Source organism: Aliiroseovarius sp. F47248L (assembly GCF_023016085.1).
Lineage (GTDB): Bacteria > Pseudomonadota > Alphaproteobacteria > Rhodobacterales > Rhodobacteraceae > Aliiroseovarius.
The window spans coordinates 1,759,501-1,817,171 of record NZ_JALKBF010000001.1; the positions used below are offsets into that span (position 1 = coordinate 1,759,501).

Annotated in this window: 51 protein-coding genes (2 of these 51 only partly in view); 18 read left to right on the top strand and 33 right to left on the bottom strand. The window is 56.7% G+C overall.

What is annotated here, in order from left to right; translation table 11 throughout:
• From ppk2 to MWU51_RS08785, 3 genes are all read right to left on the bottom strand, one after another.
• On the bottom strand, positions 1 to 842 hold the 5' portion of the coding sequence (gene ppk2, locus MWU51_RS08775) for a polyphosphate kinase 2 (protein WP_247036459.1). 268 nt of this gene lie to the left of the window's left edge; the window shows 842 of its 1,110 coding nt (coding positions 1-842); it begins with the start codon at positions 840 to 842; its stop codon lies beyond the left edge, outside the window.
• A gap of 20 nt (positions 843 to 862) precedes the next feature.
• The gene (locus MWU51_RS08780) at positions 863 to 3,154 is read right to left on the bottom strand and encodes a glycoside hydrolase family 55 protein (protein WP_247036461.1); all 2,292 of its coding nucleotides are present in this window, start codon (positions 3,152 to 3,154) and stop codon (positions 863 to 865) included.
• 216 nt (positions 3,155 to 3,370) lie between these two features.
• Positions 3,371 to 5,017 (bottom strand): lysine--tRNA ligase, encoded by a 1,647-nt coding sequence (locus MWU51_RS08785; RefSeq protein WP_247036463.1) that lies wholly within the window; start codon positions 5,015 to 5,017, stop codon positions 3,371 to 3,373.
• A gap of 122 nt (positions 5,018 to 5,139) precedes the next feature.
• Here MWU51_RS08785 and MWU51_RS08790 point away from each other — a divergent pair, with 122 nt between their 5' ends.
• Positions 5,140 to 5,562 carry a tellurite resistance TerB family protein gene (locus tag MWU51_RS08790; protein ID WP_247036465.1) on the top strand — a complete coding sequence of 141 codons (423 nt, stop codon included), beginning with the start codon at positions 5,140 to 5,142 and terminating at the stop codon, positions 5,560 to 5,562.
• Positions 5,563 to 5,643: 81 nt separating this feature from the next.
• Positions 5,644 to 6,342, top strand: coding sequence for a glutathione binding-like protein (locus MWU51_RS08795; RefSeq protein WP_247036467.1), 699 nt, complete (start codon positions 5,644 to 5,646; stop codon positions 6,340 to 6,342).
• A gap of 33 nt (positions 6,343 to 6,375) precedes the next feature.
• On the opposite strand, the gene dacB is transcribed toward MWU51_RS08795, so the two are convergent.
• The 3 genes from dacB to mgrA form a co-directional block, all read right to left on the bottom strand.
• Positions 6,376 to 7,836 (bottom strand): D-alanyl-D-alanine carboxypeptidase/D-alanyl-D-alanine-endopeptidase, encoded by a 1,461-nt coding sequence (gene dacB, locus MWU51_RS08800; protein WP_348646727.1) that lies wholly within the window; start codon positions 7,834 to 7,836, stop codon positions 6,376 to 6,378.
• Positions 7,837 to 7,961: 125 nt separating this feature from the next.
• Positions 7,962 to 8,558 carry a nicotinate-nucleotide adenylyltransferase gene (locus tag MWU51_RS08805; protein ID WP_247036471.1) on the bottom strand — a complete coding sequence of 199 codons (597 nt, stop codon included), beginning with the start codon at positions 8,556 to 8,558 and terminating at the stop codon, positions 7,962 to 7,964.
• A gap of 39 nt (positions 8,559 to 8,597) precedes the next feature.
• Positions 8,598 to 9,629: an L-glyceraldehyde 3-phosphate reductase gene (mgrA, locus tag MWU51_RS08810; RefSeq protein ID WP_247036473.1), complete on the bottom strand. Its 1,032-nt coding sequence runs from the start codon at positions 9,627 to 9,629 to the stop codon at positions 8,598 to 8,600.
• A 75-nt stretch (positions 9,630 to 9,704) separates the two neighbouring features.
• On the opposite strand from mgrA, the gene ettA reads away from it, so the two are divergent.
• Positions 9,705 to 11,360 (top strand): energy-dependent translational throttle protein EttA, encoded by a 1,656-nt coding sequence (gene ettA, locus MWU51_RS08815; RefSeq protein ID WP_247036475.1) that lies wholly within the window; start codon positions 9,705 to 9,707, stop codon positions 11,358 to 11,360.
• 724 nt (positions 11,361 to 12,084) lie between these two features.
• Positions 12,085 to 12,576 (top strand): histidine phosphatase family protein, encoded by a 492-nt coding sequence (locus MWU51_RS08820; RefSeq protein ID WP_247036477.1) that lies wholly within the window; start codon positions 12,085 to 12,087, stop codon positions 12,574 to 12,576.
• Position 12,577: 1 nt separating this feature from the next.
• Here MWU51_RS08820 and MWU51_RS08825 read toward each other — a convergent pair whose 3' ends face one another.
• From MWU51_RS08825 to MWU51_RS08860, 8 genes are all read right to left on the bottom strand, one after another.
• Complete coding sequence (locus MWU51_RS08825; RefSeq protein ID WP_247036479.1) at positions 12,578 to 12,967, bottom strand: acyl-CoA thioesterase; 390 nt, start codon at positions 12,965 to 12,967, stop codon at positions 12,578 to 12,580.
• A gap of 72 nt (positions 12,968 to 13,039) precedes the next feature.
• Positions 13,040 to 13,465, bottom strand: coding sequence for a homoprotocatechuate degradation operon regulator HpaR (gene hpaR / locus MWU51_RS08830; RefSeq protein WP_247036481.1), 426 nt, complete (start codon positions 13,463 to 13,465; stop codon positions 13,040 to 13,042).
• A complete protein-coding gene (locus tag MWU51_RS08835) occupies positions 13,462 to 13,860 on the bottom strand; it encodes a 5-carboxymethyl-2-hydroxymuconate Delta-isomerase (RefSeq protein ID WP_247036483.1) in 399 nt (132 codons plus the stop codon). The genes hpaR and MWU51_RS08835 overlap by 4 nt, the downstream gene beginning before the upstream one ends.
• A 74-nt stretch (positions 13,861 to 13,934) precedes the next feature.
• Positions 13,935 to 15,167, bottom strand: coding sequence for a Tm-1-like ATP-binding domain-containing protein (locus tag MWU51_RS08840; protein ID WP_247036485.1), 1,233 nt, complete (start codon positions 15,165 to 15,167; stop codon positions 13,935 to 13,937).
• Positions 15,164 to 16,630, bottom strand: a complete 1,467-nt coding sequence (locus MWU51_RS08845; RefSeq protein WP_247038781.1) for an aldehyde dehydrogenase — start codon at positions 16,628 to 16,630, stop codon at positions 15,164 to 15,166. Before MWU51_RS08845 ends, MWU51_RS08840 begins: the two co-directional genes overlap by 4 nt.
• A complete protein-coding gene (locus tag MWU51_RS08850; protein WP_247036487.1) occupies positions 16,513 to 18,153 on the bottom strand; it encodes a tripartite tricarboxylate transporter permease in 1,641 nt (546 codons plus the stop codon). Before MWU51_RS08850 ends, MWU51_RS08845 begins: the two co-directional genes overlap by 118 nt.
• Before the next feature lie 7 nt (positions 18,154 to 18,160).
• Positions 18,161 to 18,850, bottom strand: a complete 690-nt coding sequence (locus tag MWU51_RS08855; RefSeq protein WP_247036488.1) for a tripartite tricarboxylate transporter TctB family protein — start codon at positions 18,848 to 18,850, stop codon at positions 18,161 to 18,163.
• Positions 18,851 to 18,905: 55 nt separating this feature from the next.
• The gene (locus MWU51_RS08860; protein WP_247036492.1) at positions 18,906 to 19,847 is read right to left on the bottom strand and encodes a tripartite tricarboxylate transporter substrate-binding protein; all 942 of its coding nucleotides are present in this window, start codon (positions 19,845 to 19,847) and stop codon (positions 18,906 to 18,908) included.
• A 170-nt stretch (positions 19,848 to 20,017) separates the two neighbouring features.
• Here MWU51_RS08860 and MWU51_RS08865 point away from each other — a divergent pair, with 170 nt between their 5' ends.
• Both MWU51_RS08865 and MWU51_RS08870 read left to right on the top strand, forming a co-directional pair.
• Positions 20,018 to 20,818 (top strand): IclR family transcriptional regulator, encoded by an 801-nt coding sequence (locus tag MWU51_RS08865; RefSeq protein ID WP_247036494.1) that lies wholly within the window; start codon positions 20,018 to 20,020, stop codon positions 20,816 to 20,818.
• Between the two features lies 1 nt (position 20,819).
• On the top strand, positions 20,820 to 22,172 hold the full coding sequence (locus MWU51_RS08870) for an aspartate aminotransferase family protein (RefSeq protein ID WP_247036495.1): 1,353 nt from the start codon (positions 20,820 to 20,822) through the stop codon (positions 22,170 to 22,172).
• A 51-nt stretch (positions 22,173 to 22,223) separates the two neighbouring features.
• On the opposite strand, the gene MWU51_RS08875 is transcribed toward MWU51_RS08870, so the two are convergent.
• From MWU51_RS08875 to MWU51_RS08885, 3 genes are all read right to left on the bottom strand, one after another.
• Positions 22,224 to 22,592, bottom strand: coding sequence for a VOC family protein (locus MWU51_RS08875; protein WP_247036497.1), 369 nt, complete (start codon positions 22,590 to 22,592; stop codon positions 22,224 to 22,226).
• Between the two features lie 94 nt (positions 22,593 to 22,686).
• Complete coding sequence (locus MWU51_RS08880) at positions 22,687 to 23,976, bottom strand: glutamine synthetase family protein (RefSeq protein ID WP_247036499.1); 1,290 nt, start codon at positions 23,974 to 23,976, stop codon at positions 22,687 to 22,689.
• 46 nt (positions 23,977 to 24,022) lie between these two features.
• Complete coding sequence (locus MWU51_RS08885) at positions 24,023 to 25,282, bottom strand: cytochrome P450 (RefSeq protein ID WP_247036501.1); 1,260 nt, start codon at positions 25,280 to 25,282, stop codon at positions 24,023 to 24,025.
• 87 nt (positions 25,283 to 25,369) lie between these two features.
• Between MWU51_RS08885 and MWU51_RS08890 the strand changes: the two genes are divergently transcribed.
• Positions 25,370 to 26,077, top strand: a complete 708-nt coding sequence (locus tag MWU51_RS08890; protein ID WP_247036502.1) for a type 1 glutamine amidotransferase — start codon at positions 25,370 to 25,372, stop codon at positions 26,075 to 26,077.
• Positions 26,078 to 26,083: 6 nt separating this feature from the next.
• Here the strand turns inward: MWU51_RS08890 and MWU51_RS08895 are convergent, their stop codons facing one another.
• Positions 26,084 to 26,734, bottom strand: coding sequence for a GntR family transcriptional regulator (locus MWU51_RS08895; RefSeq protein ID WP_247036503.1), 651 nt, complete (start codon positions 26,732 to 26,734; stop codon positions 26,084 to 26,086).
• A 232-nt stretch (positions 26,735 to 26,966) separates the two neighbouring features.
• Here MWU51_RS08895 and MWU51_RS08900 point away from each other — a divergent pair, with 232 nt between their 5' ends.
• The 6 genes from MWU51_RS08900 (at position 26,967) to pta (ending at position 34,007) form a co-directional block, all read left to right on the top strand.
• A complete protein-coding gene (locus MWU51_RS08900; RefSeq protein ID WP_247036504.1) occupies positions 26,967 to 28,364 on the top strand; it encodes an aminotransferase class III-fold pyridoxal phosphate-dependent enzyme in 1,398 nt (465 codons plus the stop codon).
• Positions 28,365 to 28,464: 100 nt separating this feature from the next.
• Positions 28,465 to 29,055, top strand: coding sequence for a GNAT family protein (locus MWU51_RS08905; protein ID WP_247036505.1), 591 nt, complete (start codon positions 28,465 to 28,467; stop codon positions 29,053 to 29,055).
• Between the two features lie 121 nt (positions 29,056 to 29,176).
• Complete coding sequence (locus tag MWU51_RS08910; protein WP_247036506.1) at positions 29,177 to 29,479, top strand: hypothetical protein; 303 nt, start codon at positions 29,177 to 29,179, stop codon at positions 29,477 to 29,479.
• 55 nt (positions 29,480 to 29,534) lie between these two features.
• Positions 29,535 to 31,013, top strand: a complete 1,479-nt coding sequence (locus MWU51_RS08915) for a PLP-dependent aminotransferase family protein (RefSeq protein ID WP_247036507.1) — start codon at positions 29,535 to 29,537, stop codon at positions 31,011 to 31,013.
• Positions 31,014 to 31,119: 106 nt separating this feature from the next.
• Complete coding sequence (xsc, locus tag MWU51_RS08920; RefSeq protein ID WP_247036508.1) at positions 31,120 to 32,892, top strand: sulfoacetaldehyde acetyltransferase; 1,773 nt, start codon at positions 31,120 to 31,122, stop codon at positions 32,890 to 32,892.
• Positions 32,893 to 33,002: 110 nt separating this feature from the next.
• A complete protein-coding gene (gene pta / locus MWU51_RS08925) occupies positions 33,003 to 34,007 on the top strand; it encodes a phosphate acetyltransferase (protein ID WP_247036509.1) in 1,005 nt (334 codons plus the stop codon).
• Here pta and MWU51_RS08930 read toward each other — a convergent pair.
• Genes MWU51_RS08930 through MWU51_RS08945 form a run of 4 tightly spaced genes read right to left on the bottom strand, consistent with a single transcriptional unit; the run spans position 34,004 to position 36,923 of the window.
• The gene (locus MWU51_RS08930) at positions 34,004 to 34,876 is read right to left on the bottom strand and encodes a phosphate acyltransferase (protein WP_247036511.1); all 873 of its coding nucleotides are present in this window, start codon (positions 34,874 to 34,876) and stop codon (positions 34,004 to 34,006) included. The two genes, pta and MWU51_RS08930, sit on opposite strands and share 4 nt — an antisense overlap.
• Before the next feature lie 19 nt (positions 34,877 to 34,895).
• Positions 34,896 to 35,687, bottom strand: a complete 792-nt coding sequence (locus tag MWU51_RS08935; protein WP_247036513.1) for a metal ABC transporter permease — start codon at positions 35,685 to 35,687, stop codon at positions 34,896 to 34,898.
• A complete protein-coding gene (locus tag MWU51_RS08940) occupies positions 35,677 to 36,432 on the bottom strand; it encodes a metal ABC transporter ATP-binding protein (protein WP_247036515.1) in 756 nt (251 codons plus the stop codon). Before MWU51_RS08940 ends, MWU51_RS08935 begins: the two co-directional genes overlap by 11 nt.
• Positions 36,429 to 36,923, bottom strand: coding sequence for a Fur family transcriptional regulator (locus MWU51_RS08945; RefSeq protein WP_247036517.1), 495 nt, complete (start codon positions 36,921 to 36,923; stop codon positions 36,429 to 36,431). Before MWU51_RS08945 ends, MWU51_RS08940 begins: the two co-directional genes overlap by 4 nt.
• Before the next feature lie 80 nt (positions 36,924 to 37,003).
• Here MWU51_RS08945 and MWU51_RS08950 point away from each other — a divergent pair, with 80 nt between their 5' ends.
• Positions 37,004 to 37,945, top strand: a complete 942-nt coding sequence (locus tag MWU51_RS08950; protein WP_247036518.1) for a zinc ABC transporter substrate-binding protein — start codon at positions 37,004 to 37,006, stop codon at positions 37,943 to 37,945.
• A 58-nt stretch (positions 37,946 to 38,003) separates the two neighbouring features.
• Here MWU51_RS08950 and MWU51_RS08955 read toward each other — a convergent pair whose 3' ends face one another.
• Positions 38,004 to 39,215, bottom strand: a complete 1,212-nt coding sequence (locus MWU51_RS08955) for an acyl-CoA dehydrogenase (RefSeq protein WP_247036519.1) — start codon at positions 39,213 to 39,215, stop codon at positions 38,004 to 38,006.
• A 3-nt stretch (positions 39,216 to 39,218) separates the two neighbouring features.
• Complete coding sequence (gene gabT / locus MWU51_RS08960) at positions 39,219 to 40,514, bottom strand: 4-aminobutyrate--2-oxoglutarate transaminase (RefSeq protein ID WP_247036520.1); 1,296 nt, start codon at positions 40,512 to 40,514, stop codon at positions 39,219 to 39,221.
• Positions 40,515 to 40,651: 137 nt separating this feature from the next.
• Between gabT and MWU51_RS08965 the strand changes: the two genes are divergently transcribed.
• Together MWU51_RS08965 and MWU51_RS08970 are read left to right on the top strand one after the other, a co-directional pair.
• Positions 40,652 to 41,233 carry a cupin domain-containing protein gene (locus MWU51_RS08965; protein WP_247036521.1) on the top strand — a complete coding sequence of 194 codons (582 nt, stop codon included), beginning with the start codon at positions 40,652 to 40,654 and terminating at the stop codon, positions 41,231 to 41,233.
• Between the two features lie 8 nt (positions 41,234 to 41,241).
• Complete coding sequence (locus tag MWU51_RS08970) at positions 41,242 to 42,345, top strand: CaiB/BaiF CoA-transferase family protein (protein WP_247036522.1); 1,104 nt, start codon at positions 41,242 to 41,244, stop codon at positions 42,343 to 42,345.
• Between the two features lie 53 nt (positions 42,346 to 42,398).
• On the opposite strand, the gene MWU51_RS08975 is transcribed toward MWU51_RS08970, so the two are convergent.
• Both MWU51_RS08975 and MWU51_RS08980 read right to left on the bottom strand, forming a co-directional pair.
• Positions 42,399 to 43,649, bottom strand: coding sequence for an imelysin family protein (locus MWU51_RS08975; protein WP_247036523.1), 1,251 nt, complete (start codon positions 43,647 to 43,649; stop codon positions 42,399 to 42,401).
• 144 nt (positions 43,650 to 43,793) lie between these two features.
• Positions 43,794 to 44,246, bottom strand: a complete 453-nt coding sequence (locus MWU51_RS08980) for a MarR family transcriptional regulator (protein WP_247036524.1) — start codon at positions 44,244 to 44,246, stop codon at positions 43,794 to 43,796.
• A gap of 413 nt (positions 44,247 to 44,659) precedes the next feature.
• On the opposite strand from MWU51_RS08980, the gene MWU51_RS08985 reads away from it, so the two are divergent.
• Both MWU51_RS08985 and MWU51_RS08990 read left to right on the top strand, forming a co-directional pair.
• Positions 44,660 to 47,572, top strand: coding sequence for an acetoacetate decarboxylase family protein (locus MWU51_RS08985; RefSeq protein WP_247036526.1), 2,913 nt, complete (start codon positions 44,660 to 44,662; stop codon positions 47,570 to 47,572).
• Positions 47,573 to 47,601: 29 nt separating this feature from the next.
• Entirely contained in the window at positions 47,602 to 50,481 is a 2,880-nt protein-coding gene (locus MWU51_RS08990) for an AAA family ATPase (RefSeq protein ID WP_247036528.1), read from the top strand.
• A 316-nt stretch (positions 50,482 to 50,797) separates the two neighbouring features.
• On the opposite strand, the gene MWU51_RS08995 is transcribed toward MWU51_RS08990, so the two are convergent.
• The 7 genes from MWU51_RS08995 to MWU51_RS09025 all read right to left on the bottom strand — a co-directional run.
• On the bottom strand, positions 50,798 to 51,451 hold the full coding sequence (locus MWU51_RS08995) for a Crp/Fnr family transcriptional regulator (RefSeq protein ID WP_247036530.1): 654 nt from the start codon (positions 51,449 to 51,451) through the stop codon (positions 50,798 to 50,800).
• A gap of 133 nt (positions 51,452 to 51,584) precedes the next feature.
• On the bottom strand, positions 51,585 to 52,325 hold the full coding sequence (locus tag MWU51_RS09000; RefSeq protein ID WP_247036532.1) for an ABC transporter ATP-binding protein: 741 nt from the start codon (positions 52,323 to 52,325) through the stop codon (positions 51,585 to 51,587).
• On the bottom strand, positions 52,322 to 53,179 hold the full coding sequence (locus MWU51_RS09005; protein WP_247036534.1) for an ABC transporter ATP-binding protein: 858 nt from the start codon (positions 53,177 to 53,179) through the stop codon (positions 52,322 to 52,324). The genes MWU51_RS09000 and MWU51_RS09005 overlap by 4 nt, the downstream gene beginning before the upstream one ends.
• The gene (locus tag MWU51_RS09010) at positions 53,179 to 54,087 is read right to left on the bottom strand and encodes an ABC transporter permease (protein WP_247036536.1); all 909 of its coding nucleotides are present in this window, start codon (positions 54,085 to 54,087) and stop codon (positions 53,179 to 53,181) included. Before MWU51_RS09010 ends, MWU51_RS09005 begins: the two co-directional genes overlap by 1 nt.
• Positions 54,088 to 54,102: 15 nt before the next feature.
• Positions 54,103 to 55,176: an ABC transporter permease gene (locus MWU51_RS09015; protein WP_247036538.1), complete on the bottom strand. Its 1,074-nt coding sequence runs from the start codon at positions 55,174 to 55,176 to the stop codon at positions 54,103 to 54,105.
• Entirely contained in the window at positions 55,177 to 56,772 is a 1,596-nt protein-coding gene (locus tag MWU51_RS09020) for an ABC transporter substrate-binding protein (RefSeq protein ID WP_247036540.1), read from the bottom strand.
• Between the two features lie 50 nt (positions 56,773 to 56,822).
• Positions 56,823 to 57,671, bottom strand: partial view of a dipeptidase gene (locus tag MWU51_RS09025; RefSeq protein ID WP_247036542.1) — the 3' portion only. It continues 213 nt past the right edge of the window; the window shows 849 of its 1,062 coding nt (coding positions 214-1,062); its start codon lies off the right edge, out of view — the gene reads right to left on this strand; its stop codon occupies positions 56,823 to 56,825.

Genomic DNA, 57,671 nt, shown 5'->3' on the forward strand with positions numbered 1-57,671 from the left:
CATTTCGACAGCGAAGCCACATCAACCGGGCTGAGCTTCCAACGCTTCAGCGGATCGTCTTTGCGACTGTCAAAGCGGCGTTTCTGTTCAGGTTGTGTGACCGAGAACCAGTATTTGTAAAGCTGGATGCCCGAGCGTGTCAGCATGCGTTCAAATTCTGGCGTCTGGCGCATGAACTCTAGGTATTCATTGGCGTTGCAAAAGCCCATGACCCGCTCAACACCGGCGCGATTGTACCACGAACGGTCATAGAACACCATTTCGCCTGAAGTCGGCAGGTGCGACACATAACGCTGATAAAACCATTCTCCGCGCTCTTTATCTGTTGGCTTGTTCAAGGCAACCACCCGCGCTTCGCGAGGGTTCAAATGCTCCATGAACCGCTTGATCGTTCCACCTTTGCCCGCCGCGTCGCGGCCTTCGAACAGCAGTACGAATTTTTGACCGGTTTCACCAACCCAGCGCTGCACCTTCAACAACTCAGCCTGTAATTTGGCCTTTGTCGCCTCGTATTCTCGGCGTCCCAGTTTGACGCTGTAAGGATATTTTCCGTTCTCAAACGTCTGGCGGATCTTATCTTCGCTTACGGTCGGAAATCCGCTCTTTCCATTGCGGACTTCTGTCGCAGGTTCCACAGGTGACCCTGACGACGACTGAGCACTACTGCTCGTGGGTTTCTGCGGGTTTTTCGATACACGGGTTTGCCTTGCTGTCATGCGCCAATCTCCTTTTCGGGGTCCGGGAAATTGGTAGCACATTACCGCGCCAAACGCTTTGATCCCAATCAATGAAAATTGCAGATTCCCATAGAAAAAGGCCCGCAACGGTGCGAGCCTTTCCAATTCACGTTTCGCTCAATTCTTTAGACTGGCCGATCCACACGCATGGTCACATGGGCTGTGCCCCGCACAGCGCGCGACCATTTCAGTTGCACTTGTTTGAAAGTCGCCCCCTGGTTCACCAGGACATGCGGATTATCCCAAACTAGATTGTTGGACACATCGCGCAGATCGCCTTCGATCGTAACACTGGGCACGGTGCGCGCATTGCCCCCAAACGGGAAATATGCCGACCCGTCCATCGTCCAGGTCGCCGCGGGCGTGTTCTGGTTAAACTCCAACGTCACCGGGGATACGGTCGATTGCGTCACACCGGTGAACGCATTGTTCTCGAACGTTACGTCCTTCATGCTCCAGAAGTCCAACCCTGCATGAGTGGTCGACACACCTTCGATCCGATCAATCGCACCCGACAGGGTTCGGAACGTGTTGTTGGTGACATGCAGGCCGGACACAAAATGACCGTTACCGAAGGGTTTGATCAGGATCCACTTGAACCATGACGCCACATCATTGGCGGTGAAGATGTTGCCGGTGATCGTCATGCCACCAAACGAATACTCAGATCCATGGTCAGGATAGGCATCGTGTTCGTTGTTCCATTCGATAAAACAGTTATCGACATAATTGCCATTCAGAACGGTCTTGTTGTTCTCATATGTAAACACCATGCCAGCTACCCTGGGACCGTCGGCGACTTCATCGCCTTGAAACAGGTGGTTCCCTTGAATGATATGCCCGGACCCGTGCAACACCATCGAGGTGCCCATCCGTTGAAACCGGTTATCGCGGATCTTGGCGTCATTGGCATTAACGTTGAACGCGACCGACTGGCGTGAGGTGGCGGGTTGGTTCTGTTCATTTGACACAAACTGACAACGATCCAGATGCAAGTCCTGACACCCACGCCCGACGGAACTGATGCCGCGGTTCTTCGGTTTGATGAAGAAACAGTCCTGAAACACGAAATTCTCGCCATCCCGTGGCAGCAGCACCGCTGATGCATGACCGTTGCATTGAATCTCGACCTCGGTCAGGTTCATGCGATTCACCTGCGCAAAACCGCCGAAATCCAACACGTATTTGTGCCGGGTGAACGTATAGTTCTGGTTGGCGGCTGGCCCCCAGAGCGGTTGGCTTAATTCGACCTCGGATGCGCCGATATTCACTGCCTTGACATAAACTTCGCGCCCCACGCCAGCGCCGGTCACCACTGACCCGGCCTGAACCGCCGCAACATTTATAACATTGGTCAGTTTATAGGGGTTGGCAGGGTTGTATTTGGCGCTGGAGCTGCTGCTTTCGCTGTCCCATGCTGACCCGCCGATCACATAGAACTGCCCGTTCTTGATCACGCGCCGGATCAGGAATGTGTCACCCGCGTCATATGCTGCCCGCATGTCGATTGGCGCAGTGACATCCACACGTCGTCCGCACATATCCAGAATTTCATGGTCCGCATAATGCAAAAGCGCCTGAAAGGCCTTACGGAACCCCAGCTCTTCCTGTCCGAACGCGTCGATATATGTGGGCAGGTCAAAATTGCGGGTCAACGACAGATAGACATCATCGGCCATCGTCACCGTGCCTTCAAACCGGATGTCGGCGTGAAGCGTCAGGTTTGAACCAATTCGGTAGGTGCCTTCTGGCACCAGAACGGTGCGCCCGTTGGCAGCTGAATCGGCGGCTTCAAATGCGGGTTTGTCATCAGTAACACCATCGCCCGTTGCGCCAAAATCGCGCACATCGACCCAATCCATCATGTCGCGAAGGTAAGCGCCAGTTACGTCCTCGACCACCAGGTCGTCGATCCGCACCACGCCGCCATTTGATCCGATTAAATCCAGCCCCACATGGGCGAAGGCCACGTCTGCCCCCCAGATGATATCGACTCCATTGCGGCTGCCGGACCCGATAATGGCGGACACTTCGACCACTTCCCCATAAGCGGTCAGCGCCGTGACGGGGCCGGTTTCCAGGTTGCCGACGGCATGTGCACCGCTACTTTGCGCTGGCCACGCGGACACTCGCACTGATGGTAGCGGGCCGGAAATCGCTTTCACCTTCGCCGACACCCGCAGATAACACCCCTGCTCATAAGGGGTCTGCCCCATGTAACGCAGCTTCTGCGTCGCGTCGGTTTTCAGAAGCTCAAGACACCCGTCAAAATCCTGATCGGCTGGGACCAGGGCTGCATTGCCCGCTCCGTCATAGGTCTGCGAGCCGGGGGTGCCGTCCTCACTTGACCAGACCGTCAACCCATCTTCGAATGCGGGGGGCATGAAGACCACCCCGTCGGTAAGCGCCTTGTTCATTGATTTCCCTTTCAGGTCCAGACATGCAGCCCCCAGTGGCGATGCATCATCGACGCACCGCCCATCGCGCATGGGCGACGGGGCAGAAAACAGCGAAAGTGCTATCAATCAGGCGTTAACGGGACGAAACAGGAGCGAACGCTGGCCTGTTTTCGCAACGCAAAACGGCGCACCCATACGGCGCGCCGTTGTCTGGTTTCCGGGTTCGGGGCGACCCTATTTCATCAACTCGCCCGCCAGCCCCTGATCAATCAGGGTGGCGGTTTCCTCGACCCCGTAAAGGGCGGCGAAACTGCCAAAACGTGGACCTTGGCTGGCGCCCAGAAGCACCTCGTACAGCGCCTTGAACCAATCGCGCAGGTTATCAAACCCGTGCAGCTTGCCCACAGCAAAGACGATGGATTGCAAAAACTCGTCCGAGGTGAAATCAACTGCGGGTGCCGGGTCGTCATTGCCCATCTGCGCGTTTTTACGGGCGATCACGTCCAAGGCTGTATCGCCATCGCGGAAGGCGGCAGACAACTCCTGCATCGCGACACGTTCCTGATCGGTTGGCGCGCGGAAGGTTCGGGCGGGGGCCACGAAGTCTTGGAAGTATTTCACAGCATAACCGGCAGCGGCATCTAGGTCGGGATGCGTTTCCGCGGATGCGTCCGGCGCATATCGTTTGATAAAGCCCCACAGCTGATCCTTGTCATCCGCCGATGCGACCGACGCAAGATTTAACAACATCGAGAACGACACCACCATGTTGGATTGCGGCACGTTACCTCCATGGATGTGCCAAACGGGGTTGTTCAACTGCCCTTTGAGGTCTTGCTTGTGAAAGGCGTTCAACTGTTGATGATATTCATCCATCGCCTTGGGGATCACATCAAAATGCATCCGCTTCGCCGTTTTCGGCTTGAGATACATGAAATACGCAAGGCTCTCGGTCGAGGCATAGGTCAGCCATTCATCAATCGACACGCCATTGCCGCTTGTCTTTGAAATCTTTTGCCCGCCTTCATCAAGAAACAGCTCATAGGTGAAATGCTCCGGAGCAGGCCAGCCAAGGATGCGGCAGATCTTGTCATAGATCGGCGTATTGGTGGAGTGGTCCTTGCCATACATCTCGAAATCGACCTCCAGCGCAGCCCAGCGCGCGCCGAAATCGGGTTTCCATTGTAGCTTCACATTGCCACCCGTCACCGGCAACGTCCATTCGCGCCCATCCTCGTCGTCGAAAGTGATCGTGTGATCCTTTGCGTTCACTTCCTTCATCGGCACGTAAAGAACTCGCCCCGTTTCCGGGTGAATAGGTAGGAATATAGAATAGGTCTGACGGCGCTCTTCACGCAGGGATTTCAACATCACTTCCATGATGTCGTCGTATTTTTCAACGGCGCGCTTCAAAACCTCGTCAAACTGGCCAGAGCCATAGAAATCGGTTGCCGAATAAAATTCGTATTCAAAGCCAAATGTGTCTAGGAACCGGCGCAGCATGGCGTTGTTGTGATGGCCGAAACTTTCAAACTCGCCAAACGGATCAGGGACCGAGGTCAGTGGCTTTTGCAGATGTTCCTGTAATCCGTCTGCATTGGGTACATTGCCGGGAATTTTTCGCATCCCGTCCAGATCGTCGGAAAAACAGATCAACTTGGTCGGGATGTCTGAAATCACCTCGAACGCACGCTGGATCATTGTTGTGCGCGCCACCTCGCCAAATGTGCCGATATGGGGCAGTCCCGACGGGCCATAACCCGTTTCAAACAGCACATACCCCTTCTTGGGCGGTGCCTTCTGATAACGCTTGAGCACCCGGCGCGCCTCTTCAAAAGGCCAGGCTTTCGAACTCATCGCGGCGTCTCGCATCTCGGACATGTGCTTTTTCCTTTTGTGTCGCGGACATGTGATCCGCGCTGCTTTGTCGCTAGGTGTTCTCCCTATTGCGATGGGCGCGCCGGGTCAATATTCTGCACTGCAACAGACAGGAGCAAAATCCATTGCAACAGACCCCCCATTCCATGACCGCCGAAGACAGCTTGATCGCTTTGATGGTCGCCGTATCAGCCTCGGACGAAAAGATTACATCAGCAGAACTGGTCACGATCGAAAGCATCGTGAACCATTTGCCGGTATTCGCGAAGTACGACCCGGATCGCATTAAAACGGTGTCGCAGACAGTGTTCGACCTTTTCGGGGTGGAAGATGGTTTGGACGCCCTGTTTGGGCTTGTTCGAGAAAACCTGCCCGAACCGCTTTGGGAAACCGCCTATGCACTGGCCTGCGACGTGGCAGCCGCAGATGGTGAACTTCAAGGACCCGAGCTGCGCATTTTGGAAGAGATCCGCTATGAGTTGAATATCGAACGTTTGCATGCCGCCGCCATTGAACGCGGCGCACGTGCACGGCATATGACTCTCTGAACCACCGATCTGGGCAATATATCGTATCAGACCCTCTACGGCCCACTTACCCAATGAACGCGTCTTCCTGAAAGGATCGAAATGCTCGACCAGTTCGACATCACCAAACGCTGGCCTGCGAAAAATCCCAGCGTCATTCAGCTTTATTCGTTGCCAACACCGAACGGCGTCAAAGCTTCTGCGATGCTGGAAGAAACCGGCCTGCCCTATGAAGCGCATCTGGTCAGTTTCGACACCAATGACCAGTTTACGCCCGAGTTTCTGTCGCTGAACCCGAACAATAAAATCCCAGCGATCATTGACCCCAACGGCCCGGATGGACAACCCCTGCCATTGTGGGAAAGCGGAGCAATCCTGATCTATCTAGCTGAAAAATCAGGAAAGCTTCTTCCAACAGATGCCACCAAGCGCGCAGAGGTGATCCAGTGGTTGATGTGGCAGATGGGTGGCTTTGGGCCAATGCTGGGGCAGTTCGGCTTCTTCTATGCCTATGGCGGCAAAGAGATCGAAGACCCCCGCCCGCTGGACCGTTACAAAACCGAAGCGAAACGTCTGTTATCCGTTCTGGACAATCGCCTTGCAGATCGTTCGGTCGTTGCAGGTGACGATTACTCGATCGCTGATATTGCGATCTGGCCGTGGGTCCGCGCTTTGTTTACTGGCTACAAAGCCGCCGAGGTTTTGGGGCTTGAACAATATGCAAATGTTCTGCGCTGGCATACGGAATGTGCGGACCGTCCGGCTTCGCAGGCTGCCGTCAATATTCCGCCACGCCCTTAAAAATCGGGTCGACCTCTGGGGGCATTCCGCCCTTCAGGTGCCATATTCCAAAGCCCAACGCGACAAAAGCTGGTGTTGCAAGACCCGTGACCGGCGGCTCCACCCTTTTGCCCCTTTGGGGCGTTCGCGGTCAGCCCGCGGGATCGCCGCGCGCCGTTCCATATCGGCCGTGAAGATCGCGAAGGTCAGCGGACGTCCGTCTGGCGCGGTCAAATATCCCGCCAGCGAACTAACGAAGTTCAGGGTGCCGGTTTTCGCTTTGATGGAATAGGCGGCATCTTTGACAGGTCGCCCCATCTTGTCCAGCGGCGTCACGTCTTTCATTAATCCTTGCAGATAGCCGTTTGGCCCAACACTTGTCAGTGCTTTCACCATATCATTGGCCGACACACGTGATTGATCGCTCAGCCCGCTATGGTCATGGAAATACGCCCGTCTGGCGCCCAGATCGGAGTTCATCCATTGCGCCATGGCCGCGCCGGAAGCGGCCAGACTGTCTGGCACGGGGCCACGCGCTGCGGTGGCGGTCAGCCCGATCATCTCGGCCGTCAGGTTGGTCGAGTATTTCAGCATCCCCTGTGCCACGTCCCTGAGCGGTCGCGAACGATGGGACGCAAGCACCGTGCCTCCAGGCGATGCAGGTCGCGCCGTCGGTCCGGGCAGACGGATGCCTTCGCTGCGGGCCAGAACCTGGAACACCTCGCCGGCATAGAGGTCGGGCCTGCGCACGGGAAGCCAGCGCGATCCGCCCTTCCCCAGCGCCCCACGAGCTACTGTCCAATTGTCGATGCCCTTGGCATTCTCATAGGTATAGACCGGCACTGTGCGGTCGATGATCTGCATCCGCGCCATTTTGACGGCCGGGCGGAACCGGTCTGATCGCGCCTCCATCGACACATCGAAATCCTGACCCGCGCGCTTCCATTCGAAATGCACACGGTTGTAATTCAGGTTCAGTCCCGACACGGCGGGGTTATATCCCAGATGGTCCGGCTGCCCCGGATCAATCATCCGCTGATAGGGTAGCTCTTGACCATCAACGATGAAGTCGCCCTTGATCGTCATAACGTTTTTTTGCTTCAGCGCCTTCACCAGCGCCGCCAGCGCATTGGTATCCAGCGTCGGATCACCGCCGCCGACCAACACAAGATCGCCTTGGACCACTCCCGCCTCAATCGGACCGGTCGCAATCACCTGTGTTTCAAAGCTGTGTGCCAGCCCAAGTGCCGAAATGCCATAGACGGCCGTGATCGCCTTTGCGACGCTTGCAGGTGGCAACGGCAACACGGGGCTGTGCGCTTCAAGGATGTGGCCCGTCTTGGCTTCCGCCACAACAAAACCGATCTTTCCCCCCAGATTTGCATCTTTAATCAACGCATCCGCCGATGGGATAAGTCGTATCGAAAAATCAAGCAGCTTGGGGGCAGGTCGGATCGAAAGCTCGGGCGCGTTTGCAAAGGCTGGACCGGCCAGACTTGCGCCCAGCCCCCCCAATAATGCTCGCCTCGAAATCACTTTAACCATAGGCGAATTAAACCGTGTGGGCGATCACGGGGCAACCCGCTTTATCGTGATCTGCATCGCCAAGTCACGTCCTCACGGGCATCCGGGCGACGGCGTTACCAATCGCCCCGTGCGCGAATTTGTGACGACGAGATGTTTACCATCGGCACATTGATCAATGACCATGCCGGGGCGTCTGCAGTTGCCAATAGACGTGCCATGCGCCCTGGAATCTTAGCATGTTCGAACCGTTTGGCCGCAGGCGATGTTCGCGCGGCCACCCGTTCACCCGGACGGGCTATCACGCCGATCGGTACATTTGCCATGATCCACTCCCAGCGATCCCAACGATGGAACGAGGCAAGATTATCGGCCCCCATCAACCAGACGAACCGAACACCCGGATACAGATGTTGCAGCGCTTGCAATGTCTCGGCGGTGTATCGCGTTTGGGTGTGGCTTTCGATGTCTGTTACCTCGACACGCGGATGTTGCATGACAACACGTGCGCGTTCCAACCGCGTCGTGATGGGCGCAGGCCCGTTCTTCTTAAGCGGATTTCCGGGCGTCACCAACCACCAGACCCTGTCCAGCCCAAAGCGTTTCAATGCCTCGCGCGTGATATGGGCATGCCCTTGATGGGCCGGATCGAAGGATCCGCCCAACAGTCCGACAACCTGACCTGGTCGCGCTTTGGGTAAATCGTAACGCATATGAATGCCTGTTTTCGTCGCGACCAAACCGGTCTGATCTTAGTCGAGTTCGGCGGATCGCGCCCAAAGGTTCACGGTCTCTTCACTGATGTTCGCGTCAATCTCGTCCAGCTCTGCCTGACTGAAATCCAACCGATCAACTGCACCCACGCAATCCAGAACCTGTTCCGGTCGCGACGCCCCGATCAACGCGGTGGTAATTCCTCCATCCCGCAGCACCCAAGCCAGCGCCATCTGCGCCAAAGTTTGACCTCGGCGTTCGGCAATGTCCGCCAATGCTCGCAAACTTTTGACGACACTATCCGACACCAACTCAGGCGCCAGTGACTTACCTTGGCTGGCGCGGCTGTCCGATGGAATTCCCTTCAAATACTTGCCGGTCAGCAATCCCTGCGCCAACGGTGTAAACGCGATGGACCCGACGCCCAGCTCGTTCAATGTATCTTTCAGCCCATCACGCTCAACCCAGCGGTTCAACATGTTGTAGCTGGGCTGATGGATCAGACACGGCGTGCCCAGATCGTTCAGGATCGCCACCGCCTCTCGCGTGCGTTGGCTGTTATAGCTAGAGATACCTGCATAGAGCGCTCGACCCGAGCGCACGATGTGATCCAGCGCACCCATGGTTTCTTCCAGAGGCGTATCGGGGTCGAACCGGTGGCTATAGAAGATATCGACATAATCTACGCCCATACGCTTAAGGCTTTGATCACAAGACGCGATCAGGTATTTTCGGCTGCCCCATTCGCCATACGGCCCCGGCCACATATCATAGCCCGCCTTGGAACTAATAATCAGCTCATCGCGCAGTCCTGCGAAATCCGTTTTAAGAAGCTCGCCGAACGCTTCCTCCGCGCTGCCAAAGGGCGGGCCATAGTTGTTTGCCAGATCAAAATGCGTGATCCCGTTGTCGAATGCCACCCGACAAATGGCCTGCTTGGTTGCATGGGGAAAGTCATGACCGAAATTGTGCCACAGACCCAGGCTGATCGCCGGCAGCTTCAACCCCGACCGGCCGCAACGGCGATAGGTCATCTTTTCATAGCGATCTTCTGCCGGATGATAGGTCATGAAAGCTCCTTCGGGATTGTGCTGCTCCCTTTGTCTGGCTAAGACAACCGGAAGTCAAACGCGAGGACACATCCCATGGCCGCATATCAATACGTTTACCACATGGACGGAGTTTCCAAGACCTATCCCGGTGGCAAGAAGTGCTTCGAGAACATCCGTCTTAGCTTCCTGCCGGGCGTGAAAATCGGTGTGGTCGGCGTGAACGGCACCGGTAAATCGACGCTAATGCGCATCATGGCAGGCATCGACAAGGATTTTCAGGGCGAGGCCTGGGCCGCTGAGGGCGCCAAAGTTGGCTATCTGCCTCAGGAGCCAGAACTCGATGCTTCCTTGGATGTGCGCGGCAATGTCATGCAGGGCGTGGCCGAGAAGAAAGCAATACTTGAGCGTTACAACGAACTCGCCATGAATTACTCGGACGAAACCGCCGAGGAAATGGCCAAGCTGCAAGACGAGATCGACGCCCAGAACCTCTGGGATCTGGACGCTCAGATCGACGTCTCGATGGAGGCGCTGCGCTGCCCCCCCGATGATGCCGACGTCACGACTCTGTCAGGCGGTGAAAAACGCCGCGTTGCGCTGTGCAAGCTGCTGCTCGAAGCGCCAGACATGTTGTTGCTCGACGAACCAACCAACCACCTTGACGCTGAAACCATCGCTTGGCTGCAGCAGCACCTGATCGACTACAAGGGCACCATCCTGATCGTGACCCACGACCGTTATTTCCTTGATGATATCACTGGCTGGATCCTCGAACTCGACCGTGGATCGGGCATTCCCTACGAGGGCAACTACTCCGCGTGGCTGGAGCAGAAGGCCAAACGACTGACGCAGGAAGCCCGCGAGGACAAATCCAAGCAGAAAACGCTGGAGCGCGAGCTGGAATGGATGCGTCAGGGTCAAAAAGCCCGTCAGGCGAAGTCGAAGGCACGGATCAACGCCTATAACGAACTGGCCAGCCAGTCCGAGCGTGACAAAGTGGGTCGCGCCCAGATCGTCATCCCAAACGGCCCACGTCTCGGGTCGAAAGTGATTGAGGTCGAGGGCCTGAAGAAACACATGGGCGACAAGCTTCTGATCGAAGACCTGTCCTTCAGCCTGCCCCCCGGTGGCATTGTTGGCGTGATCGGCCCGAACGGCGCGGGTAAATCGACGCTGTTCAAAATGTTGACCGGACAGGAACAGCCCGACGAAGGCACGATTGAATTGGGCGATACGGTCAAGCTGTCATACGTGGACCAGTCGCGCGACGACCTGAACGCAAATGACACAGTGTGGGAAGCCATTTCCGGCGGAGCCGAGTTGATCGAGCTGGGCGACGCACAAGTCAATTCAAGGGCTTATTGCTCGTCCTTCAACTTCAAAGGCGGCGATCAGCAAAAGAAACTGTCGCTGCTGTCGGGGGGCGAGCGCAACCGCGTCCACATGGCGCGCTTGTTGAAAGAGGGTGGCAACGTGCTCCTCCTCGATGAACCGACCAACGACTTGGACGTCGAAACCTTGCGCGCGCTTGAAGACGCACTGGTGGATTTCGCCGGCTGCGCCGTCGTCATCTCGCACGACCGCTTCTTCCTTGACCGCATCTGTACTCACATCCTTGCCTTTGAAGGCGAAGCGCATGTGGAGTGGTTCGAAGGCAACTTCGAGGATTACGAAGAGGACAAGAAACGCAGGCTAGGACCGGATGCTTTGGAGCCCAAACGCTTGAAGCATAAGAAATTTACGAGATAAGAGAGCGGCCCCTTCGGGGGCCGTTTTTTTGTTGACGCAAGGCAGCGGATTTGACTTCATTTCCAGCTTCACGCTCTCTTCAAATGGAAAGCAAAGCTAACCATCTACAGGTTGTCTAAATCGAGGCGACCCTGTGGGCTGCCCTATCGGAAAGTGCTTAGCGGCGCTGTGTCGAAACCTTCGCGGGTAGTAGGCTAAGGCGGTCCGGCAGGACTCGGAGCGGTGCTCCGAATAATCTGAGCGGGTGGCCGTCGAATGGCGACTCCGAGTGATCATAGAAGCAGCCGAACCGCTGCAATTGGGGTGGTATATTAACACTAAGCGAAGTTTAACGCTCAACCGGTTGGGCACGCTTAGGATTATTCCAATGCGAGTATCAATCAAAGTAGAGGGGCGAGTGTCTTATTCCGGCGTTGTCGGAATCATTTCACTCTTGCTAACAATCCTCGGGTTCTTCCTGTAACGTTGGGCGTTCTTCGGGCTGCCCCTCTACATCTGGGAACAAGAACAGCACCTCACACTGGGTGGGCGGAACGCCCTGTCTCGCCGAAGGCGTGCCTCCGGCACGACGGGGAGGGTCGGGTGCTGTCCGGCCTATCGACCGGACGGAATCTCACAGATAAGAACAACCAGTCTCTCACCGCCAACACCTGACCTTTCCGTCAAGTAGACCACCCTCCCCCGACCTCCTAAAATTTTCCCATTAAGAAGAGGGGAAAACATTATGAAAAGACGGATTTTTCTGGCACTGACCGGCGCTGGCATTGTCGCCGCGTGCGCACGTGGGGGGCGTCAGAGATTAGCACCAAACACGACACTGATCATCCTTCGGCACGGGGATCGCACCGGGTCTGACCTGAATGACACAGGCCGCGCGCGGGCAAAGGCTTTGGTCGGCGCGTTGGATGGGTTCAAGATCGACGCGATCTATGCGCCAAGTGTTCAGCGCAATCTGGACACGGCCCAGCCGCTTGCGGCAAGCCGTCACCTGCCAATCAACCGCCTGCCCGCAGATGGGATGGCCACTCGGTTGATCACCCAGTCAGCAAGAAAATCCGTGGTCTGGGTCGGCAACAAGGGCAATCTGCGCGAAATCTGGGAAGCGTTGGACGCGGGAGGTGAACCACCGCTCAATTACGGCGACTTGTTCATCGTGAAGCCTGACAAACTGGGAGGTTTGCACATTGACCGGCGACAATATGGCCCGGCTGTTTAGATCAGCCTTTTTCGACGGCCACCGGCTGCCCATCATCATCCAACGCCACGAACACAAATATGCCTTCGGTCACCTTGTGACGTTCGCCAAGGCGGTCGCGTTTGACCCAGGCCTCCAGCTCGATGGACATTGACGTAGTGCCGACCCGTCCCACCCGGCCATAGATGCACAAGACATCGCCCACTTTCACCGGTTGGATGAACTTCATTGCGTTCACCGCCACTGTCGCCACGCGGCCTTGGGCACGTTCACCCGCAATAATCCCACCGGCGATGTCCATCTGGCTCATCACCCAGCCCCCGAAGATATCGCCTGAAGTGTTGGTGTCTTTCGGCATCGCCAGCGTGCGCAGGATGATTTCGCCTTCCAGCGCGGTGTTTTGGTCGCTCATGGGAACCTCGTTGTATTTATGCTTTTCCCATGGGTAAGCCGCCCACCGTCACGGCGCAAGCGGCTTGAGGCGTCAGGGCGCATCGGCCACCGCGTAAAGCTCGTTCAGCAGGTCCAGCAGCGTTTCCATTTTCTCGTGCCCGAACCGGTTTTCAAGATCCTCGTAAATTTTCGCCGCTTTGCCCGACATCTGGGTGTATTTTGCACAGCCCGCAGGCGCGATTTGCACCTTGCGGCGGCGTCCGTCGCTGTCGTCCACGCGCTCGATTAACTCGCGCTCGGTCAGGTTCTTCAATATGCGGCTCAGGCTGGGTGGCATCAGCACGCAGCGTTCGGCCAGTTCGGTGGCACAGCAGGGTTTTCCTTCGGCCAGCACCCGGATCACACGCCATTGCTGAACAGTCAGGTCGATCTGGTCCAACTCGTGGCGGAAAGGTTTCAGGGTGGCTTCACGCGCGTGAAGCAGCGCGATGGGAAGGGCGCGTTCTAGTTTTCTCATTCCGGTTCCTTTTCGCGGAGGGCCGCGTGGATCGTGCTCCAGCTTTTGCGGCTGAAGCGGGTTTCAATGTCCTGAACCTCAAGGCTAAGAATGAAGGGCGTATCGCCCATCTGTGGCCGCAGAGCAGCCTCAACGGCCGCGTATAGCTGGTCGGCGATGGCGTCGCGCGTCGCCTCGTCCCGACCCTGTCCAAGCCTTAGGATCATATCAAGGAAGTGGTACCCGCCTGCCCCGTCACCGATCGCATCAACCGTGGCTTCAAACCCACGCACACGGATGCCGCCGATGGGGCACTGCCCCGTGGCTGCCAGTGCGGCGCGCATGGTCTCGGCCAGCGCCGGCAAATCTGCCTGCTGGCCCAGCCCGTGGCTGCATTCGAAAGACAGGTGTGGCATGTTCACTCCTTAACACTGGCAGTAAATACCTGTGGCGATTGAAAATCAATTCATTGTAGGTGCAACAAGTTGCCTCAGGGATTGACGACGCCCTTCGCCACCCAATCATCGAAATTCGCCAGAACGCGATCCGCGAATTCCGGGTCATTAATATGGGCGTCCAGTTCTATAAGTGTGACATTATCCGGGCACTGAGCGCGAATTTCATCACAGAAAGCGGCCAGCCCGTCGGCGTCATGTAGGGGTCCTCCGGGACGATCCCATTCGTTCCCGCCTTCAAGCGGCAATATCAAGCTAACAGGCCCCTTGGCACCAGACAGTTGCTTGCACATCGCCCTCGCCATCTCGCGCCGCTGATCCGGCGACATCACCACCGACGAGAGCAGCCGGTTGTGAGCGTGCACCTCTTGCCCCACCAACTTCGGCGGCACGTCCTGCCAGCCGATAAAATCCACCAAATCATAGCACCCGATGGACACCATCTGCGGTGTTGCCGACGCGCCGGCATTTGTCATCCGATCAGGACCCGCCGAGATCGTGGAGCCCATGATGTGGTTGCCCAACTCTTGCGGAGCAAAGTCCAAGACTGCGACAAAGGCACCCTCACCCGCCAGACTTTCAAACGCGCGCCCTCCCATGCCGGTGGCGTGGAACACTGCAACCTCGAAACCGCGTGCCTCTAAAGCGGGTTTCAGGCTGACCATGTAACGAAGGACCGTTTTTCCAAAACTGGTCATCCCTATCAGCGGCTTGGTGAAATCCGGCTTCTCAACCGCACGCGCCGCCCCCAGCACCGCCCCTGCCGCCTGAGACAGCGAGGCTTTGCAGATCGAATTCAGGCCATACAGCCCCCCGGCCCACAGGATCATCTGCACATCAGCAGGCAGGCGTTCTGGCGGGATCAAAGGCGAAAAACTGACCGTCGAGACCACGTATTTCGGCACCCCAATCGGCAGCACTTGACACAAGTCCAGCGCCGCATCGGTGCCCATCGTGCCGCCCAGAACGATCAGCCCGTCAAAGACGCCTGTGCGATAGAGCTGCAACGCCAACGCCGCCGATCCTTGCGCCATGATCTGCATCGCGGTGTTCTCATCCCCGCTGTCGATGGCGGCTTGGATCGACGACCCGCCAGCCTCGGCCACGTCATGCTTGGAATAATCGCAAGGCGTGCTTGGGTCGCCCAGGACCGAGATGTCCATTGTCTTGACGGCACCGCCCTGCCCACGGATCACGTCCGCGATGTAATTCAGCTCGTCATCCTTGGTGTCATAGGTGCCAACGACCAAAATCGTCTTGTCGATCATAGCTGCATCCATGCTGTCTTGAGGTCGAAATACTTGTCGAAAGCGTGCATCGACTTGTCATGCCCGTTGCCCGATTGCTTGACCCCGCCCAGGGGGACCGTTCCATCCGGGCCGCCATAGGTATTCACGTGCACGACGCCTGCCTGAATGTCGCGCACCATGTGGTGGGCACGGCTTAGGTTTGACGTCCAAACCCCTGCGGCCAAACCAAACTTCGTGGAGTTTGCGATCTGAACGGCCTCGGCGTCTGACGTGAAGGGCGTAACGGCCAGCACGGGACCGAACACCTCGTTCTGGGCCACATGATGTTGGGGCTGAACGCCAGTCAGAACTGTCGGTTCCATGTAATATCCACCGGTCTCTTCAAGGATGCGCGACCCACCCAGCGCGAGTGTGGCGCCGTCCTCAACCGCTCGGCTGACGAAACCCAAATTGCCTTCCAACTGAGGGATGTTGTTCACCGCGCCGATATTGGTGGTCAGGTCCAGCGGGTCGCCAACCTTCATCGCCGCCGCGTGGCGTGACAACGCTTCAACGAATTCATCATGCACGCTCGCCTCGACCAACAGGCGCGAGCCCGCGACGCAGACCTGCCCTGCATTGCGGAAGATCCCCGCCGCCGAGATCTTCGCGGCCTGCTCCAAATCCGGCGCATCGGCAAACACCACATTTGGCGATTTGCCGCCAAGCTCCAGATAGCAGCGCTTCAGGTTGGACCGTGCCGAATATTCCAATAGCCTGCGCCCGACCCCACCCGAACCAGTAAACACCAACACGTCCACATCCATCGACATGGCCAGCGCCTCGCCGGTGACCGACCCTTTGCCGGTTACGACGTTCAAAACGCCATCCGGCAAGCCCGCTTCGGCAGCCAGTTCCGCCAGCTTAAGCAAACTCAGCGATGCGGTTTCAGCAGGCTTCAGAACCACCGAGTTTCCCGCTGCCAAGGCTGGCGCCAGCTTCCATGCCCCAATCATCAACGGGAAGTTCCATGGCACGATGGCGCCCACGACACCCACAGGTTCCTTATGCACAAGCCCCAACACGTTGCCCGGCGTTGGAGCAATCTCGCCGTAAACCTTATCCAGAGCCTCGGCATAATAGCGAAACGTGCCCGCGGCTGATCCGGGTTCGGCCTTCAGCGCCATACCAATCTCAGTGCCATTATCGCGCACGCCCAGCACCGCCAGTTCCAACGCATTCGCCTCGATCAGATTGGCCAGCTTGTTCAGCACCTTCTTGCGATGTGCGGGCGCGGTCCGGCTCCATCGTCCATCGTCAAAAGCCCGCCGCGCGGCTGCCACGGCGCGATCCACATCCGTTGCCGACGCGCAAATAATCGTCGTCAGCGTCGATCCGTCAATCGGCGAGAGAACGTCTTGCGCCTCCCCCGAACCTTCTTCCCACGCTCCGTCAATATATAATTTCTGCGGCGCGACAGGATGGCGGCGAAGCTCGTTGATGCGTGACTGGTCTGCCATTCGTCCGTCTTTCTTTCCTTGTGGTCCAGCCAGACCCGGCGCAAATGCTGGATCAGAACCAGAACGATCATTCCAAACAGGATCGCCGCGATCGGACGATCAATGAAGTCGAGCGGGGATTTCACCCGCGCCATGGCGCTGCGTAGCTTCACCTCCATGATGCCGCCAAGCACCATGCCAAGCACGATGGGCACGACGGGCAGTTGCATCCGTTTCATAACGAACCCGAAGATGCCGAAACCCGCCGCAAGAATGCAGTCGGTGAATGAATTGCGTAGGCTATAGACCCCCACAAAGCTGAGGATCAGGATGCAGACGCCAAGAAACCGGTTGGGGATCTTCACAACCTTGATCAACTGATTGGTGGCGACAAGCAGAAAGATGACCACCAACACGTTCAGGATCAGAAGCGCGAGGTAGAGCGCCACCACGAAATCCATATCGTTCTGGAACAATTGCGGGCCGGGGATCACGTTGTGGACGTAAAAGACCGACAGCATCATCGCCGTCAGCGCCTCGCCCGGGATGCCCAACGCGAGCAGCGGCACCATGGCGGCCGCAGGCACGGCGTTGTTGGCGGTTTCCGCCGCAATCAGCCCCTCGCTTGATCCATGCCCGAAATCTTCGGGACGTTTGGAATTTTTTTGCGCATAGGTGTAGGACATGAACTGCGCAGTAAATTCGCCCACGCCGGGGATCATCCCCATGATCACGCCAAAGCTCCCGGACACACCGGCGATGCGCGGGTGGCGGGCAAGCTCTCGGAACCCTTGAAAGAAGCTGCCCTTTAGCTTGGTCAGACGCACTTTTTCGTCGTCACCATGCAGCAGCGTGAAGGCTTGGCTCAAGGCAAACAACCCCAATACGACGACGATTAGGTTCACGCCGCCCGACAGCCAGCTTTGGTCAAACGTATAGCGCTTGGAATAGCTGGCTGAATGCAGCCCGATCGTGTTCAGCCAAATGCCAAAACACGCCATGGCGGCGGCTATCAACGTGTGTTTGCGGTGCGCTGTCACCACAAGAATGATGCCCAACAGCGCGGCCAGAAAGATTTCCCGGCTGCCAAACATCGGGGCGACTTTCGCCAATACCGGCGCGAAAAAGATCAGGCACATTACCGAGAAAACGCCACCGAAAAACGACGAACTGTAGGCCAGCGACAACGCGCGGCGCGCCTCGCCCCGTGTGGTCATCGGAAAGCCGTCATAGGTGGTCAGCGCATTGACCGCCGTGCCCGGGGTGTTGATCAAGATCGCCGGGATCGACCCGCCATACATCGAGCTTCCATAGATGCCCAGCAGCACCGTCAGCCCGACAATCGGGTCCATCGAAAAGGTCGCGGGCAGCAAGATCGCAATGGCAACCGCTGGTCCCACGCCGGGGATCGCGCCGATGATCACGCCGCCAACCGACCCGACTAAAAGCGCCAGCACCACGTCCCAGCGCGCCAAATAACTCGAGCTGGCCTGAACCTGTGCAAGGAAGTCGAAAATCAGATCCATCGGCCCCTCAGAAATTCAGGATGAAGAAAGAGCGCAGCGCGTCGGGCAAATACTCATACAGCGAGCTGCCGGGGATCTTCACCTGCAGGAAGCTTTTGAAAACCAGCACGACAGCGATGGCGAACAGAACCGCACTTATCATCATGATGCGATCGCGGTAGCCCACCCGCCATGTCAGGAGCATCGTGAAGGCGACAGTGACCGGCAGATACCCGATGATCGGGACCAAAAGGACATAGACCAGAAACCAACCCGCCCATTCAGCCACGGACGCCCAAACCTTCGCCTCGCGCCGGTCGGTCCAGTGCTGGTACAGCCAGGTCACTCGGATCGTCGCCACAAGAAACACATAAGGGGCCGCCTTGATCGGGCCCAGCCACAGCGATAAGGCAAGCGCCAACACGCCCCAGAACAGGCTTTCCGCCCATTGTAGCCAGTCCGCTTCGCGCATCCAGCGCGGCAGACGTCGCGGTTTGCGAGGTAGATGCCAGAAATGCAGGGCAGTGAATAACACCATGCCACCCACGCCAATGGCGGGCCAGAACCGGGGCTGGGCAAAGAAATCTTTGCCATCCAGCCACTTGGTCTGGCTGCCCAAGGCCGCGATCAACATCGTCGCGCAGATCAGGAACAAGGCTGCGAACAGCACTTGGCCGCGCTGCGGTCGGTCCGGATGTTCGGAAATGTCGTCGCTCATGCCTGCCCCTCATCGGAAAACAGGGCCAGACGATGCCGGCCCTGCTCAGGGAGTATTATTCGAGGATCTTGCCAATCCGCGCACCGGTTTCCTGATCGGTGGCGATCCGCGCCGCCGATGCCTCGGCATCCATCCAGTAAACCAGCGCGCCGGTTTCCTTGGCGACAGCCTGCGCCCGTTCGCTCATCACGGTCTTGGAGGCGACAGCGGCGATCTTTTCACGCACGTCTGCTGGGGTGTCTTTGGTGACAAACAGACCGTTCCATAGTGCGATGTTCAGGCTTTCATCCAATTCGCCGATGGTCGGCACGTCGGGGATAAGGCTGATACGCTCGTCGGTCACAGCCATCAGCACCTTCACACTGTCAAGGCAGGGCAGGATCAACTGCAACGTGGTGTTGATGACGTCCGCATCGCCGGACGCCAGCGTATTGCAATCCAGCGCGTCGAAGGCCGCATCCGATCCCCAGCTGAATTCAGCATTGATCGCGTAGGCTTTCGTCACCTGCGTGGGCGTCAGAACGTCGCCGAAATGGCCAAGCGCCACGTCGTTTTCCTTGGCATAGGCCGCAAGCTCTTCCATCGAGCTATAGGGCGCGTCCATGCTGGTCGCGATCACAAACGGGTAAGTCAGGAAAATGCCAATCGGGTCGAACTTGGCCGGGGTCAGTTCGTCGATGCCGATCTCGTGGCCGATCACTGGCACGGCGGGGACGAAGCTGCCGATGGTGTAACCATCTGCCGGGGCGGTTGCCACGTCGATCGCGCCGGGGAACGGACCACCGCCGCCGCCGGGTTTGTTCACCACAGCCGCCGACACGTCGTATTCGGCCTGAAAGTCCTCGGCGATCATCCGGGTCAGCACGTCCTCAAGATCGCCCGGAGGCCACGGCACGATGAAACTGACAGGCTTTTCCGGGTATTCGGCCAGCGCCGGGCCAGCAAGTGCAGCAGCGGTTAGCGCGACGGCCCCTGCCAGAATGGATTTGGTGTTCATGACGATCTCCCTATTGCGTCGTGGTCTCATATGTCGGTTCATTATTTGAACCATTGGTTTTAATTTAGATTGACAGAGCCGGGTCAATCCTGTCAACAAAACAATGAACATGCGAAGTAATTTTGCGGGTCGCGCCTGTTCTTGTGCCCCGTAAGAACATGGGATCACCGATGGGAACGACCTCCAAAGCCCTGTTTCTGCTGAATTTTTTCGGCCGCGCCACCCCGCAGATCGGGTTGAGCGAGTTGGCGCGCCTGTCGGGGTTGAACAAGGCCACGGTGTATCGGTTGCTGGGTGAGCTCGCCGCGCACGGATTCGTCGAACAGGTCGGAACCGGGCGTGAATACCGCCTTGGCCCCGCCTTTCTGCGTCTTGCAGCACTGCGCGAAAAGCATGTGCCCATGCGCGATGTTGCGCTGAAGCAATTGACAGACCTCAGCGACGCAACGGGCGAAACCGCGCATATGTCGCTGCTGAATGGCGAGGTGCTGTCAAACCTCGCCTATGCCTATTCCAACCGCCACGGCACGATGGTGATGATGGACGACGCCGAAGTGTTGGAGCTTCATTCCACGGGTTCGGGACTGGCTGTGCTGGCCTATTCACCGCAATCCTTTGTCGACGAAACGCTATCGCGCCCACTGAAAGCCCGCACATCCCAAACGATCACCGATCCCGACGACATCCGCGCATTGCTTCCGTCGATCCGAGCCGAGGGCATCGCAGCCTCGGTCGGTGGATTTGAGGAAGATGTATTCTCGCATGCCGCGCCGATCTTTGATGCCCGGTCAAACTGTATTGGCGCGATGGCCGTGGCCGCGCCGGTGTCGCGGATGACGGACCCGCTGCGCACCATGATCCGAGACAATCTGATGGCCCATGCCCGCCAGACAACCCGCATTCTGGGTGGCTTTCCACCTGATACTTTTCCGACACGCGAACCGCAGATGATGCTGCAGAAAGAGGCTTGAAATGAAAGATTCCAACTTTCTGAAAGAAAAAAACGCCCGATCACTTTGGCATCCCATGACGCACCCGGCGGACAGCTTGGCCAATCCGCCCACCATCGTCACCGGGGCGCAAGGTGTTCGGATTACAGATGTCGACGGGCATGAAGTGGTCGATGGTGTCGGCGGCCTGTGGAATGTGAACCTTGGTTTTTCCTGCCAACCCATCAAGGACGCGATCGCGGCACAGCTTGACCAATTGCCCTATTATTCAACCTTCCGGGGCACCACGAATGATAAGGTGATCGAGCTGTCCGAGATGCTGCGCGACTTCTTCGCGCCCGACGGGCTGACGCGCGCGTTCTATACTTCGGGCGGGTCGGACAGTATCGAAACCGCGCTGCGGCTTTCGCGCCAGTTTCACAAGATCCGGGGCGAACAGGGGCGCACCAAGTTTCTAAGCCTGAAGAAAGGTTATCACGGCACCCATATGGGCGGGGCATCGGTGAACGGAAACGCCAATTTCCGCACCCAGTATGAACCGCTTCTGCCCGGCTGTTTTCACATCCCCGCGCCCTATACCTATCGCAACCCGTTCAACGAGACCGACCCGGAAAAACTGGCGCAGCTGTGCCTGCAAGCGCTGGAAGACGAGATCGCCTTTCAAGGCGCAGGCACTATCGCCGCCTTCATCATGGAGCCGATCCTTGGCGCAGGCGGTGTCATCCCGCCGCATGAAAGCTTCATGCCGGGCGTGCGCGACATTTGCACCAAACACGGCATCCTGCTGATCGCGGACGAGGTGATCACCGCCTTTGGCCGCACCGGCGGGTGGAGCGGTTGCCGCTATTGGGGCGTTCAGCCCGATTTTGCGTGCACTGCCAAGGCGATCACCAATGGCTATTTCCCCTTCGGCGCGGTGATGATTGCCGACCATGTGGTGGAAACGTTTGAGAATGACACGACAGGCAAGGCCGCCATCGGGCATGGCTATACCTATTCCGGCCATCCGGTCGGGGCCGCCGCTGCCATCGTCTGTCTGCAAGAAACCCTGCGGCTGAAGGTCAACGAAAACGCCGCCGCACGTGGGGTCGAGCTCTTTGCCGGGCTGCAAAAGATCGGCGCAACCAATGATTTCGTGGGAGACGTGCGCGGCGGGCACGGGTTGATGTGCGCGTTAGAGCTTGTGTCGGATGCCACCACAAAGGCGCCCATCGACAAGAAAACGGTAAACACCATTCAAGAGGTCACCTATCAAAACGGGGCCATGATCCGCGTGTCCGGTCCGAATATCATCTTGTCGCCGCCTTTGGTGCTGACGGCTGATGATGTACAAACGATCCTAACCGCGTTGGAGGCGGGGTTCGCTGCGATCTGACCCACGCCACGCCAAATGCAAAAGCCGCCCTTTTCCGGGTGGCTTTTCACCTTATCGGTGCTGATCAATCAAAACCGGCACACCATCGGGGTCGACCACAACAAAACTGGCCGGGCCATCGTCGCCACCTTGTTCCTGTGTCACCTCCAGCCCCGCGTCTTTTAAGCGCGCTTTGATGTCCCGCACATCTTCGAAGGGATCCACGTTGCCCGCCGATTGATCCCATCCAGGGTTGAACGTCAGCATCGCACCTTCAAACATGCCGTGAAACAGCCCGATCAGAGTGTCTCCGTTCTTCATTATTAGATAATTGTGCTCTTCCGTCCCCGCATAGGTGGTGAAACCTAGTGCCTCGTAAAAGGCGCGGGATTTCACGAGATCCTTGACGGCGAGGCTGACTGAAAATGCCCCAAGTTTCATAATGTGATCCTCCGTTTTATGCGCCCAGTGTAGCACAGTTAATTCTGGGGCACTGGATAACCAAGATCGTAGCTGTGCTGTCTACTTTCATACCTCAAACAAAATGCACGTAAAAATCCCGAAGCCCGTCGCCTTCCAAATCACGGGTCTTGATGACCTCTTTGCGCTTCATGAAAATGTGGTTGTCGACCAGAAGCCGCCCCACCGCGTCACCCAAGACCCGGTCGGCATCCAGATCATTCATCGCGCGTTTCAGGTCAACCGCTGTGCCGTCACGCGCATCTGTGCGGTCAAACCCATCGCCCGTTTCCATCGGACCAAGGTCATAGCCCTGCTCTACCCCCAGCAGCGATGCCTGCAACACAGCCGCCACTGCCGTGAAAGGGTTGGCCGTCGCGTCGGCCATCCGGTGTTCCAGTCGCGTCTTGGCACCGCCCTCGCCCGAAATGCGAGTCGTCACGTTGCGATGATCCCCGCCCCAGTTGCGCCAATAGCCAGACAGAGAGCCGGGTTGCAGGCGCTGATAGGAATTCGAGGTCGGCGCGACCAAGCCCGACAGCCCTTTGTGGTGATGCATCAGCCCGGCAATGCAGCCCCGCGCCAAATCGTTCATATTGCCCGGTCCGCCAACCGGGCCATTGTCCAGTGCATTGCGCCCGTCCTGATCCTGAAAGCTGAAGTTGATATGCATGCCCGACCCACCAGCCTCAGCAATCGGTTTCGGCATAAAAGTCAGAACCAACCCGTGTTCAAGCGCGACCTCGCGCGCCATCTGGCGAAACAGGACAATATCGTCCATCTGCTTCAACGCCTCATCGAAAGTCAGCGTAAACTCAAACTGTGGGCTGTCATATTCTGCGGTGATCATGTCGACATTAAAGCCCAAATTGTCGGCGCGCTCCCAAATGTCATCAGTGAAGCGGAGAGGGTCCGAAAACGGCCCCGTCCCATAGACCACACCGCCCGGTGCGTCATAGGGCACAAGACGCCCGATTTCGTTGGCCATCAGCGCGTAGCATTCCAGCTCGATCCCGATCATGGGTTTCAGTCCGCGCGCTTCCCACGCGGCAATCGCGCGCTTCAACGCTTGTCGCCCGCACAGCTCAAGCGGTGCACCGTCTTGATCGTAAAGATCACCAATCACGATCTGGGTTGAACTTTCCCAACTGTCGCGGATATCCGCCTCGCGCCAGCGAAGCTCCATATCCGGAAGGCCTTGCTTCATCATTGCGCCGGGCGCGTCCAGCAGATCCTTGTCATAGTGCACCCCGAAGGTGGACCGACAGAAGCGCGTATTCCCATCCTCAATCTTGTGGTTGGGCAGGTATTTGCCGCGCAGAATGCTCAAATGATCGCACCACAGGGCGCGCAAACGGTCTTTCATCTAACCTCCCTGCCTGACTCGTGCCAGGCCGACCCGTTTGACCGGGCTATTTGGCCTGCATTGTGACAGGCAGTTCCTTGATCCCACCGACAAAGTTGGACCGCAGGAACTTGTGATCCCCTGCCGGTTCCACCAGTTTGACGCGTTTTACGAGTTCTTCAAACAAAACCCGCACCTCCAGCCGCGCCAAATGCATTCCAAGACACACATGCGGCCCGCCCTGTCCGAACGACATGTGCCGGTTTGGGCTGCGATGCAGGTTCACGCGATTGGGGTCGTCGAACACCTCTTCATCGCGATTGGCCGAGATCCACCAATAAAGAACTTTATCGCCTTCACGGATGGTCTTGCCGTGAATTTCATGATTGCAGGTCGCCGTGCGCCGGAAATAGAGCGCGGGTGTCGCCCAGCGGATGATCTCATCCGGCGCGGTGGCCCAGACATCGCCGCCCTCTTGCATGTGGCCCAGTAGTTCCGGCTGGTGACACATGGCTTGAATGCCCGCGGCAATCGTATAACGGGTTGTGTCGTTCCCAGCCGCGACCAACAGGCAGAAGAAATTGCGAAACTCCTGTTCCGGCATAACGTTGCCGTCCTTGTCCGGTTGCAGGATCATATGCAGTACGCCTTCGTTATCTCCCTTGCGGTTCTTCTCCTCGATCAGACGTTTTGCGTAGTCGAACAGCTCAGCCCCTGCTGGGCTGTTGAATGGCATCAACCGGTATTCATCGGTTTTCATCTTATCCAGGACATGATCGGTGAAATCCGGGTCCGTATTGGCAATCAGTGCGTCGCCCTTTTCAACCAGCCAAGGCAGGTCTTCGTCCGGTGTGCCAAGGATCCGGCCCAGCATCATCATGGGTAGTTGCCGCGCAATGTCCTTGGTGGCGTCAAAAGTGCCCTTGTCCAAAGCCGCATCCAGAATGGGGTGGCACAAGTCGCGGATCTGTTGCTCGAACTCTGCCACGACAGGACGCGAGAAGGCTTTGCCCACTTTGACCCGCGTCCTCATGTGCTCAGGGGGGTCGGTTTCCTGAAAGGTCCGCCGTGCCAGGTATTCTTCGTAGGTTTGATCTTCCATTCGAATACCACGGGCCGACGACATGACCTGATAGTTTCTGTTCAGCTCGGTAATGTCGGCGTGGCGTACGATGCTCCAGAAGCCTTCACCACCATCCCATTCAGTCCAACTGATCGGGTCGTCCCGACGCAACCGTGCGAATGTGTTGTGCGGAGCACCCTTCACAAAAGTATCGTGGCTGGACAGATCAGCAAATCCGTCGTCATTAGGGGTCCAGACCGTCATGCGCGCCTCCCTGGCTGTTACACGGTTGTATCTTGCGCGTTCAAAAATATATTATATAACATGTTAAATATGTAAAGCGGAGAAATAATGCGTATCGCGATCTTGATGACCAACACTGACGAAAGCGACTTTTCTCAGCAATATCCCAAGGATGGCGAAAAGTGGCAGGCGCTTCTTTCCCAAAAACGCCCGGATTGGACCTTCAAAGTCTATTCGGTGAAAGACGGCGAGTTTCCAAAAAACGAGTCAAAATATGATGGGTGGATCGTCACCGGTAGCCCGGCATCCGTGCATGACAAAGCACCGTGGATCCCGCGCCTGCTTGAGTTGATCGCCCGTATCGAAAAAACAAAGAAACCGCTGTTCGGGGCGTGTTTTGGCCATCAAGCCATCGCGTTGGCACTGGGCGGCAAAGTCGGACACAACCCCGATGGCTGGGTGCTGGGGTCAGTCGAAGTCGAAGCAACCGCTCGCCCCGCTTGGATGGAAGCACGCCGTTTCTGGCAATATGGCGCCCATATCGAACAGGTGACCAAACTGCCCAAGGACGCCGAGATCATTTTGCGTCACGACGGCTGCCCTGTTGGCGGTTTCCGGATCGGTAGTCACGTATTCACGACGCAGAACCATCCGGAAATGACCCACGAATTTATTGCAGCCCTGATCGAAGAACTGGCCCACAGCAAACCTGCCGACGTGATCGAAAAAGCCCGTGCTTCCCTGCCAATGTCCGCCGATAACGGCCTGTTCTCTGATTGCATCATCCAGTTTTTCGAACATGATCGCGCCGCCTGATCCGATTCACCCCAGCTTTGCCAGCAAGTCCATCACTGTCACGCGGTCAAACTGAACATGACGCTCCATAAGCGCCTCCGCCGCGTCTGCCTTGTGTGATAGGATCAATTCGGCAAGCTGCCGATGCTCTTGCGCGCTTTGCGCGATTGCGCCGGGATAATCATAACGCGCCCTGTAGTAAGCCAGCAACTTGCGCGCGTTCATCTTGATCATGTCCAGAAGAAATGGATTACCCGATGCCTCGGCGACCTGTTTATGAAACTCAAGATTCAGCGCGTAATACCCATCCGGATCGCCATTCCCCTGATCGCGCGCATGTGTCGCGCAGGCCTCGACAATTTGCATAAGCCGATCAGCCGCATGGGAAGAAATACGCCGCGCAGCAAGCCCGGCTGCCTGCCCTTCCAGGCGCGCATGAACTTCCAAAATGGCCAGAAATTCCTCAAGCGACGGCTTGAACAGCACCGCGCCCTTCCGTGGCTGACGCTGGATCAGCCCCATCGCCTCTAATCGCAACAACGCCTCGCGCAACGGGGTGCGCGACACTTCGTATCTTTCGATCAGCGCGTTTTCGTTGATCGGATCACCGGGGTTCAATTCTCCTCGGTCAATCCCCATCAGGATCGCATTCAAGACTGTTTCTGTTTGTCCGGCCATGGTGCGAGTTAAGCAAAATCATCGGTGAAATCTAGCCCTTGCTTTAGAAGCACCGCAGATCTTCAACCCACCAATCCCATCAAGGTGACATCCCGCTCTGCACCCAAACTGGATTTAAAACAAGATTGCGCTGGACCTATTTTTCACAGCCAGAAATGCGATCCTGTTTTTGATCAAAGATTCTGTGTTCCCCTGCTTTGCGCACCGGAACCACTTAGCGTTGGAGGATACGATGGACGGCGCACTCAAGGAAAATGATATCTCTCATGTGGTGGAAGCTGACAAAGCTCACGTTTGGCATCACCTGACCCAGCACAAGCCTTTTGAAACGGTTGATCCCCGTATCATCGTTGAAGGTAAAGGGATGCGCGTCTGGGATCAGAACGGCAAGGAATATATCGACGCTGTGTCCGGCGGCGTCTGGACGGTCAATGTCGGCTATGGGCGGGAAAGTATCGCGGATGTCGTTCGCGAGCAGCTGGTGAAGCTGAACTATTTCGCAGGCTCAGCGGGATCCATACCAGGTGCGATGTTTTCGGAAAAACTGATCTCGAAAATGCCGGGGATGACGCGCGTTTACATTACGAATTCGGGGTCTGAGGCGAACGAAAAAGCCTTCAAAATGATCCGGCAAATCGCGCATAAACGCTACGGCGGCAAGAAAACCAAGATCCTATATCGCGACCGCGACTATCACGGCTCGACGCTGGCAGCGATGTCGGCAGGCGGGCAGGATGAACGCAACATGCAATATGGCCCCTTCGCGCCTGATTTCGTGCGCGTGCCCCACTGTATGGAATATCGCAAAGACGAGATCGGACTAGGCCATCTGTCGGGCGCAGACTTCGGGCACGCTGCGGCTGATCTGATCGAAGAGGTAATCCTGCGTGAAGGGCCTGACACAGTCGGTGCCTTGTGCCTGGAGCCAATTACCGCAGGCGGCGGCGTGATCGAAGCGCCTGAAGGTTATTGGGATCGTGTGCGCGAAATTTGCAACAAATACGATATCCTTCTGCACATTGACGAAGTTGTCTGCGGCCTTGGGCGCACCGGCACTTGGTTCGGTTATCAGCACTACGGCATCCAGCCTGATTTTGTCACAATGGCAAAGGGCGTGGCATCCGGATATGCGGCTATTGCTTGCTGTGTCACCACGGAAAAGGTGTTCGAGATGTTCAAAGACAACTCAGATGATATCCTGAACCATTTCCGCGACATCTCAACTTTTGGGGGCTGCACGGCTGGTCCCGCCGCTGCGCTTGAAAACATGCGTATCATTGAAGATGAGGGGCTGCTTGAAAACACCACGAAGATGGGTGAGCGGATGCTTGGCAACCTGAAGGCGCTGATGGAAAAGCATGATGTGATCGGCGATGTACGCGGCAAGGGTTTGTTCCTTGGAGTTGAGCTTGTGGAGGATCGCGAGACCAAAGAACCTGTGACAGAAAAGGAAATCGCCGCTGTTGTGGGCGATTGCGGCGCACAGGGTGTGATCATCGGGGCAAGCAATCGGTCCATTCCCGGGCGCAACAACGTGTTGTGCTTCAGTCCCGCTCTGATCGTGACCCCCGAGGATGTTGATCGGATCACGGACGCTGTCGACAAGGCTCTGACCAAAGTCTTCGGTTAACACCATTTCGAAAGACTGATAAAGCGGGTCTTTCGAAAGGCCCGCTTTTTGCTTTCTGGATCTAATGCAGACCAGATCCAACCGATGTAAGGACCTTTCCATGTGGCCCGCACCAGTCACCCTGACCGGCGAACACGTCATTCTCGCGCCTCTGTCTCAGGACCATGCCGCAGCCTTGCGTACAGCCTGCGCCGATGGCGATCTTTATCGCCTTTGGTACACCGCCATACCCAGCCCCAATGGGATGAAAGACGAAATCGACCGTCGGCTGGGCTTGCAAAAGGCAGGTTCCATGTTGCCCTTCTGCGTGATGACGCCAGATGGCACCCCGGTAGGCATGACTACCTATATGAACATCGATGCGGGAAACCGAAGGGTTGAAATCGGATCGACTTGGTATCGCACATCCGTGCAGCGCGGACCGCTGAACACAGAGGCCAAGCAGCTGCTTCTGTCACATGCGTTCGACACGCTGGATTGCATCGCCGTCGAATTCCGCACCCATTTCATGAACCAGCAAAGCCGCAGCGCGATCGAACGATTGGGGGCGAAGTTGGATGGCATTTTACGCAGTCATCAGATCGGACCCGGTGACGCGATCCGCGACACGGCTGTCTATTCGATCATCGCATCCGAATGGCCCGCAGTGCGCGCAAACCTGACCTGGAAGCTGGAACGGCCTCGCAGGTAACAGCGTCTTCACGCCATTCTTGACGGTTGTTTCGGTGTGAAGACTGGACATTTCCTTAATATGTTCTATATTTGTTCTCACGCGATGATCAAGAAACAGATCAGGAACAGGAGGATCGAACATGCACGCTGCCCGTACTTTGCCACCGACTCCGAAACAGGTCGATTATGCCCGCCATATTGCCGCCCGTCTGGGCGCGCGTATCCCTGCCGACTTGATCAGCGACCGCGCCGCCTTGTCCGGCTGGATTGGTGAGCATCAAGCCCGCCTGAACGCAACCACACACCGAATTACCGATGGTCGGGCGACTTCGCGGCAAGTCGCCTTTGCCGAACGGATCGCACGCGCAAAACGTCGCGCCATTCCGGATGAGTGTTTCCGTGATGCAGGTATGATGTCTGCGTGGATTTCTTCCAATCGTTGAAGGCAAGCTTATGTCCAGATTGCTTTGCCTCTAAGTCCACGTTACGGTCAGCCCCATGGCCGCCCCCGTAGAGACCTTTTTTCTGGACCAAGACGCCCAAGGCACACTTCAGGCGCAGATTCAGCAGATGATCGCCGAGGCGATTCTGTCCGGACGTCTACCGCGCGGCGAGAAGCTGCCCTCAACCCGGCGACTGTCTGCCCATTTGGGCGTCAGCCGGATCACCGTCACACTCGCCTATACCGAATTGCAAGCGAATGACTATCTGGCCTCGAAAGGTCGAAGCGGATTCTATGTCTCTGAAAACGCACCGGAACCTCCGTCTTTCAAACTGAGAACACGGGGCGAAGACAAGGTGGATTGGGGCCGCGCCATCGGCACGAACTTTACCGGGGGAAGCACGCCCACCAAGCCGCTTGACTGGCGGCGGATGAAGTATCCGTTCATCTATGGCCAAGCAGATCCAACATTGTTCGACCACAATTCCTGGCGGCTATGTGCGCTGCGCGCATTGGGACAAAAAGACCACCCTGCGATGATGCGTGACTACTATGATCAGGACGACCCGCAACTGATCGAATTCATCGCGCGCCACATACTGCCACGTCGGGGAATTCTGGCACGGCCCGAGGAAATTCTGATCACCCTTGGCGCGCAGAACGCGTTGTGGCTGACCGCACAGGTGTTGCTGACACAAAGACGCACGGCGGCGATTGAAGACCCGTGCTATTACTCGCTTCGCGATATCTTAACGCAAAGCCGATGCCACCTTGTAAAGATACCGGTGGATCGCGGCGGCTTGGCACCGGATGCCCTGCCCGATGGCACGGATGTCATCTATACGACGCCAAGCCACCAAAGCCCGACCACCGCCACAATGCCACTGGACCGGCGTAAGGCGCTTTTGAAACGCGCGCGCGAGCTAGAAGCTGTAGTGGTTGAGGATGATTATGATTTCGAAATGTCATTTCTGAACCCACCTTCGCCAGCGCTAAAGTCGTTGGACCGCGAAGGGCGAGTAATTTATGTCGGCAGTTTCTCGAAATCCCTATTTCCGGGGTTACGACTTGGCTATCTGGTCGGATCCGAGCCCTTTATTCGCGAAGCGCGTGCCTTGCGATCCGTCGTGCTGCGCCACCCCCCCGGCCTGATCCAACGGACAGTGGCTTACTTCCTGTCTCTAGGACATTACGACGCCCTGATCCGCCGGATTGGTACAGCATATCACGAACGACGCGACGTGATGAACGCAGCCATTGAAGACAGCAATCTGACCATCGCCGGGCGCGGTGTGTTTGGCGGGTCTGCATTCTGGATGCGGGCCCCTGACGACATTGACACCCGTGTGCTGGCGGATCGTCTGATGTCCAAAGAGGTTGTGATCGAGCCCGGAGCACCTTTTTTTGGCAGCCCAACGCCGCCGCGCAATTACTATCGCATTGCGTACAGCTCGATCCCCGCCACACGTATCCCCAAGGGAATTTCCCTGATCGGGGAAGAGATTGCGGCAATGCGACAGACTGGCGCCAATTAGCCTTGCCAACTGGACCTATAGCCTGCCCTATCTGCTGCCTAAGAATATTGCCAAAGACACGCCGTCCAACCCGGCGAAGCATGTTATTTCCAAGGGAGAGCACCAGATGAAAATGACCACGGAAGAAGCCTTTGTAAAAACGCTGCAATTGCACGGAATCGAGCATGCGTTTGGCATTATCGGCTCGGCCTTCATGCCGATATCCGACAACTTCCCTGCTGCTGGCATCACCTTTTGGGACTGTGCGCACGAAGGATCAGGTGGGATGATGGCCGATGGCTATACACGCGCCACCGGCAAGATGAGCATGATGATTGCCCAGAACGGCCCCGGCATCGCGAACTTTGTGACCGCCGTGAAAACCGCCTTTTGGAACCACACACCGTTATTGCTGGTCACACCGCAAGCGGCGAACAAGACTATTGGTCAGGGCGGATTTCAGGAAATCGAGCAGATGAATATGTTTGCTGATTGCGTCGCCTATCAGGAAGAAGTCCGTGATCCGACCCGCGTAGCCGAAGTGCTTAACCGGGTTATCATCAACGCCAAACGCGCCAGCGCGCCCGCCCAGATCAACATGCCGCGTGATTACTGGACCCAAGTGATCGACATTGATCTTCCGGCCATTACCGAATTTGAGCGCCCGGCAGGTGGCGAACAGGCGCTGTCCGAAGCGGCAGACCTTCTGTCCAACGCCAAATTCCCGGTTATCCTGAACGGCGCGGGTGTGGTGCTGGGTGGCGCAATTGCCGAATCCATGGAATTGGCCGAACGGCTCGATGCTCCGGTTTGCGTGGGGTATCAACACAACGATGCATTTCCAGGCAGTCACCCGTTGTTTGCCGGCCCCTTGGGTTACAACGGCAATAAGGCGGGGATGGAGCTGATCCAGAAGGCTGATGTTGTTCTGGCACTTGGCACGCGCCTGAACCCCTTTTCGACATTGCCGGGATACGGGCTGGATTACTGGCCGAAGGATGCCAAGATCATTCAGGTGGACATCAACCCCGATCGCATCGGCCTGACCAAGAAGATCAGCGTCGGGATTGTCGGGGACGCGAAGAAAGTAGCCTCAACGCTGCTGCACAAGCTGTCGGCAGATGCTGGGGATGCAGGACGCGAAGAGCGGAAATCGATGATCGCGCAGACCAAATCTGCTTGGGCCCAGCAGTTGTCGTCGATGGACCATGAAGAGGATGATCCTGGCACCACTTGGAACGAACGCGCCCGCGGCGCAAAACCGGATTGGATGAGCCCACGCATGGCATGGCGTGCCATTCAGGCGGCGTTGCCCAAAGAGGCGATCATTTCATCTGACATTGGCAACAACTGCGCGATCGGCAATGCCTATCCAACATTTGAGGCTGGCCGGAAATATCTGGCACCCGGCCTGTTCGGCCCCTGTGGCTATGGATTGCCCGCCGTGGTAGGTGCCAAGATCGGCTGCCCGGACACGCCAGTTGTCGGCTTTTCTGGTGACGGTGCGTTCGGCATCGCGGTGACCGAACTGACCGCGATTGGTCGAGAAGAATGGCCCGCCGTGACGCAAATCGTGTTCCGCAACTACCAATGGGGAGCTGAAAAACGAAACTCGACCCTGTGGTATGACGACAACTTCGTCGGAACCGAACTGGACACGCAGGTCAGCTATGCTGGCATCGCGAAAGCCTGCGGCCTGCAAGGTGTCGTTGCCCGCACAATGGACGAACTGACCGCTGCATTAGATAAGGCGATCAAGGACCAGAAAGCGGGTAAGACAACGATTATCGAGGCGATGATCAACCAGGAACTTGGTGAGCCGTTCCGTCGCGACGCGATGAAAAAGCCGGTCGTCGTTGCGGGGATCAGCAAAGACGACATGAGACCCCAGAAGGTCTGAAGACTGGGTCGGGCGTTGTGTTGACGCCCGGCCAATCTGATCGGGCAACGGTGGTAGAACCAAGACTGACAACTGCCGTGCACCGGTCCTGAATGGAAGGCAAATCCTCAATGAAGCCGCTGGAAACGCTCCTGAGCCATGCCGCACGGTCTCATCATCGGATCATGCTATCCGAAGGCACCGCGTTACGCGTGGTGCAGGCGGCCTATGACGCAGCCACGCAAGGGATTGCGCGTATTGGGCTGGTTGGGAACCGGGACGGCATCGAAAACACATTCAGAACCCTCGGCTTGGATGTCGTGGACGGGATCACGCTTCACGATCCGGCCAAGTCCACCCATCTACCCGAGCTAACCGCACTTTATCACGATCTGCGCCAACACAAGGGCGTGACGCGTGCCGATGCTGAGACCGCTGTGTTAAACCCGCATGTGTTCGCAGCCTTGATGGTGAAAGCCGGACATGCAGACGGCACTGTGGGCGGCGCAGTTGCCACCACTGCCGAGATCGTGCGCACAGCCATTCAGATCATCGGCACCAAACCGGGCAATCCTCTGGTATCAAGTTTCTTCCTTATGCTGTTTTGTGAAGTGCATCATGCCCGTAAGGGCGCAATGATCTTTGCGGATAGCGGCCTGGTTGTGGACCCGACGGCCGAAGAAATGGCACAGATTGCGTTGTCCTCGGCGGACTCTTTTATCACTCTGACAGGCGAAGTGCCGCGCGTTGCAATGCTATCTTTCTCGACCCGTGGCAGTTCGGAGCATCATTCGGTGTCAAAAGTGGTCACCGCAACCGGTATTGCCAAGAATCGCGCACCCGATCTTTTGATCGACGGTGAGTTGCAATTCGACGCCGCTTTTGTGCCGGATGTGGCCGCCCGAAAGGCCCAGGGCAGCCCGTTGGAAGGGTCGGCCAACGTGTTCATTTTTCCAAACCTGGAAAGCGGCAACATCGCCTATAAGATCGCGCAACGTGTTGGGGGGGCAACCGCAATCGGCCCGGTGCTTCAAGGATTGTCAAAACCTGCGAACGACTTGTCGCGAGGCTGCACGGCCGAGGATATTCTGCACATGATCGCCGTCACAGCCGCCCAAGCCAGCGCGGCGACCTAACCGGATCGCGCCATCTGATCGGCAGCGATTGCCAACACGGTGCTGGCCACGATGTCATCAACTGTCGCCCCGCGAGACAAGTCACAGACCGGTCGTTTGAACCCTTGCAGGATCGGCCCATAAGCTCGCGCGCCTGCCAGCTCTACCATCAGCTTGTAAGCGATATTGCCCGCATCAAGATTGGGAAACACCAACACGTTCGCGTCGCCCTGACCGATGCTTCCCTTCTGGGTGGCCACGGTGCGATTCAGCGCAGCATCACCTTGCATAGGGCCAGAAAACCCTGACAATTCTGCCGCTTGCGTAACCTTGTTCACCGAAGCCCCGCTACCGGAATGACCTGTAGAATAGGACAGAAGCGCAACGCTTGCTTTGCCCAAAAGCCTCTGCGCGGACATCTCTGAAACCTGCGCGATGCCCACCAACTGCGCGACATCCGGGTCAACATTTACGGCGCAATCGGCAAAGATCAACTCGCGACCATCAGGCATAACCATCAGAAAGAAACTAGACGGTGTGGTGGTGTCCTTGTCCAACCCAATCACCATCGACGCCGCTTCAATTACACGGCGCGATGGGGCGATCGCACCTGCGACCAGAATGTCGGCTTCTCCCGCTGCGACCATAGCCGCAGATCGCATCAAGGGGCGTTCCAACATCCGGGCCGCAATATTGTCGTGCATCGGGCGTGACGCCGTCAATGCTTCGATATGGTGATCACCCAGATCAGATAATGGCACGGGATTGGCCAGCCCCTCGCACAACAATTTGTCCGAGGCGGCAGCGATGCGTGGGTCGTCAAGCTCGGGTAGGATGACGCGGGCTTGGGTTGATCGGGCGATCTGGGTGGCGCGTTCAAGGGCAGACATGCAATCTCCTTAAGCCAGATCAGGCGTGTCGCAGGGTATTGTACCCCGTCAACACCAGATAAATCAGCGCAGCGGCCACGACGATGGATGGCCCTGCCGGAGTGTCATAGTGCAGCGACCCCCAAAGTCCAGTCAGACTGGCGATCCAGCCAATCCCAACCGCAGTCATCGCCATGGCAATAGGGCTTGCCGACACCAAACGAGCAGCTGCAGCTGGAATGATCAACATCGCAGCGATCAGAAGTGCCCCAACGACTTTTAGTGAAACCGCAACGACCACTGCAAGCGACAAAGTAAGCACCGCCCCTTCGCGGGCTGGATTAATGCCCGACGCCGCGGCCAAATCGGGGCTGAGAGTGGACAGAAGCAGTCGAGACCAGCGCCATGCGATCAAACCCGCAATAATCAAGGCACCACCCCAAACAAGCGCAAGATCGGCCTGTGTCACCGCCAAAATATCACCAAACAGAAAAGCGGACAGGTCGACGCGCACACCGGGCGCAAATGATATCGCGACAAGCCCTGCAGACAGGGCCGAGTAGGATAGAACCCCAAGGCCGGTGTCCGGCGATTGCCCGCGCGCCGACATCCAACTGATTGCAAGCGCCATAGCAAGTGCAACAACCAGCGTGCCCAGCCAGATCGGCAGAGACATGAGCAGCGCCAAGGCCACGCCCAAAATGGCCGCATGGGCTGTCGCGTCCCCAAAATATGCCATCCGTCGCCAGATGACAAACGATCCAAGCGGCCCTGTTGCGATGGACAACCCGACCCCAGCCAGCGCCGCGCGCACCAGAAAATCATCCAGCATTCACTACGTCCTTTTCTGAGGTGTGATCATGGGTGCAATCGTGATGTTCGTGATCATGTGCGTGTTGATATAGGGCCAGTGCCCCCTGCGTGCCTTGCCCGAACAGCGCCCGGTATTCTGGCGCGTCCCGCACCACATGCGGCGTGCCTTCGCAACAGACATGCCCGTTCAAACAAATCACCCGATCCGAGGCGCTCATCACCACATGCAGATCATGCGACACCATCAGGACCGCAACACCTGTTTGCCCGCGCACCGCTTCGATCAACTGATAAAACGCAGCTTCACCATTCTGGTCCAACCCTTGAGTGGGCTCGTCCAGAACCAGAATATCCGGTTTCGAAAGCAACGCCCGCGCCAACAACACGCGTTGCAACTGCCCGCCTGATAGCTCGGACACTTGCTGGTCGCCCACATTGGCCACGCCAACACGACGCAACACTTCAGCCTGCTCCGCAGGGCTATGCGGTTTGGGTAGGTTCAGGAAGCTGGTCACAGGCATCGGCAAACTGGGATCAAGCGCGAGTTTCTGCGGGACATAGCCAACCACCAGACCCGGCTGCTTGGTAACCTTCCCTGACACGCGCAGCATTCCCAGCAACGCACGCAGCAACGTGGATTTGCCGGACCCGTTGGGACCGACGATCGTCACGATTTCGCCGGATTCAATGGAGAAATTCACATCTCTCAGGACCAGCCGTCGCCCATGCGAGACTGAAAGGTCTCTAGCCTTGATCAAACTCATTCCGAAGCCTCATCCGCACAGGTGGGACACAGGCCCAATGCTTCAATATTGGTGCGTTCAACGGTGAACCCAAGGTCGCTAGCAATGTGATCCAACTCAGCCCGAACCGATTGACCGGGTGTTTCTGCGACAGCCTTGCAGGCCTTGCAGATCAAGAAAACCGGCGCATGACTGTCACCGGGGGACGTGCAGGCAGCAAAGGCATTCAACCGACGGATACGATGCACAAAACCTTGGTCCACTAGAAATTCCAAAGCGCGATAGGCGACGGGAGGTTGGCTGCCAAATCCCTCGGCGGACAGACGGTCCAGTACATCATAGGCCCCCATCGCCCGGTGCTCTTCCAGCAAAATTTCCAGCACGCGCTTGCGGACGGGGGTCAGACGCGCCCCGCTTTCACGGCACATTTCTTGGGCACGCGACAGAACATCTTGGGTGCAAGCATCGTGGTCATGGGAATAAAAGGCGCGGGAGGGATCGTGATCACTCATTCGGGTTTGACATCTCATTTATGTAATATTATCACTTCATAAAATGGTATAACATCACATCGCCTAACTCAAGGTCTAACATGAACCGCTTCACACTTCCTGCGCTCTTTCTTTCTGCGACACCTCTTGCCGCTGATCCTCCGCGTGTCGTGACCGACATCGCCCCCGTGCATTCACTGGTCGCCACGGTAATGGGCGATCTGGCAGAGCCTCACCTTTTGTTGCCGCAGGGTGCTGATCCTCATGCTTTCCAGATGCGTCCATCGCAAATGCGCGCGCTGTCACAAGCCGATTTGGTATTCTGGGTGGGGGAGGAGCTAACACCGTGGCTGGAACGCGCCCTGACCGGAGTTAGTTCGGCCTATCCCGTGGCTTTGCTGGATGTACCGGGCACAATTCTGCGCGAGGCTGACCATACCCACGGTGATCACGAAGCGGAAAGCCTCGACAAACAAGACCACGATGCATCCAAGGAACATGACGATCATGACGCACATGCCCATGATCCTCATGCATGGCTGTCGCCAGCAAACGGGGCTGCCTGGCTAAATGAGATTGCGGAAACACTTGCCCAGCATGATCCCGAAAACGCTGAACTCTATCGTGCAAATGCGGCGGACGCTCAGTCGCGCCTGCAACAGGTAGAGGCCGAGATCGAGGCATTGCTCGCCCCTGTCCGCGACCACGGCTACATCGTGTTCCACGAGGCATATGGCTATTTTTCCGATCATTACGACCTGTCATCGCTTGGGGCTGTGCGCGAAAGCGACAGCGCGCCGCCCTCTGCCGCGCGGTTGGCCGAGATCAGCGCGCTTCTATCCAGCGGCAAAGTCCATTGCGCTTTCGTGGATGCAACCGAAGGTCAGGATATGATGCGCGGTCTGGTGGACGGAACGGAAGTTGGTTTTGGTGTGTTGGACCCCAATGGTGCCAGTTTGCAAAGTGGCCCGGATCTTTACTTCCAACTACTGCGCGCGCAAGCGGATGCCTTGGCAGGTTGCTTGGTCGACGACAACACTTGATCTAGTATCAAAAAAAAGGGCGCCAGACGGCGCCCTTTTTAGCATCTCTTCCAGCGTCTTAGAAAAACGCCTGCAACCCGGTTTGCGCACGTCCAAGGATCAGCGCGTGAACGTCATGGGTGCCTTCATAGGTGTTCACCGTCTCAAGGTTCACCATGTGGCGGATCACGTGGAATTCCTGACTGATGCCGTTGCCCCCATGCATATCACGGGCATGACGCGCAATCTCCAGCGCCTTGCCGCAATTGTTGCGTTTGATCAGCGACACCATTTCGGGTGCGGCTTTCGCCTCGTCCATCAGACGCCCCACACGAAGCGCGGCCTGCAAGCCCAGTGTGATTTCAGTCTGCATGTTGGCCAGCTTCAATTGAAACAGCTGCGTCTGCGCGAGTGGTTTGCCAAATTGCTTGCGATCCAGCCCGTATTGACGTGCGGCATGCCAGCACGCTTCGGCCGCGCCCATTGCCCCCCAAGCGATACCATAGCGCGCACGGTTAAGACAGCCGAACGGCCCCTTCAGCCCCTCGACATTTGGCAAAAGTGCGTCCTCGGAAACCTCAACATTGTCCATCACAATCTCGCCGGTGATTGACGCGCGCAGCGACAGTTTGCCTTCGATCTTCGGGGCAGACAGCCCTTTCGCGCCCTTCTCCAGCACAAAGCCTTTGATCTTGCCACCGTGGGCGTCGGACTTCGCCCAGACCACGAACACATCCGCGATGGGCGCGTTCGAAATCCACATTTTCGAGCCGTTCAGCACATAGCCGCCATCAACCTTCTTGGCAGTCGTTTTCATGCTGCCGGGGTCGGATCCTGCATCGGGTTCGGTCAGGCCGAAACAGCCGATCCATTCGCCTGCTGCAAGCTTCGGCAGGTATTTCCTGCGCTGCTCATCCGTGCCGTAGGCATAGATCGGATACATGACCAACGACGACTGCACCGACATCATCGACCGATACCCACTATCCACGCGCTCTACCTCGCGCGCTACAAGGCCATAGGCCACATAGCCCGCGCCAAGTCCGCCATATTCCTCGGGAATGGTGGTGCCCAGCAACCCCATTTCGCCCATCTCGGCGAAGATCGCAGGATCGGTTTCCTCTTTCTCAAACGCCTTTGTCACACGGGGCAGAAGCTTTTCCTGTGCATAGGCAAAAGCGCTGTCGCGGATCATACGCTCGTCTTCTTCAAGCTGGGCGTCCAGCAGGAATGGGTCGTCCCAGTTGAAGCTGGCAAGTTCCGGGCGGGACTGCGGGGCAAGTTCGGCCATATCTCAGGCTCCTTTCGCGTTGATAGCAGCCTCGATCGAGGCTTCAAGGATGTCGAGGGCTTCGTCCAGTTGATCCATGGGAACTGTCAATGGAGGCAGAAGCCGCACTGCGTTGCCACGGGTTCCGCAGGGCAAAAGTATCAAACCGCGCTCTTCGGCTTCGGCCACGATCGCCATAGTCAGTGCGGCATCAGGTGCGTTGGTTTCGCGATCCGTTACCATTTCAAACGCAATCATCGCCCCCAACCCGCGCACATCGCCAATCGCTTCCATTCCCTGACGGGATGCAATGTCGTTCAGTCGGGCCAGAATTTTTTCACCGATCTCGGCTGCACGGTTGCACAAGCTTTCTTCGTCGATCACGTCCAGCACAGCGTGTGAGGCTGCAACCGCCAACGGGTTGCCTCCATAAGTTCCGCCAATTCCACCCACAGGAGCGGCATCTACAATTTCTTTTCGACCCGTGACGGCAGATAGTGGGAAGCCCCCCGCCAATCCTTTGGCCATGGTCACAAGATCTGCAGCTACGCCCGAGTGTTCAAATGCGAACATCTTGCCAGTGCGGGCCATCCCGGCCTGCACTTCGTCAGCGATCAGAACAATGCCATAGTCATCGCAAATTTTCCGCAGCGCGCGCAGGAAGTCAGGCGGCGCAATGTTGAAGCCCCCTTCCCCTTGCACAGGCTCGATAATCATCGCAGCAACCCGCTCCGGATCAATCGAGCTTTTGAACATGTTGTCGAGCACCGACAACGACACCTCAACCGATGTGCCGTGGAATGCATTCGGGAACGGAATATGCACGACTTCGGGCGGCATGGCCCCGAAAGCTTTTTTGTAAGGTGTCACCTTGCCGCACAGCGCCATGCCCAGCAGGGTGCGACCATGGAAACCGCCAGTAAAGGCGATCACACCTGACCGTCCAGTATGGGCGCGCGCCATTTTGACGGCGTTCTCAACCGCTTCGGCACCAGTGGTAACCAGCATGGTCTTCTTGGCAAAATCGCCCGGTGTGGCCGCGTTTAGTCGCTCGGCGAGCTTCACGTAACCCTCATAAGGGGCGACATGGAAGCAGGTGTGGGTGAACGCTTCGGCCTGTTTGGCCACAGCTGCCATCACCTTTGGGTGGCGATGACCGGTGTTGTTCACGGCAATACCTACGGCAAAATCGATGAAGCGTTTGCCATCAACGTCCCAGAGTTCGGCATTTTCTGCTCGGGCTGCATAAATGCCGCGAGTGGCAACGCCATTGGCAACAGCGTCTGCGCGCCGGGCCTTCAGTTGTTCGGTGTTCGACATGCGATCCCCCATTTCGAAATTTGATTCCGCACCATATTGCGCAAAATACTGCGCAATGCTATCAAAATTTTGCGCAGTATTTGCGACAGCGGTTGGCCGTGCAGGCTTTGGCAAAATCGCAATGGGAAGGAAAAGTGATGCAGGACGAGTTCGATGTCGGCACGCGATTGAAATCGCTCAGACAGCTATTTGGCTTGTCTCAAAGGCAGTTGGCCGAAGCCGCGCAAGTACCCCATGGACAGATTTCGATGATCGAGCGGAACCATTCCTCACCGTCAGTCGCGTCACTGCGCAAGATTTTGGGCGGCTTAAACATGTCGATGTCCGAATTTTTTGAACCTGAAGCGCCTGCGACTCATCAAGTGTTCTTCACGCCATCTGATCTGCGCGACCTGACATCGGCGCTGTATCAAGACAATGAAGCGGCGCAGCGGATGATCACCATCAAGCAGGTGGGCGACGCCAAGGCGCATGGGCTTCAAGTCTTGCAAGAACTCTATGAGCCCGGCGCTGACACGGGTGAAACCATGATCGAACACGAAGCCAACGAAGGCGGCATTGTCATTGAAGGCGAGTTGGAAATCACCGTCGGCGACGTCACACGCGTGCTGAAGGCGGGTGACGCGTATCTTTTTAATTCGCGCGAACCGCACCGCTTTCGTAACATCTCGGACCGCTCTGCTCGCATCGTGTCCGCCTGTACCCCCCCATACCTCTAGGAGCCGCCATGCACCCGCTTGAAGGACTGAAAGTCGTCGAACTCGCCCGTATTCTGGCCGGTCCATGGATCGGGCAATCGCTTGCCGATCTGGGCGCCGAAGTGGTGAAGGTGGAAAGCCCAGATGGTGATGACACCCGCAAATGGGGTCCGCCGTTCGTTGAACGGGATGGCGACAAGACCGCAGCTTACTATTACTGCGCGAACAGGGGCAAGGACTGTGTGACCGCCGATTTTCGCACTGCCGAGGGTCAGCAGACCGTGCGAGATCTGATCAAGGATGCTGACATCTTGATCGAAAACTTCAAAGTGGGCGGCTTGGTTAAATATGGGCTGGATTACGCAAGCCTCACCAAACTTAACCCGCGCCTGATCTATTGTTCCGTGACCGGATTCGGTCAGGATGGACCTTGGGCGAAACGGGCTGGCTATGACTTTCTTCTGCAAGGGCTTTCGGGTCTGATGTCCGTCACGGGCGACCCGCAGGGGCAACCCCAGAAGGTAGGTGTCGCCATCACCGATATCGTGACCGGCCTTTACGGCACCATCGGCATTCTGGCCGCTGTCGAACAGCGACACCGCACCGGGCGCGGGCAGCATGTCGATATGAGCCTTCTGGACTGCGCCACCGCCATGATGGCCAATCAAGCAATGAATTATTTGGCCACTGGCACCAGCCCAAACCGAATGGGCAACGAGCATCCGAACATCGCTCCCTATCAAGCCTGCCCGGTCGAGGATGGATACATCATCCTCGCCGTGGGAAATGACGGGCAGTTTCAACGGTTCTGCGGCGTGATCGGGCGCGAAGATCTGGCCGGGGATGCCCGCTTCGCCACCAATCAAGACCGTGTGGCGAACCGCGCGGACCTGACGCCGCAGATCGAGGCCTCACTTTCAAGCTGGTCCATGGCTGACATCCTGTCAGCACTTGAAACCGCCACCGTGCCAGCAGGTCCGATCAATACGATGGAACAGACTTTCGCCAATCCGCAATTGCTACATCGCGGCATGCAAATCTCCCCGGACGGTGTACCGGGCGTGCGCGGGCCTTGGGTATTTTCAGACGCAGAACTGAACCTTGAACAATCTGCACCGGTTCTGCCGAAATAAAGTAAGGACAGACGCATAACGTCTGCCCTCACGCTTTCTAAGCACTAGGAAACTTATTCAAATACGGCTGTTGGATTGTCCAGACTGTCGGACCCTTCGATCGACACACCATCCGCCCCAACCAGCGCCACGGCACGTTCGATGTTGCGGGTCTGCGCAACCAGATGATCGATCGCGTTCTGCACCAGCGCCCCGCCCGGATGCCCCGCGCCCAACATCTGGTCGTAGGACGTTCCGGCTTCCGCTGCCGAGCGGATGTCGCCCAGCGCGATCATGGTTTTATCCATGTCGCCCAGCAGGTTGTCGGCCAGTGCTTCATCACGTTCCTTCACCAGTTCATACAGCGACGGACCGTCGACGACCGAGCCATCAACACGCACATACCGACCGGTATAGACGTTGCGAATACCCAACCCATCGAAATAATGCGAGTTGTGGGTGTTGTCCGAGAAGCAATCATGCTCTTCCTCGGGATCGTTCAACAGTAGCCCCAGTTTCATTCGCTCGCCGGCTTGTTCGCCGTAAGAGAGGCTGCCCAAACCTGTGAAGGCCATGACAATGCCCCGGTTTGCGTCTGCGGTGACATCAGCACGCCCCTGCCCGCCTTCAGACCAGTTGGTAACCGCGTCCTGAAGGTCCGTAATCAACAGATTTGTTGCCGCCTTCAGATAGGCAGCGCGGCGATCACAATTGCCTCCGGTGCAATTGGCCATGTCGAAATCCGTAACGGGTCGTTGGCCCGCACCATGATCGGTGCCTGACAAATCCTGCCCCCACAACAGAAACTCGATGGCGTGATAACCGGTTGCCACATTGGCTTCAATTCCTTCAACCTCGTGCAAGCTTTCCAGAAGGGCGGGTGTGATTTCAGAGGCATCAACCGTTGCGCCAGCCACGGTCAGTTCGGGGTTCGCAATAACGTTTGCCGTCGAGAACGGGTTTTCGTCATTGGCGCCCAGATCGGCAGAAACATAGTCAATCAGCCCTTCGTCCAGAGGCCAAGCATTTACCTTGCCCTCCCATTCGTCGACAGAGGGGTTGCCAAAGCGAAACGCCTCGGTCTGTTGATAGGGAACACGGGCGGCCAGCCAGGCGGCTTTCGCAGCGGTCAGATTGGCGTCTGTCGGAGAGGCCAGAAGCGCGTCGACCGCGGTGTTCAGTTTTTGTGCAAGGGCAAGACTGTCTTCATACCCTGCCTGTGCGATATCAGCATAATTTTTCAGGATGTCTTCCGGCGTATGTGCCTGTGCAAAGACGGAGCTGCAAAGTAGCGTGGTTGTTGTAAAAAGCGTCGTTCGGAACATGGGGCCCTCGTTTTTCTTGGTGCGTTGGCCCGCTATAGATGAGTTTTTTAGTCAGGTAAAGCATTCTTGACTACTTTTGTCAGATTTTAAAGACCCGGCCCCTTTCGCCTTGTAGAACGGTAATTAGCAAGTCTTTTCTGCTGCTTACAACTTCTCAAGACATTCCAGCGCATCAAGAAGTGCTTCATATTGCTCGCGTCCAAGATGGCGCACATAGCTGTCCGCAATCTGGCCAGCCTGCTTCAGATTATCGTCAATTATCTGTAGTCCTGCCGCCGTAATCTCCAGCGTCTGCCGTCGCCGGTCGGCGATATCCTGAGTGCGCGTCACCAAACCGTTTGCAACCATCGCCTGAATGATCCGCGTCAGGCTTGGCAAAAGCAGGCTGGTCCTCTCGCCCAAATGCGTTGCATCTTGCGGACCATACTCTGCCAGCACACGAAGAATTCGCCACTGCTGTTCCGTGATGCCAATCGGTGCAAGCATCTCGCGCACGGGTCCCATGACCTTTTCGCGGGCACGCATCAATGCAATCGGGAGAGACCGTCTGGTCAATGGCAGCTCGGCTTGCGGCGGCGTTTTTTGTGGTCCTGGCATCAATCCTCCTCGAACTTTTTCTGTGACGGTCTCATATGAAAAGCGAGGACGAACAGGATCAACTGCCACCTTGCACACGAGCACCTTAGCGCAGGTGAGACAATACCGAACCGCTTGATGCACTTATGGCCAGACGCTTACCCAAGCGATGCGTGCGCATATAAAGAACAAAAGAAAAGTCTTCGCAACTTTTACTAGATTTAGCCCAAACCGCGCCGTGATTGAAATCCATCAGATCGAGGACATTGGTTGGCACCCTGCCCTTATGAGGAAGCAATGAAACAACCTCTGAGGAAATCGTTAACGTAGAAACTAACCAAGTGTTAAGGTAGAAAAAACCAAAAGGAGAGCAGTCCGGCACCAACGAAATACCAAAACAGGACGGGTTTTCAAAAAAATGTAAGGACATGGGGATGGCCAAACAAAAAATTGCCGTGATCGGCGGCGGTGTGGGTGCGATTACGGCAGTGTATGCCATCACGCAAACGCCAGACTGGGACAAGAAATTCGATATCACCATTTACCAATTGGGTTGGCGTAATGGAGGCAAAGGCGCCAGCGGGCGCAATGCCGATTTCGGCCAGCGAATTGAAGAACACGGGCTGCATGTCTGGGCAGGTTTCTATGACAATGCCTTTCGCAATATGCGTCGTTGTTATGAGCAACTGGTCGATCTGGGGTTGCGCAAGGAAAGTGACCCACTGGGCACGATGGACAAAGCGTTCAAACCCCTGTCCCACTTATTCTTAGCCGAGCGGGTGCCAACAACATCGCTGGACGCAAACCAATGGCGCCCTTGGGTGATTGATTTACCCAGCAATGACAAACAGCCAGGTTCGGAAACTAAAGTGCCCAGCCCGTTCCAGATGATGATGAGCATTCTTGAGATCGTCATCGAATTTATGAAGAAGGGTGAACTGGAAGATGGGCCTCATCGCCAGTTGGGCATCGTACTTCCCTCAGGATTGCAGGGGCACCATCAAGCTATTCTTAGCCACTTAAACTCAATGCCTGCTGATCCGGCAAAGCACACAACTCGCGATACCAATATCCTGCTGGACTTTATCATCGACGCACAGGCTGCTGTTCATGCGATGGAAACGCCTAAGAACATTCAGGACGACGCAAAGCGCCGCGGCTTGTATCTGGTTGATATCGGGCTGGCCTATATGCGTGGGGTCGTTGGGTCCGACACTTTTACCAGCGGGTATGATGTGCTTGATCAGTGGGAGTTTAAGGATTGGCTACGGATGAACAAAGCAAGCGATCAGGCGTTGGATTGGGTTGCCATTCGCGGCTGCTATGATTTTGTGTTCGGCTTTCCGCTAGGCAACACCGACCGTCAGGGTGACACCGGCGCGGGCACCGCAATTCGCGCCATGTCCCGCTTGATTTTCACCTATTCGACCGCAATCTTTCACAAGATGCAGGCCGGTATGGGCGACACAATCTTCGGCCCTTACTATCAAGTGTTGTCGGCCCTTGGCGTGAAGTTCGAATTCTTCTGCGCAGCCCGCGAATTGCACCTGAACGACACCGGCACGCGTATTGACCGCCTGTCAATGGTCCGTCAGGCCGAAGTGAAATCGGGACACTACCAACCCTTGGTCGACGTCGGAGGTCTCCCCTGCTGGCCATCCGAGCCGCTTTGGTCACAGCTTGTGGATGGTGCAAAACTGAAGAAGCAAGGCGTTGATTTCGAATGCGAGAAATCGCTGCCAACCGGCGCGCCGTTCAAGCTGGAACGCGGCAAAGATTTCGACATTGTGCTTCTGGGTGCGTCGTTGGGTTCGCTACCCTATTTGACGCGCGAATTGTCAGCGACGTCAGACCGCTGGCGCATGATGCTGGATCGGGTGAAAACGGTTGGCACCCATGCCGCCCAACTGTGGCTGAAAAAATCTGCCAAGGATCTGGGGTGGGAGGCACAGGTGGAGGCGCATAATGACGCCAAGGCCATTCCTTCATCGCCCATGCGCACGATCATCACCGGATTTGCCGAACCTCTGGACACATGGGCGGACATGTCCCACCTGATCCAACACGAGGCTTGGCCCGATCCCGGTCCGACTTCAATTTCATACTTCTGCGCACCTGCGCTGGATGGTGAAACACTGGATGAATTCGACACAAATATCGCAACATGGATGGACAAAGACCTGCCGGATATTTGGCCCAACGCCAAAAAACGCGGCAAGTTCGACAAGGGGTTGTTCTATCAAAGCCCCGAGGCAGCGGTTTATTCCCGCGTCAATATGTACGGGTCTGAACGCTATGTTCTATCGGTCACCAACAGCGTCTATCACCGACTTGCTCCATCCGAGAGCGGGTTCTCCAACCTGTATCTCGCGGGGGACTGGACGCGCTGTGGGCTGAACGCGGGCTGCGTTGAGGGCGCCACAATGTCCGGGATCGCCTGTGCGTCGGCCATTACGGGGGTCGACCTTCCGAATGTCGGTGCCGATGATATCCCGCGCGAAAACACCCTGCCTGAAAAGGCGATGTTTCAGACGAACTCGATTTCCGGAACCGCCTGGCCGCTGACACCATTCTTTGCGCGGGGCGAAATGACGGGCGTTTTCTTCTTCTATGAACGTCCGCGTGAAGAAGTGGCGGTAATGCTGCCCGATGGCATTTTCCTGGGTCACTGCCCGATGGTACGACCGGGCTATCACCCGGTGGGCATGTCCTTTTGCAGCTACCACAATGTGCGCGGATCGTTCATTCCGAATTTTCTGGCCATGCGCCCATATGGCGAAGCGACATTCGCAATCCCCTATACACACACAGATGAAGGACTCTCCGCACCGCTTCTGTATCCGCGCCGACTTTACGTCAACAATGCCTCAGCCATCTTCGCCGGCAAATTTTTCTATGCGATGCCCAAGTCAAACGCCGACATTAACGTGGAAAATTCCCGTTTCACCGCCTCGAATGCAGACGGGTTGTCGATTGAATACTGTGCCCAGCAGCATCGCGATCCCGTCGCCTTGTCGGGACATGCGGCCCACGGGGCCATATCGGACTTACTGGATATGACATTTGTCACCCGCAATGCACGCGGGCGCATGTTTTATAACGCGTTCGATCTGCAACTGGACCGATCCTACGTTGCACCGGTCACTGGAGAAGTTTCGGTCACGGATCCCAGTGCAGACGGCTTTCCAAATACGCAAATGGATGTCAGGCCGCTTTTGGATGATCGCGGTCGGGGGCTTCCGGGTGCGTTCAGGATCTGGTGCTCATGGTCGATGACCAACCCATTAGACAGCCGCCGCGTTAGACATGCGGCAGAAGCACGGTCCTGGGTCCGGCGCAACGATTGAGGATATAATGCAGGTTATTAGAGGATATAATGCAGGTTATTAATTGCTTGGCATGTTCCGAGCCGCTGGTTCAGGGTGCAAAATTCTGTGGGCACTGCGGTGCAGAAGCGGTTCTGGACGCACAGAACCCCGAATTACGCGTTTTGACAATCCAATTTGTCGATCTGGTCGGGTCGACCGCTTATGCCAATTCAGCCGAGCTTGAGGACTACGACGACACAATCGCAGCGTTCCACGCGCTGGTCAGCAATGTGGTCACAACCTATCGCGGCACCGTCTTGCAACGCTATGGCGATGGTGTCCTGTCATGTTTTGGGCTGGGCCATGACGGGGAAGATTCCGCGCTTTCCGCTATTGCTGCCGGTCTGTCCATTGCAAAAAGCGCCCCGGATAAACTGCACGGCCATAATGTTCGCGTCGGGATCGACAGCGGTCAGGTCATGTGCCGGGTGGGCCAAACCGGCACACTTTTCCCGCAATTGGCAGGGTTGCATGTCAATCGCGCAGCCCGCTTGCAGGAACAAGCCCAAACCGGTGGCGTCGTTATCTCGGGCGAAACACAATCGTTCTTGTCGCGGTTGGCAAAGCTGGACATCACGTCGCATGAACAACTTGCTCTGAAAGGCATCGACCAGCCTGTTGAAATAATCGGCGTAACTGGCTTTACATTTCTTGAGCAATCGGACAGTGGCAGAAAGCTCCTTGAGCGCGAGAGCGAACTGTCAACCCTAATGGGAAGTACAGCGACAACCTTCGCACTGGTTGGGCCTGCCGGAATCGGCAAGTCAGCGGTGCTGAATGAACTGGTCCACCGCCTTGATACGACGCCCGTCATCTGTTTGGACGCACGGGCAAATCTCAGCCAAACAGCGCTGTTTCCCGTGATAGAGGCCGTGCGAAGCGAGCTTTCCCTCACCGACGCCTCGCCTCCAAGCGTGTTGCTGGCAGGCCTATCAGGCATCGGTTTCGCCCCCTCTGAGCAAGACCTGAACCTGATGGCTTCCGTTCTGGGCCTTCGTGATGCAACGCCAGTGCGTCTTCCTCCGGAACAACAAAAAGCACGCCGAATTGAATTGATGACCGAAGCCCTGCACAGGCTGGCTCAACACAAGAAGGCGGCATTGGCATTCGACGACTTTCACTGGGTGGATGAAGAAAGTGCAACCGTCCTTCGCAAACTGATCAACGATCCAGGGTTCACGAACCGAATAGTTATCACCAGCCGACGTTGTGACCAGATGACCACGTTGATTGACGAAGCAGATATCCAAGCGATCGACCTTCAACCATTGTCTGACACGGCTGCTTATGATGCGCTTGCCGCATATAAAGAATTGAAGGATGAAACGCGTCGCAGCATCATTTCCGGCGCAGAGGGTAACCCGTTGTTCCTGTTGGCTTTGGCAGAGCGTTCTCGCCAACTGGGCAATCAAGCCGGTAATCTGCCCTTGCCCCAAACCATCGAAGCAACTTTCCAAGCAATCATCGACGGACTTGGTCCTTTGAAAGATGTAGTTCAATGTCTTTCAATCTTGGGGCGTGTTTTTGATCCTGAACATGCAAAGTTCCTGTTGTCCGACCGAACCGGTATCGAAGACGAACTGCGTGTTCTGACCATCAACGGTGTTCTACACAAGCGGCGCGATGGTTTGACATTTGACCACATCCTTTTGCGCGATGCCGCCTATGAGATGCTGCCCGGAAAGCGCCGCCGCGCCCTTCATCTGCAATTTGCTGATCAGTTGCGACAGGAAGAACCAGAACTTGTTGCCCGATTGCCAGAGCTGCTGGCCGACCATATTCTGGCTGCCAAAGCCCACGATCAGATCCCGTCAGCCTGTATCGCTGCGGGTGTCCGAATGTTGATGGCGGCCAACTTCGACCCGGCCATCAAATATCTGGACAGTGCACAGGTTGATATGGAGAAGCAGGCGAAGGGTAAGTTCGTCACGCGGGAAGAATACCTCCCGGTTTTATCGCTGCATGCCAGTGCCTTGGTACAACGACTGGGATTTTCTCATCCGAATGTATTGGACAGCTATAAAAAGCTCGAAAGTGCAATCAGCTACGCCAAGGGCACCGACCGACAACGGATGATCACGCTCTACGGCCTGTTCGCTCATCGTATCATCAGCGGCGAAGTCCGTTCCAGCCGTGAATTGGTTGACCAAATGGAAAAGCTAACCAAACACGGGTCTGATGAACTTTCCGTCTTGTGGTTGGTTAACAAAACCGCTCAAGAGCTTTATTCCGGTGAATTCGAAGCGGCCGAGAACAGCAGTAATGCGTTGAAAAACCTCTATCGCTCAGAAGATCATGGGATGCTGTTTGTCGAAATCGGTGCAGACCCCTTGGCTGCGGTCCTGTCGGCAGATGCGCATATCCTTATTCGCAAAGGTGACAAGACTGGCGCTGTAGAAGCGATTGCGGCCGCAAAAAGCCACCTAAACGCGATCGGCGCAACAACGCAGTTGCCTTGGATTCATATTTTTGGGGCACAGGCATATTTTGAAGGCGGTCATTTGCCGCTTGCCTTGGCCGAAATCCAGACCGGCATTGAAATTGCTGACGAGCAGAATGCCGGATTCTGGTCGTTGATTGGACGGTTGTGGCAATCACTGCTTAGAGTTTATGACGGCGATCTGGAGGCTGCACCTATGTTCGAAGGCTTTATCAGCCATGCCAGTGCCATCGGCGCCCAGTTAAATCTGCCATTTTACAATGCTGTGCTGGCTAAGGTGAAAGCTGCGAATGGCGATCTGGAGGACGCTCAGGATTTGATCAAGCAAGCCGAAGAGATGATCGAAACACGCGGCGAACGTGAATGGATGTCTCGTTTCGAAGCAATCCGTGCGGACATCGAAAAAAGCGGGCGGTCGGCGCCTCCGGGTCGGACAACCCGGAGTTGACGTAGCGCCTTCACCACTCACGGCCACCATAATTGATGTAGCCCTACCCGACCGTCATCTGTCAGGTGGAAGCACCCCAGAAATGTCCGGCAGAAGCCGGGATGTAATGTCGCTCCAACGCCGCAATGCGGCCACCCAAAGCGATACCTTGCTAAGTTATCGTGCTAAAAAACCTTTTGTTTTAGGGCCTTCAGCGCTTCCACCTCTATGTATAAGCGCAAATTGCGTCAAAACTTGTGACGCAGGTCACACTTGCAGACATGTTTGCAGCGAATATGTGATTATTTCATGAAAGGCGCAGTTATCCGCATCATTTTCAATCGCCATCATTTAACGCGATGTCTTCCAGCGCATTCAGATTCGTAACAACGACCGCCCCTTTTTCAAACTGCGCAATTCCGTCCTTGGCCCATATGCGCAACTGTCGGTTTACGTTTTCACGTGTCAACCCTGCATAAGCCCCTAGCCAACTTTGACTGACCTGAACCCGGTTGTTTCCAGCTTCCGCATTCTGATCTTTCAACAGACGCAGAACGCAGCTGGCCAGTCGCGACCGACCGCTGGCCAGTGCCTTCAGTTCAAACATCTCAGACGCATTGCGGGCTTTCTGGCAGAGGGCCATAATGACAAGAATGGCGCTGTCGCCATCCTCTCTCAGGATTTGCAGAACTTCACGGCGGGCCACTTCCAAACCAATTACCGGTTCGACAGCGACAACATCGGCGCTGCGCGGTCCGCCATCCAAACAAGCGATGTCACCTATAACTTCACCTGCGCCGACCAGACCCAGAATGGACTTCTGGCCCGTTGCGGTGGTGATGCTGACTTCCGCTTGTCCCGATTCCATGATCAGCAATGATGCCCCAGGATCACCATGGCTGAAAATCTGTGCACCTTTCTTGAAGTCACATCGCCGCCCTTTTTCAGCAAGTAACTCAAGTGTTTGACGCTCTAGCGCTTCGATGACCATGTTGCCCCCCACGATAACGCCGACACCAAGCACTCAGCGTCGAAACTGACCTGATGCTTAAATCAGATAATCGCAAAGGGAAACATGTTTGCGCCCGCTATCCGGATCAATCGAACGGGTGTTCAGACACCTGCTAAAGTGAGGCTTCCAGCAATTGCTTTGAATATGGATGCTCGGCGTTCATGTGCCTGAGCACATCAACATCCAGCACCTCGACAATCTCGCCATCCTTCATCACCGCAAGACGGTCGCACATATGGCCCACCACAGAAAGGTCATGGGACACCATCACATAAGTCAGGTTGTGCACCATACGCAAGTCTGCCAGCAGGTTCAGAATTTCTGCCTGCACCGACACATCCAGCGCCGAGGTGGGTTCGTCAAGCAAAAGCAAATCTGGTTCCGGTGCAAGAGCACGGGCAATCGCCACACGCTGCCGTTGACCACCAGAAAGCTGATGTGGGTACCGAAAGCGGAATTTCTGCCCCAGCCCCACGTCGTCCAACAGCTTTACCACCCGCGCGTCAATATCTTTAAACCCATGCAGATGTAAGGTTTCACCCAAGACCTGATCAACCGAATGGCGCGGGTGAAGCGAGGCATAGGGGTCCTGAAACACCATCTGAACGGTTTTGAAGAACGACTTGGGCCGTTTGTGCCCAATCACCTGACCCTCAACCGTGATTTTGCCCGACCAATCGGGCGCCAAGCCGGTTATGGCACGCAAGATCGTAGACTTTCCCGACCCACTTTCCCCAACCAAACCGAAACTTTCACCCTGCGCCACATCGAATGTGGCATGTTTGACGGCGTCCACCCGGTCGCGATGGGTGCCGAACCAGACGTTCAGGTCCTGAACTTCTAACATCTTCATACGCGACCACTCACACTTGGTGCTTCGGACCACGCGGGGTCACGCTGCAACACTTCAAGCCGGTCGCGTGGCGCGTCCAGCCGGGGAAGTGAGTTCAGCAGTCCGCGGGTGTAGGGGTGCTTGGCCTCATGCAACTTGTCAGCATCACATACCTCGACAATGCGGCCCGCATACATGATCAAGACCCGGTCACAGAAATCGGCGACAAGGTTCAGGTCGTGACTGATAAAGATCAGGCCCATGCCGCGTTCCTTCACCAACTTGTCCATGATATCCAACACTTGTCGCTGCACGGACACATCCAGCGCTGATGTCGGTTCGTCCGCAATCAAAATTTCGGGGTTCGGGATCAGCATCATTGCGATCATGATCCGCTGGCCCATCCCGCCTGACATCTCGTGTGGGTAAGCGCGCATGACCCGTTCGGGGTCTCGGATTGACACGGCTTCAAGCATCTCAAGTGACTTGTTGTATGCCTCAGACTTTGAGGCTTTGCTGTGCAGACGATAGGCTTCGATGATCTGGTCGCCGATGGTCATCACCGGGTTCAGCGAGAATTTGGGATCTTGCATCACCATGCTGATCCGTTGCCCGCGCACATCTCGCATTTCCTTTTCGGTCTTGCCCAGCAGGTTGACGCCCTCAAGGTTGATGTGATCGGCTTCAACGATTCCCGGTGGCCGGATCAGGCGCAGGATGGCGCGGCCCGTCATCGACTTACCGGACCCGCTTTCGCCTACGATCCCCAACCGCTCGCGCCCCAATGCGAAAGACACTCCACGCACGGCGTCAAACACCCCATGGCGGGACGGGAATTTCACCCACAAGTTTTCAACGTCAAGAAGGATGCTCATCATTCACCTGCTTTCGGGTCAAGGACGTCACGCAAACCGTCGCCCAGAAGGTTGAAGGCCAAAGACACCGTGAAGATAGCCAATCCGGGCATGGTGGCGACCCACCAGTGATCCAGAATGAACCGGCGGCCTTCCGAAATCATCGCGCCCCATTCCGGGCTGGGGGGTTGCGCACCAAGGCCAAGGAAACCAAGACCAGCGGCGGCGAGGATAATCCCTGCCATATCCAGCGTTACCCGCACGATCAGCGAAGAAATGCACAGTGGCCAGATATGCTTGGTGATGATCCTCAGCGCGCCTGCCCCCTGCAGCTTGATCGCGCTGATATAGTCCGACGACCGGATCGTCAGCGTTTCAGCCCGCGCAATCCGCGCATAGGGGGGCCAGGCGGTCAGCGAAATGGCAAGCACTGCGTTTTCAATCCCAGCGCCCAAGGCCGCCACAAAGGCCAGCGCCAGAACCAGCCGCGGGAACGCCAGAAAGATATCAGTGATGCGCATCAAAACGGTATCCGTCCAGCCGCCCACATAGCCCGATATCGTGCCGACCAGAAGCCCTGCGACCGGCGCGATCAGCGCAACCAGCGCCACGATGTAAAGCGTGATCCGTGCGCCATAGATCAGCCGAGACAGAATATCCCGACCCAGACTGTCGGTGCCAAGAACATGCTCATCTGTGCCCAAAGGTGCCAGCCGGTTGCCCAGATCCTGCACAAAGGGATTATGCGGCGAAAGCCACGGCGCGGCGGCGGCGATGACAACCAGCGCCACCAGAATTCCCAACCCGATCATCGCCATCGTGTTGCTGCGAAAAGACAGCCAGCCCTGATAGAAAGCCGAAATTTTCGCATGGCGGCGTGACGTCGGAGTGTCCGTCAACAGCCATTGTTTCAGTGTTAGTTCAGTCATTGTTACTGTCCCGCCCTATTTCGCGCGTGGATCAAAGACCTTGTAGAGCAGGTCAGAGAATATATTGAGCAGGATGAAAACCAAACCCACCACGACGGTGCCGCCAAGCACAGCATTCATGTCGGCAGACAGTAGGGCCGTGGTGATATAGCTGCCAATGCCGGGCCATGAGAAGATGATCTCGGTCAGGACGGACCCTTCCAGAAGGCCTGCATAGCTCAGCGCAATCACCGTGATCAGTTGCACGCGAATGTTCTTAAACGCATGTTTCCAGATCACGTCCCATTCCGACATGCCCTTCACACGCGCGGTGGTCACATATTCGGCGCTGAGTTGTTCCAACATGAACGACCGCGTCATCCGGCTGATGTAAGCCAATGAATAGTAGCCAAGAAGCGATGCAGGCAGGATGATGTGGGAAAACGCGTCCTTGAATACGTCCCAGTTTCCATCAAGCACGGCGTCCAAAAGCAGCAAACCGGTGACACTGGGCACCACGTCAACATAGAAGATGCCGACGCGGCCCGGTCCACCGACCCAGCCAAGTATTCCATAGAAGACCAGTAACCCCATCAGGCCCAGCCAGAAGATCGGCATGGAATACCCGACAAGCGCAACGACACGTGCGATCTGGTCAATCCACGATCCCTTGCGCACAGCCGCCAGAACGCCAAGAGGCACGCCCAGAACAACGCCAAATAGGATACCGAGTGTGGCAAGCTCAAGCGTGGCTGGGAATACCCGCGCGATGTCTTCCGACACTGGACGCGCGTTCAGCAACGAGGTGCCAAAATCCAGGTGCAGTACATCCCAGATATAGTAAAGAAACTGTACAATCAGGGGCTTGTCCAACCCAAGTTGCTGATAAACAGCGTCATAGGTTGATTGCGAAGCACGTTCTCCCACGATCGACAACACAGGATCAATCGGCATGACCCGCCCGATGATGAAGGTCACAAACAACAGGCCCAGAAGCGTCACCGCAATCGACCCCAGCGTTCGAAGGGTTGTGCGCGCAACAGGCCATAACGTGGCGGAAAGAGGCGCCCTTGGCGGGCGCCTCTCGTGATTGTCTTCGCTCAGGGCCATTTACTTGGTGACCTGCCAGTAAGCGGCAGAGGTCACAGCCTGTCCCGTGGACCAGTTCATTACGTTCTCACGCAGCGCAGACTGTTCGATCTGCTGGAACATGATCGCGAAGGGCGAGATGTCGCGGAACTCGGCCTGTATATCCTGATACATCTGGATCCGCTTGTCGCGATCGCCTTCGGTCACGGCGGCTTCGACTTTTTCGGTCAGCCCGCCCGTATCCCAACTGTTGCGCCAGGCCAGAAGGCCGGTGGCCTGTGCTTCGTCGCTGTTGTCGGGGTTATAGGCAAACGTGCCCGCATTTGTTTGCGGGTCAGGATAGTCCGGCCCCCAAGCCCCCAGATACATGTCCAGTTCGCGGGCGCGATACCGGGCAAGGATCTGTTTTGCGGTGCCCACGGTGATGTTCAGGGTGATCCCGGCTTGCGCCAGCGTGTTTTGCAGGGATTGCGCGATTTCGATCCGCTCCTGCGCTTCACGCACACCGGTTTCGATCTCAAGCCCTTCAACACCTGCTGCGGCCAGAAGTTCCTTGGCCTTCTCGATGTTCAGCGAGAAGGGGTTTTCCTCGGACGCGCCGAGATAAGTCGCGGGAAGGAAGTTCTGATGGATTGTATACTGACCTTTCAGGAAGCTGTTCTTCATCCCTTCATAGTCGATCAGGTATTTGAATGCCTGCCGCACCTCGGGCTTGGACAGCTCGGGGTGTTTCTGGTTCAGCGACAGATACATCAGACGGCCCTTGAGCTCGTCTTCCACCTTGATGCCGCCAGCTTCCATCACACCGGCAATGTCTTCCGGGTTCAGGTTGCGGGCGATGTCGATGTCTCCGCGTTCCAGAAGCAGACGCTGCGACGCACTTTCCAGCACGTGACGCACGATCACCCGCTCCATCGCAGGGGCGCCGCCGTAATAGTCGGGGTTCGACACAAGCGTCACGCTTTCATTCGGCTTCCAGCTGTCCAGCGTGTAAGGCCCGGACCCGGCCGAGTTTGTCTTGAGCCAGGTATTGCCCATGTCACCCTCGACCTCGTTGGCCATGACGACTTCCTTGTCGACAATTGCACCGATGGTGGCCGTCAGGCAGTTCAACACGAACGAGGTCGCATATTGCTTGTCGGTGGTGATCATCAGCTTGTTGCCGTCAGCCTTAATGGTCTCAGCCACGTTTTCCGGCGTGAACCCGAACTGAGTCAGGATAAACGCCGGCGTCTTATTCAGAATGACGGCCCGTTGCAGCGAATACGCGGCGTCTTCGGCCCGCACCGGGTTGCCGGAATGGAACGTGACCCCTTCGCGCATGGTGAAGGTGATGGTCTTGCCATCCTCGCTGACCTCCCAGCTTTCGGCAAGGCCCGGTTGGTAGCCCGCAGCAAGGTCAAGCGGGTCCAAGTAGACCAGACGATTATAGATATTGCGGCTGATGTCCGAGCCAGCGAACTCGAAACTCTCGGCTGGGTCCAGCGTGGTCACATCATCGATACGGTTGGCGATGACCAGCATGTTGGCGGGTGTCTCGGCGTGGGCGGCAAAGGATGACACCCCCACGGCAAGACCGATCGCAGCACTTGTTAGCAATCTGTTGATGGTATTCATATTTGAACCTCTCCTGTTCGGTTACTGTTTGGGCTGCATGCAGGTTGGGGCTATTCCCCCCACGTTTTTTCCAGCACACGCAGCCAGTTTTGATGGCAAAGCTTAGATATTAATGCCTCGCCATATCCGTATTGCGCCATGGCCTGCCTGAGCTTTGGCAGACCGGCACAAGTCGTTACGTCTTGGGGCACGACAGCCCCGTCATAATCTGATCCCAAACCGACGCGATCCTCGCCCAGATGTTCTATCAAATGGTCTAGATGGCGCAGCATTTGTGTCAGCGGCACATCTGACAGCATCCTCCCGTCATCGCGCAAGAAGGCCACCGCAAAGTTCAACCCGACCATACCATCGCTTTCGCGGATCGCCGCCAGTTGTTTGTCGGTCAGATTGCGACTGTGCGGACATATGGCGTGGGCGTTTGAATGGGTTGCCACCAAGGGTTTGGTCGAATGGCGCGCAACATCCCAGAATCCGGCTTCGTTCAGGTGGGACAAGTCTATCATGATGCCAAGCTCATTGCACCGACGGATCAGGCGCAGCCCGTGATCGGTCAATCCATCCCCGATATCCGGCGTGGCGGGATAGCGAAACGGGACACCATGACCGAAGATCGTCGACCGGCTCCAGACCGGGCCAATCGAGCGCAGCCCTGCTTGATACAGCACCTCAAGCGTATTCAGCTCTGCGTCAATCGCTTCGGCCCCTTCGATATGCAGAATGGCGGCGATGTGACCAGCTTCGAGCGTCTTTCGTATCTGCGCTGCCGTGCGGCAAACGGTCAGCGCACCACGATCTTGCAGGTCAAACAGAATGGCGATTTGCGCCATGGCTACGGGAAACGCGTCTTCCCAGTCGATTGGGTCAGGCAGAGGCAGATCATAGCTTGGCTTCGCCAT

What these genes read in the sequence shown, in the direction of transcription:
- MWU51_RS08905 (WP_247036505.1), top strand. Translation starts at nt 28,465, where the DNA reads ATGTGGCCCGCACCAGTCACCCTGACCGGCGAACACGTCATTCTCGCG.
- MWU51_RS08930 (WP_247036511.1), bottom strand. Translation starts at nt 34,876, where the DNA reads ATGTCTGCCCTTGAACGCGCCACCCAGATCGCCCGATCAACCCAAGCC.
- MWU51_RS08890 (WP_247036502.1), top strand. Translation starts at nt 25,370, where the DNA reads ATGCGTATCGCGATCTTGATGACCAACACTGACGAAAGCGACTTTTCT.
- pta (WP_247036509.1), top strand. Translation starts at nt 33,003, where the DNA reads ATGAAGCCGCTGGAAACGCTCCTGAGCCATGCCGCACGGTCTCATCAT.
- MWU51_RS08805 (WP_247036471.1), bottom strand. Translation starts at nt 8,558, where the DNA reads ATGCGTTACGATTTACCCAAAGCGCGACCAGGTCAGGTTGTCGGACTG.
- MWU51_RS08850 (WP_247036487.1), bottom strand. Translation starts at nt 18,153, where the DNA reads ATGGATCTGATTTTCGACTTCCTTGCACAGGTTCAGGCCAGCTCGAGT.
- MWU51_RS08955 (WP_247036519.1), bottom strand. Translation starts at nt 39,215, where the DNA reads ATGGCCGAACTTGCCCCGCAGTCCCGCCCGGAACTTGCCAGCTTCAAC.
- MWU51_RS08935 (WP_247036513.1), bottom strand. Translation starts at nt 35,687, where the DNA reads ATGCTGGATGATTTTCTGGTGCGCGCGGCGCTGGCTGGGGTCGGGTTG.
- MWU51_RS08985 (WP_247036526.1), top strand. Translation starts at nt 44,660, where the DNA reads ATGGCCAAACAAAAAATTGCCGTGATCGGCGGCGGTGTGGGTGCGATT.
- MWU51_RS09000 (WP_247036532.1), bottom strand. Translation starts at nt 52,325, where the DNA reads ATGAAGATGTTAGAAGTTCAGGACCTGAACGTCTGGTTCGGCACCCAT.
- MWU51_RS08870 (WP_247036495.1), top strand. Translation starts at nt 20,820, where the DNA reads ATGAAAGATTCCAACTTTCTGAAAGAAAAAAACGCCCGATCACTTTGG.
- MWU51_RS08875 (WP_247036497.1), bottom strand. Translation starts at nt 22,592, where the DNA reads ATGAAACTTGGGGCATTTTCAGTCAGCCTCGCCGTCAAGGATCTCGTG.
- mgrA (WP_247036473.1), bottom strand. Translation starts at nt 9,629, where the DNA reads ATGACCTATCATCCGGCAGAAGATCGCTATGAAAAGATGACCTATCGC.
- MWU51_RS08860 (WP_247036492.1), bottom strand. Translation starts at nt 19,847, where the DNA reads ATGAACACCAAATCCATTCTGGCAGGGGCCGTCGCGCTAACCGCTGCT.
- MWU51_RS08995 (WP_247036530.1), bottom strand. Translation starts at nt 51,451, where the DNA reads ATGGTCATCGAAGCGCTAGAGCGTCAAACACTTGAGTTACTTGCTGAA.
- MWU51_RS08980 (WP_247036524.1), bottom strand. Translation starts at nt 44,246, where the DNA reads ATGCCAGGACCACAAAAAACGCCGCCGCAAGCCGAGCTGCCATTGACC.
- MWU51_RS09005 (WP_247036534.1), bottom strand. Translation starts at nt 53,179, where the DNA reads ATGAGCATCCTTCTTGACGTTGAAAACTTGTGGGTGAAATTCCCGTCC.
- MWU51_RS08975 (WP_247036523.1), bottom strand. Translation starts at nt 43,649, where the DNA reads ATGTTCCGAACGACGCTTTTTACAACAACCACGCTACTTTGCAGCTCC.
- MWU51_RS08795 (WP_247036467.1), top strand. Translation starts at nt 5,644, where the DNA reads ATGCTCGACCAGTTCGACATCACCAAACGCTGGCCTGCGAAAAATCCC.
- MWU51_RS09010 (WP_247036536.1), bottom strand. Translation starts at nt 54,087, where the DNA reads ATGACTGAACTAACACTGAAACAATGGCTGTTGACGGACACTCCGACG.
- xsc (WP_247036508.1), top strand. Translation starts at nt 31,120, where the DNA reads ATGAAAATGACCACGGAAGAAGCCTTTGTAAAAACGCTGCAATTGCAC.
- MWU51_RS08945 (WP_247036517.1), bottom strand. Translation starts at nt 36,923, where the DNA reads ATGAGTGATCACGATCCCTCCCGCGCCTTTTATTCCCATGACCACGAT.
- MWU51_RS08840 (WP_247036485.1), bottom strand. Translation starts at nt 15,167, where the DNA reads ATGATCGACAAGACGATTTTGGTCGTTGGCACCTATGACACCAAGGAT.
- MWU51_RS08820 (WP_247036477.1), top strand. Translation starts at nt 12,085, where the DNA reads ATGAAAAGACGGATTTTTCTGGCACTGACCGGCGCTGGCATTGTCGCC.
- MWU51_RS08900 (WP_247036504.1), top strand. Translation starts at nt 26,967, where the DNA reads ATGGACGGCGCACTCAAGGAAAATGATATCTCTCATGTGGTGGAAGCT.
- MWU51_RS08880 (WP_247036499.1), bottom strand. Translation starts at nt 23,976, where the DNA reads ATGAAAGACCGTTTGCGCGCCCTGTGGTGCGATCATTTGAGCATTCTG.
- hpaR (WP_247036481.1), bottom strand. Translation starts at nt 13,465, where the DNA reads ATGAGAAAACTAGAACGCGCCCTTCCCATCGCGCTGCTTCACGCGCGT.
- MWU51_RS08785 (WP_247036463.1), bottom strand. Translation starts at nt 5,017, where the DNA reads ATGTCCGAGATGCGAGACGCCGCGATGAGTTCGAAAGCCTGGCCTTTT.
- MWU51_RS08940 (WP_247036515.1), bottom strand. Translation starts at nt 36,432, where the DNA reads ATGAGTTTGATCAAGGCTAGAGACCTTTCAGTCTCGCATGGGCGACGG.
- MWU51_RS08970 (WP_247036522.1), top strand. Translation starts at nt 41,242, where the DNA reads ATGCACCCGCTTGAAGGACTGAAAGTCGTCGAACTCGCCCGTATTCTG.
- MWU51_RS08910 (WP_247036506.1), top strand. Translation starts at nt 29,177, where the DNA reads ATGCACGCTGCCCGTACTTTGCCACCGACTCCGAAACAGGTCGATTAT.
- MWU51_RS08895 (WP_247036503.1), bottom strand. Translation starts at nt 26,734, where the DNA reads ATGGCCGGACAAACAGAAACAGTCTTGAATGCGATCCTGATGGGGATT.
- MWU51_RS08950 (WP_247036518.1), top strand. Translation starts at nt 37,004, where the DNA reads ATGAACCGCTTCACACTTCCTGCGCTCTTTCTTTCTGCGACACCTCTT.
- MWU51_RS08825 (WP_247036479.1), bottom strand. Translation starts at nt 12,967, where the DNA reads ATGAGCGACCAAAACACCGCGCTGGAAGGCGAAATCATCCTGCGCACG.
- MWU51_RS08990 (WP_247036528.1), top strand. Translation starts at nt 47,602, where the DNA reads ATGCAGGTTATTAATTGCTTGGCATGTTCCGAGCCGCTGGTTCAGGGT.
- MWU51_RS08855 (WP_247036488.1), bottom strand. Translation starts at nt 18,850, where the DNA reads ATGAGCGACGACATTTCCGAACATCCGGACCGACCGCAGCGCGGCCAA.
- MWU51_RS09015 (WP_247036538.1), bottom strand. Translation starts at nt 55,176, where the DNA reads ATGGCCCTGAGCGAAGACAATCACGAGAGGCGCCCGCCAAGGGCGCCT.
- MWU51_RS09020 (WP_247036540.1), bottom strand. Translation starts at nt 56,772, where the DNA reads ATGAATACCATCAACAGATTGCTAACAAGTGCTGCGATCGGTCTTGCC.
- MWU51_RS08915 (WP_247036507.1), top strand. Translation starts at nt 29,535, where the DNA reads ATGGCCGCCCCCGTAGAGACCTTTTTTCTGGACCAAGACGCCCAAGGC.
- ettA (WP_247036475.1), top strand. Translation starts at nt 9,705, where the DNA reads ATGGCCGCATATCAATACGTTTACCACATGGACGGAGTTTCCAAGACC.
- MWU51_RS08780 (WP_247036461.1), bottom strand. Translation starts at nt 3,154, where the DNA reads ATGAACAAGGCGCTTACCGACGGGGTGGTCTTCATGCCCCCCGCATTC.
- gabT (WP_247036520.1), bottom strand. Translation starts at nt 40,514, where the DNA reads ATGTCGAACACCGAACAACTGAAGGCCCGGCGCGCAGACGCTGTTGCC.
- MWU51_RS08885 (WP_247036501.1), bottom strand. Translation starts at nt 25,282, where the DNA reads ATGACGGTCTGGACCCCTAATGACGACGGATTTGCTGATCTGTCCAGC.
- MWU51_RS08835 (WP_247036483.1), bottom strand. Translation starts at nt 13,860, where the DNA reads ATGCCACACCTGTCTTTCGAATGCAGCCACGGGCTGGGCCAGCAGGCA.
- MWU51_RS08965 (WP_247036521.1), top strand. Translation starts at nt 40,652, where the DNA reads ATGCAGGACGAGTTCGATGTCGGCACGCGATTGAAATCGCTCAGACAG.
- MWU51_RS08865 (WP_247036494.1), top strand. Translation starts at nt 20,018, where the DNA reads ATGGGAACGACCTCCAAAGCCCTGTTTCTGCTGAATTTTTTCGGCCGC.